Source organism: Cryomorphaceae bacterium 1068 (assembly GCA_027214385.1).
Lineage (GTDB): Bacteria > Bacteroidota > Bacteroidia > Flavobacteriales_D > Cryomorphaceae > JAKVAV01.
In genome coordinates, this window is sequence record JAPVXR010000007.1 from 1 (window position 1) to 57671 (window position 57671).

46 protein-coding genes (1 of these 46 running past the window's edge) are annotated in these 57671 nt (G+C 44.0%); 12 read left to right on the forward strand and 34 right to left on the reverse strand.

Annotation, left to right across the window (positions count from 1 at the left end):
* Both O3Q51_10105 and O3Q51_10110 read left to right on the forward strand, forming a co-directional pair.
* On the forward strand, nt 1-495 hold a 495-nt coding region (locus O3Q51_10105), incomplete at its 5' end, for a T9SS type A sorting domain-containing protein (GenBank protein ID MCZ4409164.1).
* Between the two features lie 137 nt (nt 496-632).
* On the forward strand, nt 633-2150 hold the full coding sequence (locus tag O3Q51_10110; protein ID MCZ4409165.1) for a hypothetical protein: 1518 nt from the start codon (nt 633-635) through the stop codon (nt 2148-2150).
* On the opposite strand, the gene O3Q51_10115 is transcribed toward O3Q51_10110, so the two are convergent.
* The 3 genes from O3Q51_10115 to O3Q51_10125 are packed head-to-tail and all read right to left on the reverse strand — an operon-like array spanning nt 2147 to nt 4396.
* Complete coding sequence (locus tag O3Q51_10115; GenBank protein MCZ4409166.1) at nt 2147-2584, reverse strand: DUF3299 domain-containing protein; 438 nt, start codon at nt 2582-2584, stop codon at nt 2147-2149. The two genes, O3Q51_10110 and O3Q51_10115, sit on opposite strands and share 4 nt — an antisense overlap.
* Nucleotides 2574-3755 carry an FtsX-like permease family protein gene (locus O3Q51_10120; protein MCZ4409167.1) on the reverse strand — a complete coding sequence of 394 codons (1182 nt, stop codon included), beginning with the start codon at nt 3753-3755 and terminating at the stop codon, nt 2574-2576. Before O3Q51_10120 ends, O3Q51_10115 begins: the two co-directional genes overlap by 11 nt.
* Nucleotides 3752-4396: an ATP-binding cassette domain-containing protein gene (locus O3Q51_10125; GenBank protein MCZ4409168.1), complete on the reverse strand. Its 645-nt coding sequence runs from the start codon at nt 4394-4396 to the stop codon at nt 3752-3754. Before O3Q51_10125 ends, O3Q51_10120 begins: the two co-directional genes overlap by 4 nt.
* 334 nt (nt 4397-4730) lie before the next feature.
* On the opposite strand from O3Q51_10125, the gene O3Q51_10130 reads away from it, so the two are divergent.
* Entirely contained in the window at nt 4731-5708 is a 978-nt protein-coding gene (locus tag O3Q51_10130) for a GSCFA domain-containing protein (protein MCZ4409169.1), read from the forward strand.
* Here the strand turns inward: O3Q51_10130 and O3Q51_10135 are convergent.
* From O3Q51_10135 to O3Q51_10190, 12 genes are all read right to left on the reverse strand, one after another.
* Nucleotides 5695-6501, reverse strand: a complete 807-nt coding sequence (locus O3Q51_10135) for a hypothetical protein (GenBank protein MCZ4409170.1) — start codon at nt 6499-6501, stop codon at nt 5695-5697. The two genes, O3Q51_10130 and O3Q51_10135, sit on opposite strands and share 14 nt — an antisense overlap.
* A complete protein-coding gene (locus O3Q51_10140) occupies nt 6498-7250 on the reverse strand; it encodes an ABC transporter ATP-binding protein (protein ID MCZ4409171.1) in 753 nt (250 codons plus the stop codon). Before O3Q51_10140 ends, O3Q51_10135 begins: the two co-directional genes overlap by 4 nt.
* Entirely contained in the window at nt 7247-8233 is a 987-nt protein-coding gene (locus O3Q51_10145) for an iron ABC transporter permease (GenBank protein MCZ4409172.1), read from the reverse strand. The genes O3Q51_10140 and O3Q51_10145 overlap by 4 nt, the downstream gene beginning before the upstream one ends.
* A 27-nt stretch (nt 8234-8260) precedes the next feature.
* Nucleotides 8261-9355 (reverse strand): ABC transporter substrate-binding protein, encoded by a 1095-nt coding sequence (locus tag O3Q51_10150; protein ID MCZ4409173.1) that lies wholly within the window; start codon nt 9353-9355, stop codon nt 8261-8263.
* Between the two features lie 155 nt (nt 9356-9510).
* The gene (locus tag O3Q51_10155) at nt 9511-10365 is read right to left on the reverse strand and encodes a hypothetical protein (protein ID MCZ4409174.1); all 855 of its coding nucleotides are present in this window, start codon (nt 10363-10365) and stop codon (nt 9511-9513) included.
* Nucleotides 10366-10375: 10 nt separating this feature from the next.
* The gene (locus O3Q51_10160) at nt 10376-10870 is read right to left on the reverse strand and encodes a DUF5004 domain-containing protein (protein MCZ4409175.1); all 495 of its coding nucleotides are present in this window, start codon (nt 10868-10870) and stop codon (nt 10376-10378) included.
* Nucleotides 10871-10880: 10 nt separating this feature from the next.
* The gene (locus O3Q51_10165; protein ID MCZ4409176.1) at nt 10881-12302 is read right to left on the reverse strand and encodes a RagB/SusD family nutrient uptake outer membrane protein; all 1422 of its coding nucleotides are present in this window, start codon (nt 12300-12302) and stop codon (nt 10881-10883) included.
* Between the two features lie 4 nt (nt 12303-12306).
* Nucleotides 12307-15420, reverse strand: a complete 3114-nt coding sequence (locus O3Q51_10170; GenBank protein ID MCZ4409177.1) for a SusC/RagA family TonB-linked outer membrane protein — start codon at nt 15418-15420, stop codon at nt 12307-12309.
* Nucleotides 15421-15515: 95 nt separating this feature from the next.
* Complete coding sequence (locus O3Q51_10175) at nt 15516-18353, reverse strand: alpha-amylase family glycosyl hydrolase (protein ID MCZ4409178.1); 2838 nt, start codon at nt 18351-18353, stop codon at nt 15516-15518.
* 126 nt (nt 18354-18479) lie between these two features.
* A complete protein-coding gene (locus O3Q51_10180; protein MCZ4409179.1) occupies nt 18480-20696 on the reverse strand; it encodes a CotH kinase family protein in 2217 nt (738 codons plus the stop codon).
* Entirely contained in the window at nt 20693-22063 is a 1371-nt protein-coding gene (locus tag O3Q51_10185; protein MCZ4409180.1) for an alpha/beta hydrolase-fold protein, read from the reverse strand. Before O3Q51_10185 ends, O3Q51_10180 begins: the two co-directional genes overlap by 4 nt.
* Nucleotides 22064-22132: 69 nt before the next feature.
* Complete coding sequence (locus O3Q51_10190) at nt 22133-23824, reverse strand: T9SS type A sorting domain-containing protein (protein ID MCZ4409181.1); 1692 nt, start codon at nt 23822-23824, stop codon at nt 22133-22135.
* Nucleotides 23825-23954: 130 nt separating this feature from the next.
* Here O3Q51_10190 and O3Q51_10195 point away from each other — a divergent pair, with 130 nt between their 5' ends.
* Nucleotides 23955-25823 carry an alpha-amylase family glycosyl hydrolase gene (locus tag O3Q51_10195; protein ID MCZ4409182.1) on the forward strand — a complete coding sequence of 623 codons (1869 nt, stop codon included), beginning with the start codon at nt 23955-23957 and terminating at the stop codon, nt 25821-25823.
* An 8-nt stretch (nt 25824-25831) separates the two neighbouring features.
* Here O3Q51_10195 and O3Q51_10200 read toward each other — a convergent pair whose 3' ends face one another.
* The 11 genes from O3Q51_10200 to pfkA all read right to left on the reverse strand — a co-directional run bounded on the left by O3Q51_10200 (nt 25832) and on the right by pfkA (nt 40622).
* Complete coding sequence (locus O3Q51_10200) at nt 25832-27163, reverse strand: MFS transporter (GenBank protein MCZ4409183.1); 1332 nt, start codon at nt 27161-27163, stop codon at nt 25832-25834.
* A gap of 113 nt (nt 27164-27276) precedes the next feature.
* On the reverse strand, nt 27277-28725 hold the full coding sequence (locus tag O3Q51_10205) for a T9SS type A sorting domain-containing protein (GenBank protein MCZ4409184.1): 1449 nt from the start codon (nt 28723-28725) through the stop codon (nt 27277-27279).
* Between the two features lie 85 nt (nt 28726-28810).
* Complete coding sequence (gene pgi, locus O3Q51_10210; protein ID MCZ4409185.1) at nt 28811-30454, reverse strand: glucose-6-phosphate isomerase; 1644 nt, start codon at nt 30452-30454, stop codon at nt 28811-28813.
* A 153-nt stretch (nt 30455-30607) separates the two neighbouring features.
* Nucleotides 30608-31672 (reverse strand): class II fructose-bisphosphate aldolase, encoded by a 1065-nt coding sequence (gene fbaA / locus O3Q51_10215; GenBank protein MCZ4409186.1) that lies wholly within the window; start codon nt 31670-31672, stop codon nt 30608-30610.
* A gap of 12 nt (nt 31673-31684) precedes the next feature.
* Nucleotides 31685-32050: a methylglyoxal synthase gene (locus O3Q51_10220; protein ID MCZ4409187.1), complete on the reverse strand. Its 366-nt coding sequence runs from the start codon at nt 32048-32050 to the stop codon at nt 31685-31687.
* Nucleotides 32047-33426 carry an alpha-amylase family glycosyl hydrolase gene (locus O3Q51_10225; GenBank protein ID MCZ4409188.1) on the reverse strand — a complete coding sequence of 460 codons (1380 nt, stop codon included), beginning with the start codon at nt 33424-33426 and terminating at the stop codon, nt 32047-32049. Before O3Q51_10225 ends, O3Q51_10220 begins: the two co-directional genes overlap by 4 nt.
* A gap of 2 nt (nt 33427-33428) precedes the next feature.
* Nucleotides 33429-35807, reverse strand: a complete 2379-nt coding sequence (locus tag O3Q51_10230; GenBank protein MCZ4409189.1) for an alpha-amylase family glycosyl hydrolase — start codon at nt 35805-35807, stop codon at nt 33429-33431.
* Nucleotides 35804-38107: a family 65 glycosyl hydrolase domain-containing protein gene (locus O3Q51_10235; protein MCZ4409190.1), complete on the reverse strand. Its 2304-nt coding sequence runs from the start codon at nt 38105-38107 to the stop codon at nt 35804-35806. Before O3Q51_10235 ends, O3Q51_10230 begins: the two co-directional genes overlap by 4 nt.
* 2 nt (nt 38108-38109) lie before the next feature.
* On the reverse strand, nt 38110-38760 hold the full coding sequence (pgmB, locus tag O3Q51_10240) for a beta-phosphoglucomutase (GenBank protein ID MCZ4409191.1): 651 nt from the start codon (nt 38758-38760) through the stop codon (nt 38110-38112).
* Nucleotides 38761-39624 (reverse strand): ATPase, encoded by an 864-nt coding sequence (locus tag O3Q51_10245; GenBank protein ID MCZ4409192.1) that lies wholly within the window; start codon nt 39622-39624, stop codon nt 38761-38763.
* A gap of 17 nt (nt 39625-39641) precedes the next feature.
* Nucleotides 39642-40622 carry a 6-phosphofructokinase gene (gene pfkA / locus O3Q51_10250; GenBank protein MCZ4409193.1) on the reverse strand — a complete coding sequence of 327 codons (981 nt, stop codon included), beginning with the start codon at nt 40620-40622 and terminating at the stop codon, nt 39642-39644.
* 116 nt (nt 40623-40738) lie between these two features.
* Between pfkA and O3Q51_10255 the strand changes: the two genes are divergently transcribed.
* Entirely contained in the window at nt 40739-41497 is a 759-nt protein-coding gene (locus O3Q51_10255) for an NUDIX domain-containing protein (GenBank protein MCZ4409194.1), read from the forward strand.
* On the opposite strand, the gene O3Q51_10260 is transcribed toward O3Q51_10255, so the two are convergent.
* From O3Q51_10260 to panB, 4 genes are all read right to left on the reverse strand, one after another.
* A complete protein-coding gene (locus O3Q51_10260) occupies nt 41487-42380 on the reverse strand; it encodes a DnaJ domain-containing protein (GenBank protein ID MCZ4409195.1) in 894 nt (297 codons plus the stop codon). The genes O3Q51_10255 and O3Q51_10260 overlap by 11 nt on opposite strands.
* A gap of 83 nt (nt 42381-42463) precedes the next feature.
* Nucleotides 42464-42904, reverse strand: coding sequence for an Hsp20/alpha crystallin family protein (locus O3Q51_10265; GenBank protein MCZ4409196.1), 441 nt, complete (start codon nt 42902-42904; stop codon nt 42464-42466).
* A 137-nt stretch (nt 42905-43041) separates the two neighbouring features.
* Entirely contained in the window at nt 43042-43743 is a 702-nt protein-coding gene (locus O3Q51_10270; GenBank protein ID MCZ4409197.1) for an RluA family pseudouridine synthase, read from the reverse strand.
* 6 nt (nt 43744-43749) lie between these two features.
* A complete protein-coding gene (gene panB, locus O3Q51_10275; GenBank protein MCZ4409198.1) occupies nt 43750-44565 on the reverse strand; it encodes a 3-methyl-2-oxobutanoate hydroxymethyltransferase in 816 nt (271 codons plus the stop codon).
* A gap of 165 nt (nt 44566-44730) precedes the next feature.
* On the opposite strand from panB, the gene O3Q51_10280 reads away from it, so the two are divergent.
* On the forward strand, nt 44731-45828 hold the full coding sequence (locus O3Q51_10280) for a hypothetical protein (protein ID MCZ4409199.1): 1098 nt from the start codon (nt 44731-44733) through the stop codon (nt 45826-45828).
* Between the two features lie 118 nt (nt 45829-45946).
* Nucleotides 45947-47854, forward strand: coding sequence for a molecular chaperone DnaK (dnaK, locus tag O3Q51_10285; protein ID MCZ4409200.1), 1908 nt, complete (start codon nt 45947-45949; stop codon nt 47852-47854).
* A gap of 55 nt (nt 47855-47909) precedes the next feature.
* Here dnaK and O3Q51_10290 read toward each other — a convergent pair whose 3' ends face one another.
* Together O3Q51_10290 and O3Q51_10295 are read right to left on the reverse strand one after the other, a co-directional pair.
* Nucleotides 47910-48968, reverse strand: coding sequence for a cytochrome-c peroxidase (locus O3Q51_10290; protein MCZ4409201.1), 1059 nt, complete (start codon nt 48966-48968; stop codon nt 47910-47912).
* A 2-nt stretch (nt 48969-48970) separates the two neighbouring features.
* Entirely contained in the window at nt 48971-49900 is a 930-nt protein-coding gene (locus O3Q51_10295) for a T9SS type A sorting domain-containing protein (GenBank protein ID MCZ4409202.1), read from the reverse strand.
* Between the two features lie 246 nt (nt 49901-50146).
* On the opposite strand from O3Q51_10295, the gene O3Q51_10300 reads away from it, so the two are divergent.
* Nucleotides 50147-52393: an MMPL family transporter gene (locus tag O3Q51_10300; protein ID MCZ4409203.1), complete on the forward strand. Its 2247-nt coding sequence runs from the start codon at nt 50147-50149 to the stop codon at nt 52391-52393.
* Here O3Q51_10300 and O3Q51_10305 read toward each other — a convergent pair.
* Nucleotides 52390-54345: a hypothetical protein gene (locus tag O3Q51_10305; protein MCZ4409204.1), complete on the reverse strand. Its 1956-nt coding sequence runs from the start codon at nt 54343-54345 to the stop codon at nt 52390-52392. The two genes, O3Q51_10300 and O3Q51_10305, sit on opposite strands and share 4 nt — an antisense overlap.
* Nucleotides 54346-54409: 64 nt before the next feature.
* Here O3Q51_10305 and O3Q51_10310 point away from each other — a divergent pair, with 64 nt between their 5' ends.
* The 3 genes from O3Q51_10310 to O3Q51_10320 are packed head-to-tail and all read left to right on the forward strand — an operon-like array spanning nt 54410 to nt 56725.
* Nucleotides 54410-54970, forward strand: coding sequence for a redoxin domain-containing protein (locus tag O3Q51_10310; GenBank protein MCZ4409205.1), 561 nt, complete (start codon nt 54410-54412; stop codon nt 54968-54970).
* A complete protein-coding gene (locus tag O3Q51_10315) occupies nt 54955-56349 on the forward strand; it encodes a hypothetical protein (protein MCZ4409206.1) in 1395 nt (464 codons plus the stop codon). The genes O3Q51_10310 and O3Q51_10315 overlap by 16 nt, the downstream gene beginning before the upstream one ends.
* A gap of 10 nt (nt 56350-56359) precedes the next feature.
* A complete protein-coding gene (locus O3Q51_10320) occupies nt 56360-56725 on the forward strand; it encodes a hypothetical protein (GenBank protein MCZ4409207.1) in 366 nt (121 codons plus the stop codon).
* Here the strand turns inward: O3Q51_10320 and O3Q51_10325 are convergent.
* Nucleotides 56722-57405 carry a hypothetical protein gene (locus O3Q51_10325; GenBank protein ID MCZ4409208.1) on the reverse strand — a complete coding sequence of 228 codons (684 nt, stop codon included), beginning with the start codon at nt 57403-57405 and terminating at the stop codon, nt 56722-56724. The two genes, O3Q51_10320 and O3Q51_10325, sit on opposite strands and share 4 nt — an antisense overlap.
* A 116-nt stretch (nt 57406-57521) precedes the next feature.
* Here O3Q51_10325 and O3Q51_10330 point away from each other — a divergent pair, with 116 nt between their 5' ends.
* Nucleotides 57522-57671, forward strand: the 5' end (the start) of a protein-coding gene (locus O3Q51_10330) for a LysR substrate-binding domain-containing protein (protein MCZ4409209.1). It continues 816 nt past the right edge of the window; the window shows 150 of its 966 coding nt (coding positions 1-150); its start codon is at nt 57522-57524; the stop codon falls past the right edge of the window.

The following is a 57671-nucleotide window of genomic DNA, read 5'->3' on the forward strand; positions in this document are numbered from 1 at the left end:
TGGGAAACAGCTACTGAGATCAATAATGATTATTTCGTCGTTGAAAGGGCGAGTGAAGATTTGGATTGGAGGCCGATATTGACGGTGACGGGAGCTGGTAATTCGAATAGTTTACTGACCTATAGTGAGAAGGACCGAGAGCCTTTGAAGGGATTGTCTTATTACCGTTTGAAGCAGGTAGATTACGACGGACAGTTTAGCTATAGCGAGCCTGTAGCGATTTTCAATAATCAAGTTGAGAACTCCGAGGATGTCTTTATGTATCCGAATCCGTCCAGTTTGGGATCCGTATTTTTGAGAATACCTGAGGGACTTAATGGTTTCCGAACGGAGCTCAGGCTTTTCGATCTGTCGGGTAAGCTATTGCAGACGGAGCTTTACGATGCCAACTCGGATGTGTACGAAATGAAGTATGGGGATTTGATACCGGGGATTTATTTGATTCAGATCAATTCAGAGATGCTGAACGATACGAAGAAGTTGGTTGTGAAATAGACAGAAGATTTTAAATATCACGATTTAGAACAAATACAACGAGTTAGGGAGGGGCCATTTTGGAGCCTCTCTTTTTTTTATATATTAAATTAGCCAAGTAGTTTTTTGTATTTTCGCATAACACCCATCTACTATTCATGTCCAAACAGGATAGATTTTCTGAATTGGTTTCTATCTATTCCGCCTTGAGTCGGAATGAAAAAGAAACCGTATCGATATACACCAAGGCTTTTGAGAACAGATCTCACAAGGACTTTAAAGAAATCGGAGGTTTAATAGATCTGATTGATGCCAATCCGGATATTAGCCGTGTTAAGGCCGCCAAGGCGCTTAAGATCGACAAGATGCCCAAGCTTCAGCAAAATTCGTTGATTCTAAGAACAAAGGATATTGTATTGGAGTGCTTGACGCTGACTCAAAATATTGATCGACCGGGAGAGTATAGCAATCAGTTTCGGAACAGGTCTTTGAATCAGAAGCGCCTGGAGCAATCGAAAATATTTTTGTCCAGAGGAGAGCAGGAAATTGCCGAAAAGCTACTTCAAGAAATAGAAAACAGAGCGGAAAAATACGAGTTGTTTGATCAAGTTGTGGAGGCCAAAGAATTGTTGAAGTTTTCTTATTCGACTTATCGGGCATCTCGAACCATCATCCGGTATGAGTCTGAAATAAAGCGCGCCAATGAGTTGAATCACCATCTCCACGAGGCTAGAAATATCTATGCAGATTTTTTGTTCCACTTGAGACGTGATGAGAATAATCTCGAAGAACAGAAGGAGCGATTAAGCAGGTTAAAAGAACTTGAGACCACATCAAGATCTGCAACAATCGGATTTTTACGCGCTATGGGGGAAGTATCTCTTATGCAGAGAGCTGAGGAGTATGAATCGGCTATAAAGTTGATGGAGGCACTAGTGGAAATAAGGTTATACAGTCCACCGCTTCAATCCAACCAAGGTGTAAGTGAACTGAAAACGGAAATAGGAGAAACCCAAGTGGCTCTCAGGAATTTCAGGACGGCGCGAAACAGTTTTATCGCTGCGGATCAGCTGGTAAAAAACGATACCTACGAGAGTTATCGGAATCGGAAGAATCTAATGTTACTCGATTTTTACGAGTCAAACTTGTATGGGCTCGATGAAGAAATCGAAAAGAAAATTTCGTCATTCTATACATCGAGAATTCCCTATGCCTCGGCTTTTTATCACTTCTTAAAGGCGCTATATCTCCTCTCCGAAAAGAACTATTCCAAGGCGGCAGAAATATTAAGTGCAGAAATTGAAGCGATCAAGGACACTTCTGACGAGGAGCGATTTTATCGAAACGTTTATTTGTTCGTTGCAGGTTTTGGCTTGCAAAAAACAAAGAAACGGACAGGAAAGAGTCACTGCGCACAAGCTCTCGTGAATCTGTCAAAGATGAAAAAGACCAAGCTCAGCGATAGAGAGCTATTGATCATCACGATTTTCAGTCAGATCAAATCGGCCGGATACGATATGAAACGGTTTTTGACCCTGAACGCCAAACAATTAGAAAGGCTAGAGAGCAATCGCCCCGGATTGAGATGGGTTCCTCTTTCAGACGAGGTTATTCCACTTCAGAATTGGATTCACCATCAGATTGACAGGCGAAAGAAACTCAATAAGATCTCCTAGTCTTTTGCCTTTGCATTCCGCAGGACGTAAACCAATTCATCGACATTGGTATCGTTCAATTCGAGAGTCCCTGTCAGAGTAATTCTCTGATCGGTTTTAAAGGTTTGATCGGGCTGAGCAAAGTAAACCGCCATGACTGATTCGGGCCCTGCGTTTCCGCAAAAGAAGCAAGCGCTGAAGGGAAAAGCGGATAATACGTATTGGTTCAATTCAACATCGACAGGGATGATGTAGCCTGTGATTGCGATTTCTTGTCCATCGAGGGACTTTTGCTTTTCCTTAAAGAGGGGATAATACACGTACATATCATCAGACTCCAGGTAGACATCTTTGAAGGTGATGTCCATTAAATTGGTCCATGAGGTTTCCGTTTGTGCTTTCAGCGAAAGCATGGAGAAGAGGGCAATAATAATGAGCAGAGTCTTATTTGACATCGGATGAAAGTACTTTAGAAACATCAATTTTAACTGTTCTCAAGGCGGGCAATAATGCTGCCAAAAGCGATAGCAATAGGGTAATTCCAACGATAATCCACTCGCTCGGAGAAACGTTTAGGAAGGAGATAGTGATTCCAAATTGATCTCCTGCATAGTCATTCAAAGCAAGAATTCCCGTATGCGAAACGAGGAGGCCAAGAACGATTCCGACGAGGCTGAGCAGGAGAGCCTCGATCATGATCATGAGGAAAACCTGAGCACGTGTAGCTCCCATGGAGCGAATAAGGGCCAATTCAAATACACGGTCTTTCAGTGAATTAACCATAGATACGAAGATACTTACGGCACCGAGGAAGAGCACCGATAGCGCTACGATGCGTAAAGTCGAAATTCCAATGGCAAATAATTCGAAGAGTCTGTTCACTTCTATGGATGGAAGAGCCGCTTGCATGGAGGTTTTGTCGTTCACCATTCGCGGGAGGCTAATCATGCCCATTTTATTTTTGAACTTCACCAGCATGGCGGTAATTTCCTTTTCGGCTGAGTCTCCCTCATGAGCATGAACCTCCCAGATACTCTCCGGTTCGGTTAGGATCAATTTGTCCAAGACAGAACCCGAAGGTTTGAGTATTCCCTTGACGGTAAAAGGGTGATCTTCGTGGGTTTCGGCTCCCTCATCGGCGCCGTGAGCACTGTAGAAGTTATCGCCCACTTTCAAGCTATTCTCGGTAGCTACGATGGAGCCAACCACCGCTTCAAAGGGAGCTTGATAGAGTTGACCATCAAGGATTTCAGCATCGTAGAGCTGGATGTAGTCATGAGACGTACCGATAATTCTTCTGCCCTTGTAGCTATCGCCATAGGAGAGCTGAATGGTAGATTCGACGAGTCGATTCTTTGCGAGTTGCTCAGCTTCCGCCAATGGGATATTGCCCGTGGGATTATCTATTTGGTAAACTGCTGAGAGGATGAGTTGGAGGGGGCTGCCCTTTGCTCCCACTACCATATCCACGCCGCGGATATTCTTTTTGAAGCCCTCATCTAAGGCTCCTCCGACCAGCACGAGCAAAGAAGCGAGAGCCACACCCATGGTGAGCATGATGAGGGTGAGGATGGCCGGGTAGGGCTTGCTCGTAATATTCTTCAAGCTTATTTTGACCAAATTCATAGTTCCACTTGGTTTTCAAATTTGGGCTTGAGTCGATTATCATGGGTCACGATGACCAAAGTGGCTCCATTTTTTTCGGCTTCATTGACCAATAAGTCCAAGACTTTCATGGCATTCACATCGTCGAGGCTTGAAGTTGGCTCATCGGCTAGAACTATATCGGGCGAGGTAGACATAGCTCTGGCAATGGCTAAGCGCTGACGCTCCCCACCACTGAGTTCGTTGGTTTTCTTTTTGGCGTATTTGTCAATCCCCAATTCCGTCAAGAGATCCATGGCAAAAGATGTATTTACTTTCTTGGCACCGAAATACTGGGCAGCCATCACATTTTCCAAAACATTCAAGGATTGAATAAAGGAGGCTTGCTGAAAGATAAAGCCGATGTGCTTCCCTCGAAAGGCATCTCTTTGACTTTTAGTCATGGCGGACATTTCCTCATCTTGAATCCAAATCTCACCCGATTGGATCGAAGTGAGACCACCTAGGAGATGGAGCAAGGTGGTTTTCCCCACACCCGATTTTCCTGATATCAAAAGGTGTTGGCCTTCACGACAAAGAATATCGGGAAAGTTGATTTTTTCATCGGAAGCATAGCGATGTGAAAGCTGTGAGGTTCTTAAGACAATGCTTTTTTCGTCCATAGATGCTTTCGCAAAGTTAACGATAAGAAAACGTATGGGTTTGACAATTGTGTAAATCGGAAGTAACCTTTTCCATCGGATGATGACCCATTTAGTAGCAGGTAGTCCTACTACTCATTAGATTGACTTTTTTTATCTTCCTTTTGCGTTATTGATGCCTGTTAGCTTAAACAGTAATTCGTGAGCTCAGCCGCTTACTGCGTCTTCGGTTGACGCAAAGTGCAGCAAAAGTCAAGAACCAAAAAATGCTTCTGCCTGCTCTGCAATTGATGCAAAAAATCATGAAACAAGTCATCTCTCACATAGATTGAAGGCTTTTCCTTTTCTTAGGGAAATGAATTTGTTCACTCAGGTACCATTTCCCGATGCGAAGAAAATGATCGATTACCAATCACGATTGGTTTTTATCGGGAGTTGTTTTACCGAGGAAATCGGAAGGTGGTTAAGTGATTTAAAGTTCACGAGTCATATCAACCCCTATGGAATCACTTACAATCCCATCAGTATGGCCAATCAAATCAAGGACTCACTAGAGGGGAGAGATTTAAAGCGAAAGGATATTCAGGAAAAAGACGGGTCTTTTTTTCACCCCGATTTTCACAGTTCGATGAATCGATCGTCCATTGATGATTTTCAAAAGAATGCGAGAGAGAGCGGAGAGGTTTTGCGAAAGGAGTTGAAATCTGCTGATTTTCTCTTTCTCACCTTTGGCACCTCCATTGCCTTTGAATGGAAAAAGTCAAATCAGGTAGTCAATAACTGCCACCGGTTGCCTTCGGGTGATTTCAAGAAAGTGATGCTTTCTGAAAAAAGGATGACTGAAGAATTGGTCACTGCGATTGAGCAAATCAAGGCAGTCAATCCAAAAGTTGGAATTGTTCTAACCGTCTCCCCTATTCGTCATTTGCGACATGGAGCCGTGCAAAACCAGCGTTCGAAGGCGCGGCTATTGAAATTATGCGAAAGCCTAGAAGCTCAATTCAATAGTTGCACCTATCTTCCCATCTACGAGTTGGTCATGGACGAATTGAGAGACTACCGCTATTACCGTCAGGATGATTTGATTCACCTTAATGAAGGAGGTTTGGAGGTGATCAAAGATCGTTTTATGACGAGTATGATTGATTCGGCGAGTTTCCCAACGATTCGTAAAGTCGAGAAATGGCAGAGGTCGATAACTCACCGCATTCAAAATGAGGAAAGCGAAGGGGCTAAGAAGTTTAAGCAGCAGCTGATTGAGTTGACCGAAGGGTTGAATAAGGAATTGCGCGGACGTTTTAGTGAGGAACTGACTCGACTTAAATCATCGTAAAAGGATCTTCGAACTTGAATTTCACTCCCAATTTTTCTTTGGACCATTGGGCTTCTATTTTTTTCCCAGTGGAATTATCATTTTGATCGAAGGAGGGGATTTCCAGATTCATTTTAGCCGCCATGGTTCGGTAGTATTCTTCTTTGTTTGGATGCCAGGCTGCCGCAGCATGAAAAACTCTGCCAGATACATTTTCTGCGGAGAGAATAGCAGAAGTCATTGCAATCAAGTCTTCGCGGTGAACGAGATTGACGGGGTTCATTGGTCCCGAGACGCCTTTCCTACCCGCCAGAAACTTGGCAGGATGTCGGTTGCCCCCCACTAAGCCCGCAGGTCTCAAGATCAAGGTTTCACAAGAAGAAATCGAAAGGAATCGTTTCTCGGCATCGAATAGAATGTGCCCACCCGTGGTTGAAGGAATAGGAAGCGTTTCTTCATCCACACGTCCTTCATTTTCACCAAACACTCCTGTGGAAGAAACGAATAAGGCGCGTTTGATGGGTGATAATGCTATGCCGTCAAGAACGACATCCATGATTTTTCGGTAGTTGCTTTCAGCGTTTTGACTTCTCGAATTGGGTGGGATATTTAAAACGAGGAGTTCTGCATCGAATACATCAGACAAAGGAGTACCTAAGGGCTCCGGATTGAAGGTGAGCGGTAAAGTCTTTATACGGGTTTGTTGATCAGAGACATCTCTCTTGGTTCCAAAAACGTCGTATTCATTGTTCAATGCCTTTGCAAGTTCCAGCCCGAACCAGCCCAATCCGACTATGCTCAATCGTTTTTTCATATGTCAAAGAGAAGGTTGCCGTTTTCTACTCTGATTTTATCCGTTTTCAGGAATCCGCAGAGCAATTCATGGTTCATCATCCGTTCGGCATTGCCAAAAGCGGCTTTTCCATTTCCATCAAAAAGCAAAATATGATCCGCCATCTTGAAGGCCAAGGCCAAATGGTGGGTAGACATTACAATGGTCTTTCCTTGGATGGCAAGGTTTTTTAATACTTGGACAAAATCCAAAGCTGCGGGTAAGTCAAGGTGGGTTGTAGGTTCGTCGAGAAAAAGAATATCAGTATCCTGTGCCAAGAGTTTTGCGAGCATGGCTTTGCGAAATTCGCCATCGCTGAGCGTGGTGAGTTCCTTTTCTTTTAAGGAAGTGATGCCAACTGTTTCGATAACCTCATCAATTTTGTCATGATCCTGAGCGCTCAATTTCCCGAAAAATCCGGTGAAGTTGCTTCGGCCAAGGGCGACCAGTTCTGCTACGGTAAAGCCTTCCACTCTGGCGAAATTGCTGTAAAGCGAAGCAGCGACTTTCGCTTTTTCTTTCCGATCAAAGTCAGAAAGATTCCTTCCATCCCAAGATACTTTTCCAGATAAGGGTTCTTGAAGGCCATTCAAGACGCGCATTAAACTGGACTTTCCGCTACCGTTTGAGCCAATGAATGCTGTTACCGAGCCTTTTGGTAAAAGCAGATCGAGTTCTTTTACCAGAATTTTAGCACCGTAGCCTACCGATATTTTTTCCGTTTGGATCATGTCAGTATGCGGCTTTTTCGTCCTTTAAAGACGAGGTAGATTACCACAGGTGCACCCATAAAGGCACAAACAGTGTTTAGAGGAACGGCGTACTCACTGAAGGGCAATCTTGCAATGAGATCACAGAGAACGGCCAAACCACCCCCTAAAATGAGCGTAGCAGGAAGCACAGTGCGGTGATTGGGCGTAGAGAATAGCATTCGCGCCAAATGGGGAGCAGCCAGTCCGATAAAGGCGATAGGGCCGCAAAAAGCGGTGATTATTCCCACCATAAGTCCCGTTGCAATAACCAACGTGAGTTGGAGTTTTTTGACGTTCACTCCCATGGTCTTGGCGTGGAGCTCTCCGGGCAGAAGGTGATTGAGCGGTTTGATAAAAAAAGGAGAGATGAAAAAAATGAGTAGGAGCGGGATCAATAAAATCGGGAGTTGGTTAAAGGCGATGTTGGAGAAACTACCGAAACCCCAGAAGACGAATGTTTTTAAAGAAGTTTCATCGGCATAAGCTTGGAGCAGACTGACCATTGCCGAAGTAAAAAAACCGAGCATGAGGCCAACGATGAGCACTGATGCAATGTTGGCAAATCGATGGGCGACGGCCAGAATGACGAAAAGCACGGCTATGGAGCCGATCGCTGCGGCAGATACCACAGCCAATTGCGATGTGGCTAAGATACCGCCACCAAGGGTGAGAATCCCAACGGCGAGGGAAGAACCGCTAGAAAGACCCAAAACTGAAGGACCCGCCAGAGGATTTCGAAAAAGAGTTTGCATAAAAAGTCCGCCCAAAGCCAATCCTGCGCCACCTGCAAGCGCGGCGAATGTGCGTGGTATGCGCGACTCGCGAATGATGATATTCTGGAGTTCATCTCCACCTCCAAAAAATGCTGAAAAGGGAATGTCGACCGACCCCAATAAAAGGGATGCGGGCACCAGCACGATTAGAATCAGGAAGCAGAATATCCACTTGACCGCTTTGGACATGGGCCAAAGATAAGCGTAGTAGTCAGATTAGTGGATCGGTTCGAAATAATGGAAGGTCGAGTCGGATTCGACATTCGGGTGGAAGATGTGGTAAAGGTCTGATAGAATCAGATGAGGCTCCATGATGGCATCACCGAAATAGTCTTTTTCAGCCGTATTACAGATAAAAATATTACCGTCTTCGAAAGCTTTCAGATTCTCATAGAGCGGACTCATTTCCAGAATATCTGCTGAGGTAAACGGGTCCTCCGACGATACGACCAAACCCCAATAGTCGGCTTCAGAGATGGTGACCAATGCCTGTTCAAAATCCAATTCGGCACTTTCTTGACCTTCGATATGATCGAAAGTGTATTGCGCTCCCGCGTCTCTGATGAACTTGGCAATGTAGCTATCGCGGCCGGGGGCGTACCAAAAATCTCCGTAGCGGCTGCCCGTAAATGCCGAAGGTATCGTGGAATGATACATTGCTTGACTTTTTACTTTCAAGTACTCCTTTTCCACTTCATTAAAAATTTCAGCCGCTTCATCATATTTGCCGATAAGGCATCCTACCACTTTGATCCACTCGGCTCTACCAAGGGGATGTGACTCTTTGTAATCCATGAGCAGAACTATGGGAATTCCCAGCTCTTCGTATCGGGAAAAGTCGGCTTCGCCAAAGCTGTAGGCAAAAACTACATCGGGGTTTAGTTCCAATAATCGTTCAAAGTCGAGACCGTCACCCGAGATCATTTCAACAATTCTTTCTGATTCAATCAAGTCGAGAATGCGCCGGTTCTTGACACGGTCCGTATAAGTCATTCCCTTCACGGTGGTCAGAGCATCAAGGTGATCGAAAAAAGCACCGAAGGTGGTGCTGTTCAGAACAGCTGTTTCGATGGGAATGGAAATTCCACTTGTGTCTGATTTAGTCAGCGAATAGGTTCCCAGAATATCGGTCGTGTCTTGTGGATTTCGAACTGTTATGTCGTACCCATCGTCTGTCGCATTTATCGTAAACCCCGAGGCAAACTTAACTTGAAGTGCAGTGGTGTTATCGTTGACTACTTTCTTTTGCTCGTTTTCAGTAGCTGTGCAACTGAAAAGAAAAAGACAGATAAAGGGAAGATATTTAATCATCTTAAGGTTGATCTATTAGAATCTTATGCTAAAGTATAAGTCTAATCGGTTTATGACCACATTGGGTTTTAAGGATAGACTTAGAAAACGGGTAGAAAAAAAGCCCGACTTGAAATTTCAAGTCGGGCGGAATATCAATTTCAAATAGTTACTGACTAATCAGGACAGCCAGGGAATAGGGAAACCGCTGTACTAAAAGGGGCTTGAGTGAGTGGAGGCAGTGTAAAAGAGACCCGAATTTCATCAAGGATGTCGTTTTCATTTAGTTCGAAAAACTCTTCGGGAATCATGGTCAACGAGAATATCCCATCACCTTCAGGTACCATTTCAACCTTGGACTCATCGGTTACTTCCAGTATCTGATAAGGTCCACCGTTCACTTTATACTGGAATCTCGCGAAATAAGCGTCACCACCTTGGAGCCCGGGATTGGCTTCCTTGTTTGTATCATAAGAGATTGCAAAAAAATCGTTTTGAAAGAATGTCGTTGGAAAAGGACAAACTTTATCAAAGCAACCGACGGGTTCGGGAATAATGTTGAGGTCAGGAGATTTCTGCTCAGGAAGATCTGCAGGGGCTCCATTCTGTTCTTTGATCAGGAAATCAATACCACTTTCGTAGAATTGTGCTGCAGGCACCCCATAGAATTGCACCATAGAAGCTCCAAGAAAATCGAAGTACCAGAGGTTCGGGTCAGATTCATCTTGAGTCAACTTTAAGTTTTCATTTGAAGCTCCCCAGTCACCGTTTTTGGTATCAAAAGTTTCCCCTCCGATTGTGAGGTCGGGTCTTGCTTCATTTGGATTCCAGGCCCAGATATAGAGTGGGTTGGTCTCTTGATCTCCATCCAATAATTCGGGGCAATCGCAGTCTGAGGAAGACACGTCTATGTAGAGTCTTGCGGGTGCGGTAACATCCGTAGGTGCGGGATCAAAATAAATGCCTTGGGCTGTAGCTAGTGAACTCCATCCTATGGCGAGAGCAATGAGTATGATTGATCTAAGTTTCATTTCTTTTGCTTTATGACTTTCTTACAAATACCAGTCTATAACCGAGAACGGCTTTTTCTTCACCGTCGATGTTACAAAATCTTTGAACATTCATTTTAAGTTCTGAGTCCACTATTCGAGTTGGACCTCCCAAAGGTGAATTGATCGTTTGATCGTCAGAAACCAGTGTAATGCTCGATGGAGTCAATGGATCATTAAAAGACCAGGTACCTGCATCAGGGAAAAAATTAACTCCGTCACCCGAAAAGCTTTCAAAAGTGCCATCAGCTTCAAACTTGATTTCGAGTAGATCTGTACCTGACGTGTAATACTCTGAAATATCTCTTTCAGGTTTAGCCGGATTTCCTTCATCGACCAAAAACACTTGACTCACTACCCAGCCTGTAGCTACCAAACCATCTGTTTTGCCAAATGGCTCTCCAATTTCGGGGTCATCCTCTTTACATCCCACAATAGCTACTGCGAAGAAAAGGATGAGATATAAATAACGTGCTTTACTTTTCATTTTTCTCATTTTAATTACAGCCCCCTCCCGGGTTTAGCGAAAATAAATCTGTTCGTTCAGTAGAAGGGAACTGAAGGATCATTCCATTACAGTCATATGGAACTCCTCTTACAATAACCTCTTCACCTTGAGAGCCGATTCTCTTTAAATCGTGATATCTCTGACCAGTCGTAGGAAATTCCAACCATCTTTCCAGTCGGGCTGCTTCGATTATATCCTCGGGAGTAGCAGATGCGATAAGATCGTATACATTGCTTCCGTAGGCTCTTTCGCGAATGTCATTCACATCTTGAATGGCTTGCGAAAGGTTTGTTCCCAATTCAGCGGCTGATTCAGCTCTGATCAATTTCATTTGAGTAATGGTTAAAAGCGGAATATGGAAGAATTCTGCTTCAAACATATCCGTTACATAGAACACACTCTCTTCTTGATCAACTGATTGGTACAGCAACGGCCGCGGACCGATATCTCCATTCACCTTTTGAGCGTTGTAATAATCCTCGCTAAAGTTGAGTGTAGTCACTTGGTCAGGACCTGAATAGTAGTTCCCTCTCAAGCCTCCGTTTCTAGAATCAACCGTTCCATCAGAAGGTCTGGTTCCCGAGAAAATGTAAAATATAGCCTCAGGTGAAACCTGTGGGTACTGATATCGATTAACATCGCTGTCTAGATCATAAGGAGACTGACTGACAACTTCGTTTGCCAACTCATAGGCGAGATCGTATTCATGCATTTGAAATCTCACTTCTGCCTCCAATGCCAGGGCCGCCCATCTGGTGGCATACACCGATGGAACATCATCCAGATTGGCTTTAGCAAAACTGAGGTCCGAGAGGACCTGAGCATAAACATCTGCCACAGACGCTCTGGGTAGGTTTTGAATTTGAGATTGTAGTCTGATAGCAACACCCGGATGAGAATTATCAGCAGTCCAATCATAAGGATGAGCCCAGCCTCTTACAATATCAAAGTGACACATTGCTCTAATAAATCTCGCTTCGGCTATTAACTTATCGGGATTAATACTAGAATTTGTATAGTCAACTAAATCTACATTCTCGATCACTGTGTTTGCTCTCAATGGGCCGCGATAAAGATCTGTGAAAATGTCGCCGACGTTTCCGTTAAAAATACTCGTATTGCGCAACCATACTGAAGTGTAATCATCCTGCTGAAATGGTCGTTCAAGATTATCGCTCAATAGAGTAAATAGATTCTGTGCATTTCCATTGTATGTATTTCCCATCACATCGTAAGCTGAAATCAATACTTCACGCACATCTTCGGGAGTTTCAATGGCATTTTCGGGTAGTACGTCATTACCGTCTTCAGGGGGTGTCTGCTCTAGCAAATCTTCACAAGAAGCCAGAACCATGAACAGAGCGAAAATGGCTACGATCGAAGGTTTTCTCTTATTTATAGAATAGGTCATTTTCTTAGAATCTAAGGTTTAATGCAAGATTGAAGCTCATTTCCTGTGGAGGAGTGAGGTATGTAATATTCGGACTTAGGTTCATGTCCGCTGCGTTCTCAAAGTCACGGGCAATCTCCGGATCCAGACCGTCGAAGTTTGTAAATGTCAAGAAGTTAGAAGCGCTAGCTGTAATTGAAGCACCTTTGAAATTTGCTGTACCCACATTGAAAGCAGGAACATTGTAAGTAACACTGAGTCTTCTTACGCGCAAGTAATCTCCGTCTTTGAGCCATTGTGTAGTGTTATTGTTAAAGGCATTGTCCAATCCATAGTTTTCAACTCTTTGAGAAAGTCTCGCAAATTCGGCTTCATCACCTTCTTGCCTCCAGCGATCAAATACCTCAGTTCTCATGTTCCAGTTTGTAACAACTCCATTTTGTCTTTTGCTTGATGAGTCATAGATGTCACTACCAATGCTGAACACCATGACTAAACCTACGCTCCATCTGCCAAATTCAAATGTATTGGTAAGTCCACCTACTGCAACGGGTAGAACTCTTCCTACCGCTCTTCTGTCTGCCGGATCCCAGGTGTTGGTTGGATTTCCATTGATATCCTGGTAAACATTTCTTCCCGTTGTAGGATCAACACCTAAGAAAGGTACCAAGAAGTTGGTTCCGACAGGTTCACCAACCACTACGCGCGTATCGTTCGTTCCTCCGCTAATGGCATCTTCGCTGTAGCTTCCAATGTCTACAATTTCGTTGTAGTTATAGGCTATGTTGAAGTCTGTTCTCCATGTAAAACTTTCTCTATCCATCATTACAGCTCCTAGTTCAAACTCAATACCTCTATTCACAATTTCACCTAGGTTATCCCACCAACCTTCGATTCCTGTGCTCGGTTGCGGAGTTATTTCCAAGAGGACATCCGTAGTTTGTTTGTTGTAAAATGAAAGTGTTGTTGTGATTCGATCATCAAGGAATCCCATCTCTACGGCCACGTCAATTACGTTGGCTGTTTCCCATTTCAGATCAGGATTACCCAATACGTTCAAGAATAGAATATCTTCCCCGTTATAGCCTTCATTCTGTTGTGTGTAAAAACCATACTGACGATAATTAGGAATATTTGCATTTCCTGTTATTCCCCATCCAGCGCGCAGTTTCATGAATGAAATTGTCTCATTTCCTTTGAGGAAATCTTCTTCTGACATGATCCATCCGGCCGAAGCACTTGGGAAAAAGCCGAAACGATTGTTCTCTCCAAATCGCGATGATCCGTCCGCTCTAAGAGAGGCTTGAGCAAAGTACTTATTGCTTCGAGAATAGTTCACACGAGCAAACCCTGAAATGAAATTGTAGACGCTTTTCGTATCATTCGGATTATCTCTTCTAAGACCACCATCTTCTTCTTCAGAGAATCCTCCATCAAGAAGCTCATCATTGTCATAAAAAGGACCATCGACCTCTACCCCTTCTCTGGATATTCTGGGCTTGAAAATAGTTCTTGATTCCTGATATTCGAACCCGGCCATGTAGGTAAACGAGTTCTTTTCATCCAAATCGTGAATGTAAGAAGTCGTAAAATTAGTGTTCCAATTGTTGGTATAGTTCTCCCAGCGTTCTGCCAGATTCTGCCGATCAGAATTACGCTCACCGTTCAGAAGCAATCTGTCTTGATACTTGTCGTCGGTAACGTTCATGTAGTCATATCCAAAGTAGGCTTTAACAAACATGTTTTTGATAGGACGGTACTCGAATGAGATGTTATTGATAGATCTAAATTCTCTGGTTCTCCAATCAGTCAATTCGCGTTGTCTAACCGGGTTAGAACCATCATCCCAGTAGTCACCCGGAAGATGGAGAATTTCTCCTTCTCCATTGAAAATAGTATCGGAGTGGAAGATCGGATAAATAGGCAATGCCTCAGACATGGCAGCTCCTAGCCCACCGCTCCACGCGGCATCAACACGGTTATTAATCCCTTGACTCAGGCTTATGTTAGCACCAATATCGAGTTGATCATTAATTTTGTAAGACGCATTTGTTCTGAGTGATGTTCTTTCGTAAGAGTTCCCAATAAGGTAGGAACCATTGTCATCATAACCTAGAGAGGCAAAAAGCTTCAGCTTCTTCGTTCCGTAATTCGTCGAAAAGTTATAGGCCTGTTTAAATCCGACTCCAATTGTTTCATCCACCCAATCGGTATCTGTTTGACGAGCTTGATCCCAAGAAATATTACCGGGAAGAGGAGCTGCTAATCCTACGTTGCCATCGTTTTCCCAAGCCTCTTGGTTGAGCTGCAGCCATTCTGATGAATTAAGCATGTTGGGTCTCGCTGTAGGTAAGGAAATACCATGGCGTGTGTTCAAATTAAAATCCCAGCCACTACCTGAGCCAGACTTAGTTGTTATCAAAATCACCCCATTAGCACCTCTGGAACCATAGATACCTGTAGCTGCAGCATCCTTAAGAATTTCGACGCTTTCTATGTCATTGGGGTTAATGGTGGCAAGAGGATTATTGTTCATACCACCTCTGTTTCCATTCAGGAAGTAATCTTGGGTAATGGGAATTCCATCAACCACATATAGTGGGTCTCCGGAGGCTGAGATAGACGCTACCCCTCTAACGCGAATCACCGAAGCCGAACCGGCAAGGCCACTACCTTGTGTTACCTGAACACCAGCTGCTTTTCCCTGAAGGGCTGCCTCGAAACTCGGTGTCGGTATGTCCGTTAGTTCTTTGGAACCCACTTTCTCAATGGATCCCGTTACCTCTCGTTTTCTCTGCACACCATAACCGACAACGACGAACTCTTCAAGCGTTTCAGAGTCTACCTCCATATCTCTATTTATGGTAACTGTTCCAGTCGGAGGAACGTTAATCGTTTCTCTTGCCTCGGTATAACCGATAAAGGAAAACACCAAGATCTGCTCTCCCACGGGAGCGTTTTTGATTTCATACTTTCCATCGAGGTCAGTAGCATCTCCTTGAGTGGTTCCGTCAATTCTTACCGTCACACCTGGCATTGGAATTCCGTTTTCATCGTTCACAACACCGGCTATATTCTGCGCTTGAAGCACAGCGGTAGAAATGAGAAGGAAGAAAAGCGCCCATAGATAACGGGACATTTGCATCTTCATAGTTGAGCAGTTAAAATGAGTGGTTAAATCTAAAAAAAATCTATGTGTCACTTGTACACGTTTGTTCAAACTGATAAAAATCATTATTTGGAATCGACCATAACCTTCGCTGTGGCTACGCCCTTTTCAGTGCGAAGCTGCATAAGGTATAATCCACTTGCAACTTTAGCGCCTGCATTGTCTCTTCCGTTCCATCGCTGCATGTGATTTCCCTGAGCAAAATTGCCCGACGCTAAGTTTCTCACAACACGTCCCTGAAGGTCAACTACAGCCATATCTACTTGAGCAGACTGGTCAAGAGTGAAAGACAATTGAGTGAAATCTGAAAATGGATTTGGATAAGGAACGTCCAAAGAGCCCCCAACAAAGTCAGCCTCTTCTATACCTAATGACAGATCGGGAGTTTCAAGCTCTACGGTCGTATAAATTCGGTATTCTCCGGGCTCGAGCAAGAATGGGTTATTCAAATCATTCTCCACAATGGATTCCCCCGTGAAGTAGTCGTACCAGGTTCCCGTTTGCGTAAAGCCGGGAACAATACTTATCGGCGTCACTTCAAAATTTGCAATGATCACCACATCCATTTCAGGGTGTTGAATAATCAAGCGCTTACCTAGTCCGCTGACATCCCAAGTGTAATTATCACTTCGGAAAGCTTCATTCTCTAATTTCAATTTGATCAAAGCGGCAGTTACTTTGAAGAGTCTTTCACGCGCGGGCACCTCTTGGTAATCCCAGCGGATAGGTTTAGGATTGGTTCGACATCCTTCTTCAATTGTGACACCATCTTCACATAAGTTGATGCTGAACTCATACCCCAGCTCACCGAATTGCCAGATCATTTTGGGTCCGCGGTGCGGGTATAGAAAAGCAGCTACAGCTTCTTGACGTGCAAGCGCAGTATTCAAGTCGGTGACATTATAATCTCCGCTGCTATTTCCGAAAGCGAGATTCTTGAACATTAATCGTTCTTCGTCATGGCTTTCAGCATAGCTCACCAGGTTTGGCTGCCCCCATCCTCTCACTTGGTAATCGGCCCAATTTAAGTTGGCATTGCTAGAGTACCCCATTGAGTTCTGGTTGTACTGCTCGGTCATTTTACCCCAGAGCATAAAGTCGTTATTGGCTAAAACCGTTTCTTCGGGATTATCTCCAAGATGCTCCAGAATGAGGTAAACCTCATCGTCGTATGAGTAAATTTCATCTCGGATTCGCGTCCAATGATCCACTCGATCTTGATCGTATTGGTTCCATTGCCCCACGTTACTACTGAAGTTTTGGGTAAACCCTTTGCTCAAGTCGAATCGGAAACCGTCAAATTTGTACTCTTCAATCCAGAAGCGGAGATTTCGATTGACGAATGCCTGCGTATGAGGAGAGTCGTGGTTGTAATCGTAACCCACGTTGAAAGGGTGCTGTGCTTGAACATTAAACCAAGGATTCTCAGCAGTCGGAGGTCCCGCCGCACCATTTTCAGAATACATTCTCACCTGAGGATTCTGACCAAAAGAGTGGTTAAATACCTGATCCAGAATCACGGCAATTCCTCTTTGGTGACACTCGTCAATAAACTCTTTCAGCTTATCGGCAGTTCCGTAGTACTTGTCAGGAGCGAAATAAAACATCGGGTTGTAGCCCCAACTAATGTTTCCTTCGAATTCCATGATGGGCATAAGTTGGATCGCATTGACACCCAATCTTTCGAAGTACGTTAAGGTATCAATAAGGCTTTGGTAGGAGTGGTCTTCCACGAAGTCTCTAACCAAGAGTTCGTAGATCACTAATTGATCAGATGGCGGGCGCTGAAAATCTTCCACCTGCCAATCGTATGGCTCTTGAGCAGTTTGCAGCACCCCCACGATTTCAGAGGTGAGGCCCTCAGGATATTCAATTAAACCAGGGTAGGTTTCTTCAGAGATAAACGGATCATTCCATGGATCGAGAATTTTCTCGCAATAAACATCAGCTACTCGGAGATCTTCCTGATCGATGCTATATTGAAAACGATATTCCTGGCCTGCGACCAGGTTTGGTATTTCCAACCAGTATCGATCACCTTCAGGAGTAACATTCATAAAGTAATCAGGATTGAACTCCCAATTGTTAAAGTCTCCAAGTACGTAAACGAAATCTTTATTTGGCGCAAAGAGCTGCAGCACAACGGTATTGTCATCAATGTAATTGATACCGTCTATTACGCCCGGAGGAGGCGCAGACACAACGGGATCAGATTGAATGATCACATATACTGAATCGGTAAGGGTTTCAATTCCATTGTCAGCTTCCATCCACAACCATTGCTGGCCGGTGGGCAGCACGGTCAAATCAATCGAAGTCTCTATAGAAGAAACGCCGGATTCAGAAGCTACTATGTCGTCATTGAGATAGAGTGTAAGGTCAGCATTGGCATTCGACTCCCCTAAAAAAGTATAATCAGTTACCGGGTCTAGAAAAATTTCAGGTGCGGATGGAGTAGTAATTCCTGCTGAGAACTCACCTGCGGGATACACATCAATGAATATATCTGAGCCGTCAGCATTCTTGCCTTCGAGCGAACCATTCGTATTTCGAAATACGAAAGACAACTGTTCGATATTTTCATCGCCAGTGAGGCCATAAAAATCAATGATATTGTAACTGATCTGATGGGTGTTTGGCCCTACAAAAGTCATAACCACATTGGGATCGGCCGTACCCCAATTCCCTTGGACATTCTGCCATCCATTCAATCCCTCGATGATCACTCCCGTGTGTGCGTATACAGGGACAACACCCACGAGCTGACCATTTCCTTCTGTGGCATGAAATGTCACGGTGACATCATCATTAATGGTCGGGAAAGGTGGGTCAATAGTTACAACCTGAGCAAAAACTCCTAGATTAAAAACAAAAAACCCAAATGCGTAAATCCACTTCTTCATATCCTGATCGATTGTATCTGTTTTTAGTAATTAGTGTCAAAAATACACTTTAGGATGTTAACTCAGCAATTCCAACGAAAAAAAATTTCACCAAATGAGAATCCTATGATGTAGTATTAATTGTGGTTACTGTTTCACAAACCGCTGAACGCGGTTGTTAAAATGAACCATATAGACGCCATTCGGGAGAGGAGTGGTATCGAAAAACTCACCTGTACCGCGGGCTAGGCTTTTGCCTTCTATCGATGTTATTCTATAACTCACCTTGGTTCCAAAGAAAAGAAGTGTGGATACCGGATTGGGATAAACCGGGTTTTCACTAAGGTCTAAATCAGAAATACTGAGCAATTCCGAATTGGAGGCTCCCGGGGTCGAAGTCGAAAAAAGAATCCACGGGATTTCCGCGTCGTCTTCTCGGCCATAACTGAAGTCTGTTGGAAGCGTTGGGAAATTTACCCCATCTACCCATCGGACTCCATCTGCTTCAGCTTTAAAAAGAAGGACTTCTTCGCCTCCGGCACTCAATCGAAAGTTGGCATGAAATGGTCCGTCATCTAAATCCCTATCGGCCCAAACCAGAAGAAACTCTCCGGGCTGCAAGGTGTATTCAGGGAAGTGCCATTTGGCGGTAGAACTTGAGTTATCGCTCAAAAAGTAATCTCCCAATTCCACTGTGACACTCGTCGGATTATAGATCTCAATCCAGTCTTCAAAGTCTCCTACCTCATCGGAAATGGTTAAGTCATTGGAGCTCATTAGCTCATTGATCACGAGGCTCGAAGGCTCAGAATTGTAGATATGCCGCGCATCACAATAGACGGTTCTATTCGCTCCTGATCCTGTGGACAAACTCACATTATAAGACAGTTCGTCGAAATCCATGGGCAGTTCTATTTCAAAAACTACGGAGTTCATCGGGGTTGAGACAGACTGGGTTTCCTGCTGGATTCCGTTCACCGTAGAGTTCAATTCAGCTGAAAGACAGTCAGGTCCTTCAAGAAAAACCTCAATTCTGAAAAGGGAAGGAAATTGATCAAAGTCCTCCTTTACTCTGCTTGGAATAGGAGCGATGTTTACAAACTCCAATTGATCAAGAGCAGAGTTTTTCCTAATCTCTGCAAACTCTAAGACGCCGTAATCGACATGGCCACCGGCACCATCATCCAGTGCGTTTAAAAAGTCACTAGCATCAAATCCCCAGTCCAAGGGACGATAAGGGTCTGCCAGAGCCGAAGCTTCAATAAACCCCTGCAGGCTTTCGATGTAGGTTTGATGTAGCGGTGTGAAGTAGTGATTCTGCAATAAATCGTCAATGTGGTAGGAGAATATATCTCGAAACTGATCGATATCCATGAGTCGATTGAACAATGGTCGGGTGGCCCCCGTTTGGCTCCAGGTATAAAGATTTCTATTCGACCAATTACGGTCTAGCCAATCTATCCCCCATGTATTATCGGTATCATAAGGAATGTACTCAAATTGATCGGTGGTGGGGTTGTGGTACAGATAGAAGTTATTCTGATTGTAAATGTAGCCGTCCCAATTTCCCGTCAATACATCTATGGCCGCCACTTTGAGGTAACTGTATACATTGAAATAGTTATTGAGTCCGCACTCAAGGTCTTGGTTTGATGATTGGTTCAAGAATCCGATGAACTCCGCCAAATCGGAATAATCGTCCAATTCGGTATTGGTCTTCAATTCATAGGTTCGGGTTCCCCAAGGAGCTACTTTGTAGTTGTCGGGATTAGTTCCTAAATAACCCAAATCGGCAGGGTAACTGCATTTATACAGGTTCCCGCCTTGGCTTCCGAAGCGCAATTCCGCAAATTCCTCGTCGATATGCTCGGTGTTGAGGTAAAGTCCATAATACTCGTCATTGATATAAACCTCCACGTGATTTGATCGAGGAGCAGGCACTCCAAGATCATGGAATAGATCCCAACAGAGTCTGGATCGCATCATGGCGGGATCATTCGTCTCAGCATTCAGGTTGAGCTTTTCCAAGCCAAAGTATTTCTGGCCTTGCACAAATGTGTTGAAGGATACTTTAAAGGATTTCTTGATTTTGTCACGAGATGTATTTCCGCGAAAGCGAAAACCCACCAAGGAAATCACATCGGTTTGCCCCTCTGCCTCGAAGGCAAATGAGGCGGGGTATTCATGATCGGAGTACCAGTTGTCTTCGAGGTAGAGATCCTCTAAGCTGTCAACGTCGATGGTAATATAGACCTTCGGGATTTCACTGGAAGTGTAGACATGTCCGTTCTCAGGCAGGTTTGGCTGAGCCAGAATCTGCAAAGCGGAAAGAAGGTATAGGCTAAAAATGAAAAGTCTTTTCAAAGCTTAATGAACTTTTCTAAAAATTGCTGACCACTGCTCTGTGCATTCAAATAATACATTCCTGCCGGCAATGGACGAACATCAATCTTACCACGCTCAGAAATGCCCGAATGTAATTTCCGACCTGACAAATCAAAAATGGAAAAAGAAACCGTTTCATTGATACCCGAATAGTGAATAAAATCGTCGGATGGATTGGGGTACAATTCGATACTTGGCTGCTCGATATTCCCCGACGAGAGTGGGTTAAAAAGGTAGAGCCAATCGAAAGCATCGGGATATTCTTGGGCCCAAAACCACTCACTATGCTGTCCGTTTGAGACAAATTGAAAATTGATTTCCTCTTCTTGAAAACCATCGGCTTCCAGTGTCGCAATCATATTTTCCACATCAGCTTCAAGTCCCCCACTCTCTTGGCCACCTGCTAAGAAATAAAACTTCATATCAGCTTGCTTGCCCATTTCATCGGCAAAATCGTAGATGGCATCATTGAACCAAAACGAGGGTGAGAAAATCCCCACTTTTGAAAATACATCTTGGTACTTCATTGCCGTGTAAAAGGAGATCAGCCCACCAAGTGAGCTTCCCATGATGCCCGTGTGTTCCCTTTCGGGCAGGGTACGGTATTCCAGATCGATGGCAGGCTTCAGAGTATTTGATACAAAATCGGCGTAAGCATCACCCTCTCCTCCGCCATATTCGGGGTGAGGATAAGGTGTATACTCATCTATACGGAGAGAACCTCCGTTATCTATGGCGACGATGATAGCACCATTGTATCCATCTTCTTCAAAAGCCAGCATGGCCTCATCTATTTCCCACTCTCCGGCAAAAGACTCTTGATCGGAGAAGAGATTTTGACCGTCGTGCATGTAAAGCACAGGATAGTTTAGCTCTGTTTCTTCGTAGTCTATTGGTAACAATACACGAACTCGTCGCGAGCGATCGAGCTCGGGCATAAAAAAGGCTTCATCAAATACGACAAGGTTTTCGGGCAGATCATCGGGAACAAATTCGCCCTCCCAAGAAAGTACTTCGATGAAAACGGTATCGGTATTGGAGAAGGAGAATGTGCGATCGGGCAAGAACCCACCTGTCTCATTTCCTTCGACGGTTTGCCAAGAACCCCTTGTGATCTTGCCGTCAAAACTCGTTGCCGTGCTCTCCGGCAAATCCAGAACCCATTGGTCGGTAGTTTCAGAAAATATCCATTCAGCATCTCCGGGATTCCAGCCATTCGGTTCTCCTGCGAAATAGATTTGATCATCCACAGGAGTATTGGATGGAATGGATGTGATGACAATGGCTCTCTGAGCTACTGATACCAAACAAGCCATTGAGAAGATGAAAAGACCGACTAAACGCATATTGCCTAAAGATAAAAAAGGGCATCCGTAAATGTCGGATGCCCTTTAATGTAATAATCAATACCCGATTTACTGTACCATCAACTTGTAAACGGCAGTCTGGCTGCGCTCGTTTACAATGTTTAGGAAGTAAAGACCGGGATTCAAATCAGTTGTGTTGACTTCGTAACGCGTCGTGTTTAAAACAGCATTCTCACGAACCGTTTTTCCAGTAATGTCTACGATGTTCATTCTCAAAGTGTATCCATTCGGGTTAGGAACATCGATGTAAGAAACGCCATTTGAAGGATTCGGGAAAATAGATACCGAACCGATCTCTAAATCATTCGAGTTAAGTGGGCCGCAAGAATTGAAAGGCACAACAACTATTACTTCCTCCTCACCTGAACGAGTATGAGTTCTATTCCAACCTCCGATACCGTTAGCAGTTCCGCATCCGCCTGCTTCAAAGTCAGCAGACTCTTCATTGTCTACAACGTTTGGATCTCCATTCGTGTACTTGTATTGCAAATCAGGTGAACCTGAAACTTCGTAAGTAACTTCATAGATACCATCCGAATTGTCGTCAGTCATTGTTAATGCACCTGCTTGGAACACAGGATCAGTGAAACTTCCGATCAAGAAAACTCCTTCGGGAGAAACTGTCTCAGCATTCATATCTACTTGGAATGTAATGTTGGCAGGGTCAGGATTAGGAACGCATACTTCACTACACTGATTAATACACGCATTAGCTGTAACTGGATCAGGGCCTACAACAAGCTCCCTATTACCGTTAACTGCACATGTGGCAGGAACTGCTTCCCAGCCTCCAAGACCATTTTGGAATTTAAATTCATAAGTACCTTCGCCTAAGGCAAGGGCCAAACTATATGTTCCGTCGCCATTGTCATTCATAGGTTGTCCAGAGAAACCATTGAATGAACCGGCAAGAAATCCACCGTTATCGACATCTTCATTAGAAAGATCAACCGTGAAAGTAACGTTAGGGTCTGAGCACGTGTCGCAGCTACCATAGCAGTATGACTCGGTAACAACCGTAGCACTTCCTACCGCAATTTGACGGTTACCTGTTCCATCGCTACAGTCACCTGATACAGATTCATCCGGATCAACTCCGAAAGTAGTACCATTTACGAATTTGTATTGGTAAGTAGCATCAGCATCAACGTAAGTTACATATCCCCATTCATTCAAACCGAAAGGAGTACATGAACCGTACTCAGGTGTCCAGTTTGGCTCGATGATCGTACCTGCAACGTGAACTCCTGCTTCAGAGGTAGTTTCATTCGACATGTTCACATTCAATCTCACGGCTACTTTTCCTGCCGGTGCGGTTCCGTTGTAAGGAATTGCAGGCAAAACGAATCCATCAGGCTGATTTAAAGCATCTGCATGCCAATCAGTAACGGTAAAGAATCGGTTCCCATCAATAGCAACTTCACCAGGAACTCCTTCGTTCCCTAAATTGGTTCCGTCAGGATTCCAGTCGCTACCGTTGATAAATTTAAATTGGTAAGACCCTGCAGGAAGATCAACAGTGAGCTCATAGATACCGTCAGAATCATCGTCAGTCATCATTGACTCGCCCGGTTGCCAGTCTGCAGAAAAACCAGCCTCTTCTTGCCAGTTCCCAGCTGCATGAACGCCGTTAGCCGAAACTGTTTCGCCGTTCATATCCACTTGAAAAGTAACACTTACCTGAGCCATCGAAGCTGATCCGAAAAGCGCGGCTAGTGCCATTAAGTAAACTTTTTTCATAATCGTAAATTTTAAGGTTTGAATAGAGTTATTGTTCTTTTTACACTAACAAAATTAGCTTAATTTTGACAACCTTGAAAAAACAGAAACTGATTTTCATCAGGTTTAAACACTATTATCTGATTATCAAATGATTAAAATTATTCTCATACTTGGATTCACAGCTTGCACATCGACGATTGGATTTGCATACAGCGTAGAGTCTGAATTGCTCCAATCCAATAAAAAGACTGAGTTCACCTTAGAGCCACCGCATTGGTGGGTAGGTATGCCAGATGAAAATCTGGAAATTTTGGTTCACAAAGAAAACATCGGAGGCAATGAATTTATGCTTAAAAAATCAGGTGATGGTGTAAGTCTAACAAATACGACTCAGCTGTCTAACCCAAACTACATTATCTTGAATTTGGAGATTGGGAAGAATGCGCCTGCTCAGACATTGCAATTCACTTCTAAAGGTGAGGCAGGTAAATTTTCTTTTGAATACGAGTTGGAGGCGCGCCAAGAAGCAAAAAGAGGACTTTCGGGAAAAGACCTTATTTATTTGGTTACTCCCGATCGATTCGCAAATGGAGATGAGTCCAACGACAGTGTTGAAGGAATGACACAAGTCGGCATTGACCGCAGTGAGCCTTACGACCGACACGGTGGTGATATCCAAGGAATCATCGATCATCTGGATTTTATCCAAGACCTGGGTACTACGGCCATTTGGCCTAATCCTCTTTTGGAGAACGATCAGCCGCACGAGTCGTATCACGGTTATGCCATAACCGATCATTACAAAATCGATCCACGATTCGGAACTAACGCACTTTTTCAAACACTGATGGACTCGCTTAGAGGCAGGGATATGAAGATGGTGATGGACGTAATCTACAACCATATCGGCAATGAGCACCATCTTTACACAGACATACCAGATAGCAATTGGTTTCATTTTCACGATGGGTTTAACAAGACGAATTACCGCGCTCCCGCATTGATGGATCCATATGCCTCGGATTTCGATCGGGATAAAATGAGTGATGGTTGGTTTGACAAGCACATGCCCGACTTGAATCAGAAAAATGAGCACGTAGCTGCGTACTTGATTCAACAGACGATTTGGTGGGTAGAAGAGTTCGGCATTGAGGCCTTGCGTATCGATACCTATGCCTACCCCGATCAAGCCTTTATGAGAGCTTGGGGAAAAGCCATGAAAGAGGCCTTTCCCGATTTGTTCCTTTTTGCAGAGACATGGGTGCACGGTATTCCCGTTCAAGCATGGTTTTTGGGAGATGCGTTAGGACCAGAGCCAAATTATTTAGACGGTCTCACCGACTTTCAACTGCACTATGCTGTGAATGAAGCGATGAATCAAGGTCAGAGCTGGACGGGAGGAATTGCCAAAGTGTACTACACATTGGCGAAAGACTACGTTTACGGCCATCCCGAAAATATGGTCACGTTTTTGGATAACCACGATTTGGCCAGGTTCAACGGTGTGGTCGGGAAAGATTTTAAAAAGTTCAAAATGGGTATCGGTATGCTCATGACGATGAGAGGCATCCCGAGTCTTTACTACGGCACTGAGCTACTCATGAGTGAAACAGATGGTCACGGAAAAATCCGAGAAGATGTAATGGGCGGATGGGCTACGGATAGTTTGGACAAGTTCAAACCTGAAGGTAGGTCGGACTTAGAAAATGAAGCCTTTGATTACATCAAAAACTTAGCTGCTTTGCGACAATCCAACGAGGCATTGCATTCGGGGAAAACAACTCAATACGTTCCTATCGATGGATTGTACGTGTATTTCCGTTACGCGGATGATCAAGTCTTTATGGTTGCGGTGAATACGTCTGATAAAGAAGTGTCCACACCCAGAACGAAATACGATCAGTTTTTGGCAGGAAAAAAATACGTTACCGACGCGATCACATCAGAACAAATGCCCATCGGAGAAAAAGAGATGGTTTTTCAGCCTAAGTCATTTTCCATCTACCAGCTTCCTTAAAAGAAAACTCAAGACGATATTTCGACGTTTTTTATTCTGAAGGTTAAGATTCCTGCCAAAATCATAAAAGCACCACCTAGCATCAATGCATATATCGGGTTGCCGCCGAAAGCATATTTTACAATCAAACCACCGAAAATAGCGTTGATAATCTGCGGAAGGACAATAAAGAAATTGAAGATTCCCATGTAGACTCCCATCTTATTTGCAGGAATGGAACCTGCCAACATAGCATAAGGCATGGCCAGAATACTGGCCCAAGCAATTCCAACCAAGATCATGGAGAACAACAGAAAGTTGGGCGAAGGCGCAATATAAATTGACAATAATCCTATACCTCCTGCAAAGAGAGAGATCATGTGGGTTTTTCGACGTCCGATGGCTTTCGCAATTGAAGGAAGCATGAATGCGTAAATAGCCGATACCAGATTATAGACCCCAAAGATTACTCCTACCCAATCTGCCGCGTCAGAATACATTTGCGATGAACTATCATCTAAGGCAGTTCCGTAGACATGATGTGCAATGGCAGGGGTTGTAAAAACCCACATACTGAAAAGACCAAACCACGAAAAGAACTGAACTAAACCCAGCTGCTTCATGGTAGTAGGCATATTTTTAAAATCCTTTGGCAAATCTTTGAGTCCGCCCGATTCCTCTATAATCTCTTCACCCGCAAACTCTTGCAGCTCTTCAGGGCTATACTCCTTCGTTGTGAATATGGTAATCAGAATGGTCACCATTAAAACGCCTGCACCGACAATGAATGAAAAAACCACGTTATCGGGAATTTCACCGTCAGGAGCCGTATTTGAAATGCCAAACCAATTGGCAAGTACGTATGGAAGCCAAGAGCCAATCACCGCACCAATTCCAATTAGTACGGTCTGAATACTGAATCCTGAATTTCTCTGTTCGTCTGATAGCTTATCGGCCACCAAAGCTCTAAATGGCTCCATGGCCACATTAAAAGACGCGTCCATAATGGCTAAGAACCCAGCCCCTACCCACAAGGCTGGCAGGAAAGCGATAAACAGGTCAGCCTGTGGCATTAAGATCAAACCTGCAGAGGCCAAAATTGCTCCAGCCAGAAAGAATGGGCGTCTTCTTCCCAATGGGGTCCAGGTTTTATCGCTCAAGGCGCCGATGATTGGCTGAACAATTAATCCTGTTAAGGGAGCAACAATCCAAAACCAAGAAAGCTCATGTACATCCGCTCCAAAGACTTGCAAAATCCTGCTTGCATTCCCATTCTGAAGCGCAAACCCCATTTGAATTCCGAGAAATCCGAAACTCATATTCCAGATGGAGGCAACACTAAGTCTTGGTTTTTGCTTCATGATCTTTTGGTTTTGAAGCGAGAAATATAGAAAAAACATTGGTGTCAGGATAACACTAAACAAAAAAGGCGGTACCCTTTTCGGATACCGCCTTGTTCTATTGGTTGTTTAATCTAGTTCTTAATCACACGTGCAATTCTAGTCCCGTTTTCATGATAAAAGCGGAAAGTATATTGACCTGAAGGCATTCCAAAAAGATCATAAGTTACTTTCTGCTTTTGCTTAAAGCTCACCATATCGATTTGAAATCCTTGTGTATTGTAAACTCTGTAAAATCCGGTTTTCACACCTTGCATGTCAAGGGTTACCCTTCCTACTGTCGGATTTGGATATGCAATGATTTGGTAAGGTTCAAAATGCTTGACAATTGTTGACGCCCTCAGCGTACCGGAGATGTCGACATTATCAAGAAGGAGCAAACTATTCGGCTCAGGATTACCGCTTTCCTTACTCGAAACAAATTCAATGGATACTTTATTCGCAGTTACGAAATTTTCTTCCAGCTCATCCAAAAACGGATATTCAACGGACTCATAAACATCAGTTGGCTCAAGGTCTATCACTTTTCCATATACGGGAATCAGAGATTCTCCTGATTGCTGGTAAAAGGTGATAACAGCTTCAGCGATATCATCGTCGGCTAAATATTTGTAATCAAAACTCAACATCGAGTGTTCTTCGATTAAGTCAATCGTAGGGATTCCTCCTTCTGTTTCTGCAGTTCCAATCATAGCTTTGGATGGCTCCGCAAAACCATCAAAATCGCGAGTAACCAATCCGAGAGCATTCTGCCCATCTGCCGCATCGAAAGATTGAATATAAGTCGGGTTAAGCAGATCTATTTCAACATCAACTTTTACCGGGTAAAAAACCGCCGGAACTTGTGCCCACACGTCAAAACTACCATTGGGAATTTCGTCAGATGAGTTGATAAAAGACAAATTGTCAATTTCCATCCACGATCCCACAGGGAAATCACTATCGCTTCCGATCAGATCTGCCGTAGCAAATCCAAAAACGACCTGGTTGTACTGTGCATCGAGAGTTGTTCCGAAATCGAATACTTCAGTTTCCCAATCTTGCTGTCCGCTAACAGGGAAGAAGAAAGTACCTACCCCCATATTTCCCGTTCCTACCGGTGTCCCGTTCATTTTAAACTGAACGATGACGAATCCCGAAGCTTCACCCGGGAAGTCGTAGCTCATATCTACTGAGAAACCCGTTACGTTGGGATCTGAAGCAGGTATACCACCTGGGAAAACAAGGTCTTCACCTACTTGGTCAGGAGTGCCTCCCAAAATATAAAAAGCAGGTGTTACCTCATCTCCTATTTCGATATTCTCTAGTCTGATGGCAGACCCATCTTCGTGCTCAACTTGCACAACATTGGTCTCGCCAGTTTCGACAAATATTTCATAATTTGAACTGATCGCATCGAACGACATAAAAGGTTGTTCGAATAGAATAAGTTTGTTCCAATTCTCAAAGTCGCCATTTTCGACTTGAGCAGATGCGGCGGTTCCCAGCGCCAAAAATGCTAAAGGGAGTAAAGATTTTTTCATAGTAAAACAAGTTTATTAATGCCTCAAGGGCAAACTGCTTTACGGGTTGAAAAAACTTTTGGTTACGATAGATTCAATTGAACCCTCAGTTTCTCATGGCCTTATACGCGTTGATCAGACCATTCGTACTAGCGTCGTGGCTGCTTACCGGCACATCACCTTCCAGCTCGGGAAGAATGTTCTTAGCCAAGACCTTTCCGAGCTCTACTCCCCATTGATCGAATGAGAAAATATTCCAAATAACCCCTTGAATGAAGATCTTGTGTTCGTACATGGCAATCAAACTACCGAGGGTGTGGGGATCTAATTTTTTGACCAAAATAGAATTGGTTGGTCGGTTTCCCGGAAAGACTTTATGTGGAAGAAGCTCTTCCAGAGCACTGCCCGAAAGTCCGGAGGCTTCCAACTCGCTTTTCGCCTCTTGCTCCGTCTTGCCTTTCATGAGCGCCTCCGTTTGGGCAAAGTAGTTGGCAAGAAGTTTTGGATGGTGATCACCAATGGGATTCTGGCTGATTGCAGGAGCAATAAAATCACAAGGAATCAATTTGGTTCCCTGATGAATCAATTGGTAGAAGGCGTGTTGACCATTGGTGCCGGGTTCCCCCCAAATGATTGGGCCCGTTTCATAATCTACCTTGTCACCACCGCGGGTAGTCGACTTACCGTTGCTCTCCATATCTCCTTGCTGGAAGTAAGCCGCAAATCGATGCATGTATTGATCATAAGGCAAGATGGCATGGCTGGCAGCACCGAAATAGTTGTTGTACCAAATCCCAAGTAGAGCCAAGATTCCCGGCATACTGTTGGACTTTTCCTTCCGGAAATGATTGTCCATCGAGGCCGCTCCTTGAAGCAATTTCTCAAAATTATCGAAGCCGATTCCCAAACAGATGGAAAGACCGATAGCCGACCAGAGGGAATACCTGCCTCCTACCCAATTCCAGAATTGGAACATGTTGGCAGTATCAATTCCAAATGCTGCAACCCCTTCAGCGTTGGTCGATAGAGCTACAAAGTGTTTTGCCACATCAGGCGAAGAGCCTCCATTGGTCAAGAACCAAGCCTTGGCCGACCGGGCGTTGGTCATGGTTTCCTGCGTAGTGAAAGTCTTTGAAGCGATAATGAAGAGAGTAGTCTCGACATTGAGATCTTTGAGTGTTTCTGCGATATGCGTGCCGTCTACATTGCTGACAAAGTGCATATTCAATCGAGTTGAATAAGGCTTTAAGGCTTCCGTCACCATAACGGGGCCAAGATCCGAGCCGCCGATTCCGATGTTCACAACGTCTGTGATTTCTTTACCGGAATATCCCTTCCACTCGCCGCTGACTACCTTTTCCGAAAAAGATTTCATGTGGGCCAATACCTTCCGGACATCGGGCATCACGTCCTTACCGTCTATCATCACAGGATCTGTTCCCTGATAGCGCAGTGCGGTGTGCATCACGGGGCGATCTTCGGTTTCGTTGATGTGTTCGCCGCTGAAAAAAGCTTCGATGGCCTCGTCGAGCTGACATTCAGTAGCAAGGGCTTTCAACTGCTCTACCACCGATTCATCGATTCGATTCTTGCTGTAGTCGAGCAAAATATTCTCGAAACATTTGGTGTATTTGTTGAAGCGTTCTTCGTCGCCAAAGAGCTCACGCAAATGAACATCCTTCATTCGCTCAGCGTGGCGCTTGAGTTCTTTATGGGCTTGAGTTTCTTGGAAATTGATTCGTGGAAACATTTGATAAATGTTATGTCAGTTCGAGTGATTTTTATGAGCCTAAAAGCGAAGAAAAATCTTAACGAGAACCTTCAAATAAATCTATAACGAGTCTTTCTCGATATACCCCGAAATTCTTCGGGGCACTCGAAATGACTCTATAAAGGAACCTTCTTAGTTTCTATTGAGGCAGTTCAAGTCATCAAAAGCCTGAGTCAAGCGCGTCACGAAACTTTGCTCACCTTTTCTCAACCAATTTCTTGGATCGTAGTGCTTCTTATTCGGCTTGTCAGCGCCGTCTGGGTTTCCGATTTGCGTTTGTAAGTAGCCCTCATTCGCCTGGTAGTAATTCTTGATTCCATCCCAGAATGCCCACTGCATATCTGTATCGATATTCATCTTGATAGCTCCGTAAGAAATGGCTTCGCGAATTTCGGCTTGAGAAGAACCCGATCCACCGTGGAAGACAAAGTTCACCGGTTGTGCACCAGTATTGAATTTCTTTTGAATGTATTCCTGAGAATTCTTCAATATAATTGGCTTAAGCGAAACATTACCGGGCTTGTAAACACCGTGAACATTACCAAAAGCTGCTGCCACAGTAAAGTTTGGCGATATTTGCTTGAGCCTTTCATAAGAGTATGCTACCTCTTCAGGCTGCGTGTAAAGCTTTGAGCTATCTACGTCAGTATTGTCTACTCCATCTTCTTCACCTCCTGTTACACCCAGTTCGATTTCGATAGTCATTCCCATCTTGTTCATTCGCTCGAAGTACTTCGATGATGTTTCAATGTTCTCTTCGATTGGCTCTTCACTCAAATCGAGCATGTGAGAGCTGTATAGTGGTTGGCCGTTCTTTTCGAAATACTTTTCTCCCGCATCGAGTAATCCATCAATCCAAGGGAGTAGCTTCTTGGCGCAGTGGTCTGTATGAAGAATCACCGGAACTCCGTATGCCTTGGCCATTTCGTGCACGTGAAGTGCTCCGCTGATTCCACCGGCAATTGCTCCTGCTTGACCTTCGGAGGTAATTCCTTTTCCGGCAAAAAAATGAGCTCCTCCATTTGAGAATTGGATGATCACAGGAGAGTTGACCTCTCTGGCAGTTTCCAAAACGGCATTCACCGAATTTGTCCCGATTACGTTTACCGCAGGAAGGGCAAAATCGTTTTCGTTGGCGTAGTTAAAAAGGTCGGTTACTTCTTGTCCGTGAAGGACTCCTGCTCTGAATTTACTCATGATTAATATTTTTTATGTTAGTCCGTTAATTATCATTTTGGCCGTAGCCTGATTGGTGGCTAAAGGTACATTGTGCACGTCACATATCCTCATCAACATGGCTATATCCGGCTCGTGTGGATGACGGTCAAGAGGATCGCGAAAGAAAATAACAGCGTTGATTTTACCTTCCGTCACCATTGCAGCTATTTGGGCATCCCCGCCTAAAGGACCTGAGGCGACCTTTTGAACATCAAGGCCAGCGCGCTCCACGTGAGTTCCCGTTGTACCCGTTGCCACTAGGTCGACTGATTGTTGCAACAAGAACTCTTTGTGTTCTTGCAGAAAAGCGACCATATCGGCCTTTTTTCCATCGTGCGCTATAATGGCTAATTTCATGGAGTATGGAAAACGTGGTAAGCGAATGGAGCTAAATCAACTCCTTCCGAAAGAATCGTGTAGTCTACTTCGTCGAAAAGACTTTTCATATTCATTTCAGGGAGTGAACCATCAAAACTCACATCCACGGTCTCATTAGAAAAATTCAAAACGACGATTACAGCATCATCACCTTTTTGACGCTTGAAGGCATAGACCTTATCGTCAGCATTGGTGGATAGTCGGTCAAAATTTCCGCCGTACTCACCATTCCAAAGGGCTTCATTCTCTCGTTTGAGCATTAAGAGCTTGGTGTAGAAATCTTGCAATTCGTAATCGCCCCAATCGATGGTGTCTTTTTCGAAAAAAGCCAAAGACTCATCCATTCCCGCTTCCTGACCGCTGTATAGTAGCGGCATTCCTGCAATGGTGTATGCCAAAACAGCGTAGGTCTTGTGCCCTTCTTCGCCGTAGCGCTCCATCACCGTTCCATTCCACGAATTCTCGTCGTGATTGGTGGTGAAGTACATTCGGTAAGCTTCTTTTGGAAAGAGCGTATCCTGCTTGGCCATGTATTCGTCAAACGCAGCCAGTGTCTTCTCGCCTTTAGCGACACCATTTATTACATGGAGAAATTCCCAACCGTAACTCATTTCAAAGGCTTTCTCGTGATGCTCGGGGTCTTCCCATTCGGCTAGCATGAAGATGTCGGGGCGAACTGCCTCTAGCGAATCTCTGGCTGCCTCCCAAAAATCAGTTGGAACAAAACCTGCCACATCACAGCGGTAACCATCTACACCTGTTTCTTCTACCCAAAACTGCAAGGCGTCGATCATAGCCAAGCGCAAATCGGGATTGTCGTAATTCAAATCTGCCACATCGCTCCAATCGGTGCCTTCAGGCATTTGAAGGTTACCGAGGGAGTCGAGGTTGTAATAATCCTTGTGGTCTTCTACCCAAACATTGTCGAAAGACGAATGATTGGCCACCCAATCCAAGATAACTTTCATATCGAGATCGTGCGCCTTCTCCACAAGGGCCTTAAAGTCAGCCATTGTTCCAAACTCAGGATTCACTGCTTTGTAATCTAGAATGGAATAATAGCTTCCCTTCCCACCTTTGCGGTTCAACTCGCCTATAGGATAGATCGGCATCAGCCAAATAATCTTAATGCCCATGTCCTTTATTCTGGACAAGTCTTCGGTTACCGCATTCAAGGTTCCTTCAGGAGAATATTGACGCACATTGACTTCGTAGATGGTTGCGTTCTTTGACCAATCATCGTGACTGGTCGGTGCGGCGGTTTCTTCAGTGGCTTCCGAATCTTGAGATTTCGGTGCTTCTTGACAGGCTGTCAAACCAATTGCAAAAGCGAAAAATAAAGCTGAGCACTTCATAGTTAAAGGGTAAGAATTTCAAATGAGACAGCAGGAAGCGCAATTGTGATCGTTTTTCCGTCGAGGGTAAATTGATTTCCAAAATTGGCTTTGAATCCCTCAATATTGTAGTGAACGGGAACTTCAACGGTCACTGTTTTTTCTTGTCGAGAGCTATTGATGAACAGAACAGCCGTTTGATCAAAGTAATTTCGGAGCACGGCCATTTCCTTATTGGAAATACTGAGTACTTCGGTGTCTCCGTAAAGCAATGCCATATTGCCCTTGCGCAGGTTTGCCAACGTAGTCACCTCCTGAAGCATGGCTTGCTCCCTTTCGGTCAGGTCGTCGCCAAACTGCATCATGCGGCGGTTATCGGGATCGCCCGCTCCAATCATTCCGTACTCGTCGCCGTAGTAAATTACGGGAATGCCAGGAGAGAAAAAGTTAAACGCTTGTAGCAAACCGAGTCGATTGAAACCGATGGTATCTCCACGAGTAATGTCGCGGGTCCAGCCTGCCAATTTCGGGTCTTCGCCAAAATCAACCGTTCCATCCGCGTAAGAGATAAAGCGCGTGCGGTCTTGGTTTCCGGAGATGTTTCCCATCAGATGATGATCGCCGTAACCCAGTAAGCTCTGACCAAATACTCGATTCAAATCTTCGAGACTCCCATTGTCTTTTCCGAAAGCTGATACCTCAGCGTCGTAGAGGTTAAAGTCGAATTGTGCATCGAGCATTCCCGAACTGATATAGCTTCCGATCAAATCGGGATTCCCATAGGTCTCCCCAATTTGGTAGATATTTCGGTCTTCGGGAACCACCACGCGGTACTTTAGTTTTCGCGTAAGCTCACGCCAAAAGCTCAGCGGAATGTGCTTGGTGGCATCGTGACGGAAACCGTCAATCGGAAATTCTTCGAACCAGTAAAGCGCGCTATCAGTCATGGCGGCTGTCACATCATCGCGACGCAAATCCAGCGTTGGCATAAAAGTATCGAACCAAGTGGTGAGGCGGTACTCGTCCCAGCGCTCAGTATTCAGGGATCCGTCGGGAAGATATAGCTCTGTTGCCCAATCAGGGTGTAGCTGATAAACGGGATGTTCTTGATGAACGTGATTGGCCACGTAGTCGAGAATCACATTCATGTCTTCCTTATGGGCCTCGTCGATCAGCGAATGGAGCACGGAGTCATTGCCAAATCGCATATCTACCGCCGAGGAAGAGATGGGCCAATACCCATGGTATCCCGAAAATTTCGTTCTGACTCCACCTTTGTCCCAAAGACCGTAGGCGCCGAGCGGATTCTGCACAATTGGCGAAAGCCAAACGGTGTTCATTCCCAATTTTTGAAAATAACCTTCTTCAATTTTTTGATTCACACCCGCTAAGTCGCCCCCGTAGTAATTGGCAATCGGTAAAATCTCTGGATCATCGACAGGGATATCGTTGGATGCTTGGGCATTCACGAAACGGTCGACCATCATGAAATACATGGAATAGGTATGCTTATCCGTGCGATTCAAAGCACTGGCCTCCATAACGGGCATGCCCTTTTCGAGGGGAATGAGTACATCGTTGGAACGCTGCTCACCGTCTGAAGCAAAAACGCGAATATAGCTTCGCGCCGATTCAGCCGCTGCATCGGGAATTGGAAAGCTTAGTCGATCTCCGCGTCGAGCATACCAGCTATCGCCGAGTACTTGGTTCTCCCATAAAATCAAAGGAGGGGTGAGTTCTTCAGGAAAATGTAAAACAATGCTATCTCCCAAATATCCGTAAGTCGAAATATGGGGGCGATCAGCTGTGGCTCCAACTCTAAAGGCGGAGTTGAACCCACCTGAACCATTATCCTTTTTATCAGGATTGGTCGGGTCGAGCATTTCCACGCCATCTTGAACGACTTGGTACTCGTACAAACCCGGATTCAAAATGAGCGTGTCGTACCACACTCCATTTTGTTCTGAAAGCATTCCGGCCTTGTAGTTCCAGCCGTTGAAATTTCCTTTCAGACCTATTTCCTGCGGATTTCCGGTAGGAGGATCGTAGGTAAAAACGTGAGCTTGTTTGCGGCTTTTGAAAACGGGGATTTCATACTCCACTCCTTCGTAGGAGGCAGAAAGAAACGTGACAGGATCGTCTGAATTGAAATTCTCGACCGTCAAGATTCCTTCATTGAGATCGAAGTCTACGGCTACTCCGAAGCTTACCGAATCTACTTTTTCAGGATTCTCGAAATAGTCGCCCAAGTGGATTTCGGTTTGACCAAAATCCAGCCGAATAGGGCTAGCTATGCCAACAATGGCTTTGCCGTTCTCAACGGTTGGCTTTACATCTTTTTGAGAAGCACAGCCAAATGCAGCAGCTCCCACGAGCAGAATCAGACACTTTATTTTATTCATCTTCCGATGGAAATGGTTTCATTTTCAGGAACGGAAACTGATTTACCGTAAACCAAAATGTCCAAACTACCACCTGATACATTCTTCACACTCACTTCTTCGGGCTTCACCGTAATGCTAAGAACCGTTTCACGATACACGAGATTAAAGCGGTAGGCATTCCAATTTTTTGGGATCATTGGATCAAGGCTCAAGATACCGTCTTTCACTCTTTTTCCACCAAAACCTTCAACTACGGCCATCCAGGTACCCGCCATTGATGTAATGTGAAGTCCTTCATCCGCTTCGTGGTTGTAGTCGTCTAAGTCGAGACGAGCGGTACGCAAGTACATCTCGTAAGCCTTGTCTTCCATACCCAGCTTAGAGGCGAGTACTACGTGAACGCAAGGTGAAAGCGAGCTTTCATGAACCGTTCGCGGTTCGTAGTACAAGAAGTTTTCGCGGATGGTGGCTTCGTCGAAGTCTTCTTCGAAAAAGTACATTCCTTGTAGTACATCGGCTTGTTTGATGAAAACAGATCTTAGGATTCTATCCCAAGACCAGTGCTGATTGATGGGTCTTTCGGATTTATCCAAGTCATCAGCTACGCGGTCTTCTTTGTCCAAGAATCCGTCTTGCTGAAGATAGAGTTTGGTTCCTTCTTTCTTGGGCTCGTACATCTTTTCGCAGATGTCTGACCACTTCTCGAGTTCTTTATCATCGAAGGAAGTTTTGGAAACAAAATCACTCCAGTACGAGGCATCTTGGCGAGCGTATGCTATGCTTTCTGAAGCATAGCTCATTGCCCATTTAGCGATGTAATTTGTGTACCAGTTGTTGTTGACGTTGTTTTCGTATTCGTTTGGACCGGTAACGCCGAGCATCACGTATTGATTCTTGGATTTGCTCCAGTTGACGCGCTGCGCCCAGAATCGAGCGATTCCAACAAGTACTTCCAAACCACCCTCTTTGAGGTAGTCGCGGTCGCCAGTGTGGCGGATGTAATTGTAAATGGCGTAAGCAATCGCACCGTTTCGGTGAATTTCTTCAAAAGTGATTTCCCACTCATTGTGGCACTCTTCACCATTCATGGTTACCATTGGGTAAAGGGCAGCTCCTTTTGAAAAACCTAATTTTTCGGCGTTTTCAATGGCCTTTTCCAGCTGACGGTAGCGGTAAAGCAGCAATTGCTTGGCTACTTCACTTCCAGATGTGAGCATGTAAAAAGGCAGACAGTATGCTTCTGTATCCCAATAAGTAGACCCACCGTATTTCTCTCCTGTGAATCCTTTCGGGCCAATGTTCAGTCGCGGATCTTCGCCAGTGTAGGTTTGATTGAGCTGGAAGATGTTGAAGCGAATGGCTTGTTGCGCAGATACATCCCCATCGATTACGATGTCGTTCATCTCCCATCGCTTCTCCCAGGCATCTTTTTGCTCTTGAAGCATTTTCTCATAGCCCTTATCAGCGGCTTGAGCCAATGCTTCTTTCGCTCGTTCAGTCAGTTTAGTCTTGGGGTGATTTTCTGAAGAGATATTGCAAGCAAATTTATAAACCACAATCTCCTCACCTTGATTGGCTTCGAGACTCAAAAGGTTTTCGACATACTTGGCTCTTTCTACTTGATTGCTCGTAAAATCTACATTCCCACCATCTTTCGTGACAAAAATCTTCTGTCCCGTACAAACCTGAAAATCCAGTTTTTTAGTGGCCAAAGTGACGTATGCTTCGGAGTTTGAAGTGCTTTTGTCAACTTCAGCCCAAAACTTTTCGTCGTAGTTGGAATCTTGGTTGATAATGTCTCCATCGATGTAGACACGGAAATCAATTTTCCCTGAAAAGTTGAGTGGAGTCAAACTGTAGCGGATTACAGCTACCTCATCATCTACCATGCTGAGAAAGCGTTTCGCATCGACTTGTACTTCGGCGCCATTTTTCAATTTGGCTTTAAAGCTTCTGTGCAAAGTACCTTCCTGCATATTGAGTTCGCGACGAAAGTCGCTCACCTCAGCCACGTTTAGGTCTAAAGCCTCGCCTTTTACAATAGGACAAAGCCCAATCCAATTGGCAGCATTAAGGACTTTAGCGAAGTATTCAGGGTATCCGTTTTTCCACCAACCTACTCGGGTTTTATCGGGATAGTAGACTCCTGCCACGTAATTTCCCTGTAGGGTTTCTCCTGTGTAATCTTCTTCAAAATTGGCCCTTTGGCCCATTCGACCGTTTCCTAAACTAAAGATGCTTTCTGATGATTGTTGCATCTCAGGGTGAAAACCTTCTTCAACGATTAGCCAAGGATTTTCTTCGTAATGTTTTTTCATGATTAAAGTTTATCGAATAGTTCGATTCCCACGTTTTCAAAACCGGGGATTACAAGGTTTGCTCGGTTTAGGGTTTGCTCATCTCCCACTCCGACTATGAACATTCCACCGGCCAGAGCGGCTTCAACTCCTGCTTGAGCGTCTTCAAAAACGACGCAATTGCAAGGATGAGTTTTTAATGCTTCAGCACCGAGCTGAAAAGTTTGAGGATCAGGCTTGCCTCTTGAGACTTTGGTTCCATCGATGACTGCATCGAAAAGATCAAGAATATTGAGCGCTTCAAGAATCTTAAGCGCATTTTTACTTGAAGATCCTAAAGCCGTTTTTATACCCGATTCACGAACCAATTTAAGAAAATCAATGGCTCCCGGGAGGGCCTCGTCCATTGTCATTTTATTGACATCCTCGAGATACCATCCATTCTTCCGAATCATCAATTCTTCTTTCTTTTTATCAGAAAGAGAAACCTTTCCTTTTTTCAAAAGGATGTCGAGAGACTCTGCTCTGCTTATTCCTTTCAAGGATTCATTCTCTTCTTCAGTAAGATCGAATCCAAGCTCATTGCACAGTCGCTTCCAAGCGTGATAATGGTACTTGGCAGTGTCAACAATCACACCGTCAAGATCAAAAAGGCATGCTTTAATATCGGCCATCTAAAATGAAATGTGTTCGAAATAGTTTTTGATATGGTAATCATATAAACCGTCAATTGGCTTCTTTATGATCTTACCTATTTGAATATTTCTCATTTCGGCAGCTTGTCGAAGGATATCTTCGTGGTAATAAGCTACAGAACCAATAAAATGTGTTTTGACTTTTTCGAAATCACGGTAGCAGGTAACGTGGATATCCAAAAATCTTCCGATACCTTCCAAGATCATGTCTTGCACATACGGTTCTGACTTGAATCCCGTAATGAATTTCATAAAAGAAGCAAGGTACACGTTGGCATGCGGCTGCATGTAGACCCGGTCGATTATGATGTCTTTGGTCAAGCCAAATTTATCAACGAGGCCATCATGAATGTTTTGAGGCAGTCGCTTGTATAGAAAATCAGACAGCAATTTCTTACCGAAATAACTCCCGCTCCCCTCATCACCCAGAATATAGGCAAGAGCGGGAACCTCTTCGCGAACGATGTCACCGTCAAAATGGCAACTATTCGAACCTGTTCCGAGAATACAAGCTATGCATGGATCGTCTTCATACACTGCAAATGCTGCAGCGACCAAATCATGGTCAACATATATTTCGGCATGGGGAAAGATCCGATTCAAGCCTTGCTCTGCGGTTCGTTTTAGTTCTGTAGAAGAGCAACCTGCTCCGTAGAAGAACAATGCTTTGACTTCGTTGGCCACTCGCATCAATTGTTCATTGTTGCGCAATTCAGCCTCAATTACATCGGCATCATGAAAATACGGATTGATACCCATTGTGGCACAATCGATATATGTCTTGTCTTCAGCGACTATTCTCCAATCGCATTTTGTTGAGCCACTATCTGCTATTACTAACATGTCTTTTTGTATTTATATCAAATCGAGAGTATATCTGCGATTCGAATCAATTCAGGGTCAATGGTTAATTTGTCGCTTATCGCCGTAGCAAAGGGAGTGAGAACGACCTCGTGATTCATAATTCCCACCATGCAATCTCTTTCACCTTTCAGGAGGTGTTCAACGGCAGCCACTCCTAAGCGACTTGCGAGGTTTCTGTCAAAGCATGAAGGACTTCCACCGCGCTGGATATGCCCTAAGATGGTCACCTTGGTATCGTAATAGGGAGCCTTTTCAGAGACTTGGCGAGCGAGCTCGGTGGCGTTACCACTTTTTCCACCTTCCGCTACTATAATTACACTCGAAGATTTGTTTTTTCTTCTAGCCTCATCCAGTTTTTCAACGATACTGTCGATGGTTGTTTCCCGTTCGGGAATGAGCGTGGCAAGTGCACCGCTGGCGACACCGGCATGAGCAGCAATAAAACCTGCATCTCTTCCCATCACTTCCACAAAAAAGAGCCGGCTATGAGATGCAGCGGTATCTCTGATTTTATCCACCGCGTCTATGACTGTGTTGAGTGCAGTATCGAAGCCAATGGTATAATCGGTACCGTCCAAATCGTTATCGATAGTACCAGGAATCCCAATGAATGGAAAATCGAATTCTTTATTAAAGATATGGGCTCCTGTAAATGTACCATCACCACCAATGGCAACAACGGCGTCAATACCCTTATTAATGAGCTTTTGATAGGCTTTTTCACGGCCTTCTTTTGTCATAAACTCTTTGCTTCTGGCGGACTTCAGAAAAGTCCCACCACGCTGGAGAATATGATTAACGGAGCGAACATCAAGTTCCTCAATATCCCCTTCGACCATTCCTTCGTAACCTCGATATATACCGGCTATCTGCAAGTCATAATACACGGCAGTCCGCACGACCGCACGCACAGCGGCGTTCATACCAGGAGAATCTCCTCCGGAAGTGAATACCGCAATTTTTTTGATTGAACCCATAAATGGAGTTTTGTTTTTAAAGTGTAATTTTCACACTTAGCCTACGATAACGCAAATAAACGAGAATTTATTGATATTTTTGACCCCTACTCGACTAAAAACGACAGTTATTGAACATGCGAAATGGTGATGCTGCTGAGGTTAAGTTTAACCCCAACGTATCCGTAGATTGTGTAATCTTCGGTTTTGACGGTGAAAAACTCAAAGTCCTTCTTATAGACAGAGGTCAGATGATCAATGGAAAAGGATCTGATGACAAGATATATGCCCTCCCGGGAAACCTAATCAGAGAAGATGAAAATCTTGATGAGGCGGCGGAAAGGGTATTGGACGAACTTACCGGCCTGTCAGAAATATTCCTAGAGCAATTTGGCTCTTTTGGTGCACCTGATCGGCTCACTAAAGAACATGATTTGGCTTGGCTTAAGTCTATTAGAGCGCAACCCGACGCACGCGTAATCACGGTAGCCTACTATTCTTTGATTCGAGCGGATCAATATGAAATTCACGCTAGTGGATTTGCCAAAGAAGCTTTTTGGCATGACATTGATAATTTGCCGAAATTGGGATTTGACCACAAAGAAATCATTGAAGGTGCTTTAGGCGAACTGAAATTCAAGAGTAAATATCAGCCATTGGGCTTTGAGCTACTACCTGAAAAATTTACACTTGGCCAGCTACAAAAGCTTTACGAGGCTATTTTAAAGACTGAGTTGGACAAGAGAAATTTTCGAAGAAAAATTCTCAAGATGAGTTTCTTAGTTCCGCTGAAGGAAAAGCAAAAAGGGGTTCCGCATAAACCCGCACGGTATTACATGTTTGACAAAGAGATGTACCAAAACTACAAGTCAAACGACTTTTACTTTACTCTTTAGCACCTCTCAATTGCCTTAGTTCTTCGAGTAATTCTTTTTCTTTTGAGCTAAGATTGGTGGGAACGGAAATCTTTATCTCCCCAATAAAATCACCATAGACGCCCTTCTTACCATATTCAGGCATTCCCTTCCCTTTTAGCCGCAATTTCTTACCGCTATTGGTTCCCGGAGCAATTCCCAGAGACATAACGCCATGCGGAGTCTTAACTTTCGCTTTACCGCCGAGGGCTGCCGTATAAAAGTCTATATCAACCTTTCCCAATATATTTAGTCCATCGAGCTGATAGGCTGCACTTTTTCCAACTTTCAACTCAATAATCAAGTCTCCACCCTGCGGCCCCTTGCCGGTTACTTTCAACTTTTGACCAGCTTTCGCGCCCGGCGCAATATTTAGTCTAATCTTATTGCCATTTACCTGCAGTGTTTTGCTAACACCTTGAAATGCTTCTTCAAAGCTCAAACTCAAATTACCTCTGACCGTTGCAGGCCTTCTTGCTTTAGACTGTTGCCCAAAAGGGGAACCGCCCCCGCCAAAGAAGGAGTTGAAAAAATCCGAAAATCCTCCCCCACGAGATCCACCAAAGAAATCGCCATACTCTCCACTGTATTGATAATTTCCAGCTCGTCTGCCTTGTTGGGCGTTCTTATACTGATCGAAATGCTTCCAGTTCGAACCTAGTTCGTCATACTTTTTTCGCTTATCAGCATCGCCCAATACTTCATATGCCTCATTGACCTCCTTGAACTTGTTCTCCGCCCTGCTATCATCCGGATTTTTATCGGGATGATATTGGATGGCCAACTTTCTAAACTTCTTCTTTATCTCGGCTTGCGAAGCTTTTTTATCGATACCTAGAATTTTGTAATAGTCCTTGTAATCCATCATTCGTTTTTAGACAAAAAAGAAAGTGCGAACTAAAAGTCCGCACTTCCCACCATTTAACCAAAATTTAAATCAATTAGCAATCACTTGACGGCAATCTGACGAACTTTGGATTTCTCTTCCAGTTCAGCCTTGGGAATATCTAAAGTGAGAATTCCGTTCTCGTATTGCGCATTAATTTTTTCAAAATCTACGTTTTCAGGCAGTCTGAAAGACCGAACGAAAGACGCGTAGTTGAACTCGCGTTTGGTGAATTTTTCATTCTCCTCGACTTTCTCTTCCGACTTATCCGTTCTGATCGACAATAGATCATCATTAAGTTCGATTTTGAAATCATCTTTTTTCATTCCCGGAGCAGCCAATTCAACGTGAAATGCATTCTCTGTTTCCTTCACATTGGCGGCAGGTACAGAAGTTGTCCTAGCAATATGCCTTGGATTGAATTCGCCTTCAAAAAAGTCATTGAAGAGATTATCAAAATCATTCCAAGCCGGCGCGTTGTTTCTAAATTTTATGAGTGACATAGTTTTAAATTTATTGTTTGACATCAATTTCACATCTCATTGGACAAATAGAATACCATCTCATAATCAAGGTCTTTTATGCGCCAAATTGACACAATCCACTCATTAATAGTGACATATTGACGCGAAAATATAATCTAGCCTGCTAAATTGTCGGCTAAAGAGTTCCAAACAGGGTCGTTTGGGAATGGAGCAGTAATCATCAGAGGTTCTTTTTTAACGGGATGAATGAATTCAATCGCCCTAGCATGCAAATGAATGGAGCCGTCTTTATTGGTTCGAGCTGCACCGTACTTCACATCACCTTTTATCGAGCAGCCAATTTCTGAAAGCTGCACTCTGATTTGATGATGCCTCCCCGTCTTTGGCTTAACTTTCAGAAAGAAGTATCGATCAGATGAGAAAACATGTTGGTAATCCAATATGGCCTCTTTGGCTCCTTTTTTTGGTGTTTGAGATGCTCTGGATTTATTCTTTGAACTATCCTTAATGAGGAAGTTGGTCAGCGTGCCTGAAGAATTATGCGGTTTCGCGCACACGGCAGCATAATAGGTCTTCCGGATCTCTTTGGTTTTGAACAACTCGTTAAGCCTTGAGAGCGCTTTTCCCGTTTTTGCGAAAACGACAACTCCGCTTACGGGCCTGTCAATTCTGTGAACGACTCCCGTGAAGACATTGCCCGGTTTTCTATATTTATTGCGAATCCACTCCTTGACGATTTCACTGAGGGGAGCATCGCCGGTATGGTCTCCTTGCACCAAATCACCACTTCGCTTATTTACGGCGATGATGTGATTATCCTCGTAGAGTACTTCCAGATTCTTTGCGGTTGAATGCACTTATGGCTAGTATTGCTCTGAATCATTTGGAAAGTCCCGAGATCGAACATCGGTGACATAATTTCCAACTGCTCCTTTTATATCCTCATACAGATTGAGATACCTTCTGAGAAATCGCGGATTAAATTCATGAGTAATTCCCAGCATATCATGGACAACGAGAACTTGTCCATCTGCATCACCACCCGCACCTATTCCTATGGTTGGTATAGTGAGTTGTTTTGAAACCTTTTCTGTCAGTTTGGCCGGAATCTTTTCCAAAACAATACTAAAACAACCTGCCTCCTCAAGTGCAAGTGCATCTCGCACAAGTGTCTCGGCCTCTTCTTCTTCCTTAGCTCGAACGGTATAGGTTCCAAACTTGTAGATACTCTGTGGAGTCAGGCCCAAGTGGCCCATAACAGGAATCCCCGCAGAAAGAATACGCAAGACGCTCTCTTTAATCTCCAAGCCACCCTCCATTTTAACAGCATGAGCGCCACTCTCCTTCATAATTCTGATAGATGATGTCAAAGCTTCTTTACTATTTCCTTGGTATGCTCCAAATGGTAGATCAACCACGACCAAAGCTCGGTTGACTGCTCTAACCACAGAAGCCGCATGATAAATCATTTGATCCAGCGTAATGGGCAGTGTCGTTTCGTGTCCTGCCATCACATTGGAGGCAGAGTCTCCCACCAAGATGACATCGACTCCTGCCTCATCCACAATTCTCGCCATCGAATAATCGTACGAAGTGAGCATGGCGATTTTTTCGCCTTTGCTTTTCATCTCTTGCAAGGTGTGCGTGGTAACACGTTTTACATTTGAGTGTACTGACATAATTAGGACCAAATTTAGTTTTCAAACGTACTGTTTTTCTCCATGGTGAAAAAATGCCATTTAAGATTGGATTCCCTTCCACACATCAATTTCATACCGTTTATTAAACGAGTACGACAGGATACATCCATAAGCGCTACATTTGGCAAATAATTTTAAACACCCATGATTAAAAGATCGTCCGACCTTTTTCTTCTTTTTTCTGCAGTCACCATCATTTTTCTTTCGTCTTGCGAAACTGATGTAGAGCTTTTGGCTCCATACGACGAAACACCTGTAATTTATGGAATTCTGGATTATACGGCAGACACTCAGTTTGTGAGAATCAACAAGACATTTCTCGGAACGGGCGACCCGAATCAGTATGCAGCTATCAAAGATTCGGTGGAGTACGACCCGGCTGATGTGATCGCTAAAATCATCAAATACGACGATGATGGAGATTTTTTAAGTGAGATAACTCTTGAGCCCATTGATATCCCAAGTAGAGATCCAGGCGTTTTTTATTCGGAAGACGTGCGTTTTTACTACACCACTCAGCAGCTTCTCACGGAAGAGCAGCAAGCGAATCAGGAAGAGTATATTTTTGAACTAAACGTTACCATTAAAGATGAGGAGTACAAAGCCGAAACCCGCTTTCCAGGGTTGTCTACGAGCACAATCGAACTCCCTTTTTTAACCTCAGGTGATCCACAACGTCTGTTTTTTGTACTGCCCAGTGGAACCATGAATTTCGTCTCTGAAACCTTCAGGTTTACCACTGATCGGTTTACCGCGTCATATTCTGCTTCTTTTCGAATGAATTTTGACTACGAGCAGAATGACGGAACAGTTGTGGAAGATGCATTCATTGATTACGACATGGGAGATTTTGGAAATGAAGAACTGGTTTCCCAGCGAGATATAACCATCTCTCTTTTTGGAGAAAACCTCTACACTTTCTGGGGTAATCAATTGGATCTTATCCCTGATTTGAACGAGGTTCGAATCCAAGATTTTGAATTTAGAGTGACAGGTGCAACACCTGAATTGAACACGTACATTGAAGTATCTCAACCCGTGAGTCAATTCACTCCGGTATTGAATTCTTTCACCAATATTTCAAACGGAGCCATTGGCCTTTTTAGTTCGGTAGCCACACGATCAAGAAGAGCATACATTTCCGAACCATCCCTTCTCAAATTAAATGAGAGCCCTCTGACAGGTTCATATTCCTACTGCGTGCAAGGCTGGAGTGGAAGCGAATACCTCTGCACAGAATAAACTCTTCTGTCTTTTTGTCACATTTCTTGACAGTATTTGTGTCAATACTGCACGAAAATCAAAATAAATACGTCCGGTACACCTATTGCTCATTGCGAATCAAACATAATTGAAAACAATGAGTAAAGTAATAGGAATAGATCTCGGTACCACCAACTCGTGTGTATCGGTAATGGAGGGTAACGAACCTGTTGTTATCGCGAATAGCGAGGGTAAACGAACTACTCCATCAATTGTAGCCTTCACAGAAGGAGGCGAGCGAAAAGTGGGTGACCCTGCAAAAAGACAGGCCATCACAAACCCTACTAAGACGATCTCATCAATCAAGCGATTTATGGGTAACTCTTTCGACGAAGTAAAAAATGAAGCGGGAAGGGTTCCTTATAAAGTTGTAAAAGGAGACAACAACACTCCGCGTGTTGAGATCGACGATAGAAAATATACTCCACAAGAGATTTCTGCCATCATCTTACAAAAGATGAAGAAAACAGCAGAAGACTACTTGGGTACTACTGTATCAGAAGCGGTAATTACCGTTCCTGCTTACTTTAATGACTCTCAGCGTCAAGCTACCAAAGAAGCAGGTGAAATTGCAGGTTTGAAAGTTCGAAGAATCATCAACGAACCGACTGCAGCAGCATTAGCCTACGGACTTGACAAAAAGAGCGAAGACGTAAAAGTTGTGGTATTCGACCTTGGTGGTGGAACACATGACGTATCGATCTTGGAATTGGGAGACGGCGTATTCGAAGTATTATCAACTGATGGTGATACACACCTAGGTGGAGATGACTTTGACCAAGTAATCATCGATTGGTTGGTTCAAGAATTTAAAGGAGAATACAGCACGGATCTCACGCAAGATCCAATGGCTTTGCAGCGTTTGAAAGAAGCTGCTGAAAAAGCAAAAATTGAATTGTCAAGTGGAACTTCTACTGAAATCAACTTGCCATATATCATGCCTGTAGATGGCGTTCCGCGTCACTTGGTGAAAACTTTGACACGCGCCAAATTCGAGCAGCTTGCCCATGACTTGATCCAGAGAACGATCGATCCTTGTGAGAAAGCGATGAAATCGGCGGGTTTGAGCAAGTCAGACATTGATGAAGTAATCTTGGTAGGAGGATCTACACGAATTCCGGCAGTAGTCGAAAACGTGAAGAAATTCTTCGGCAAGGAGCCTTCAAAAGGAGTAAATCCGGATGAGGTAGTTTCTATCGGAGCGGCTATCCAAGGTGGTGTGCTTACAGGAGAGGTGAAAGATGTTCTTTTGCTAGACGTAACTCCACTTTCTTTGGGTATCGAAACGATGGGTGGAGTCTTCACCAAATTGATCGAAGCGAATACCACGATTCCTACAAAGAAATCGGAAGTATTCTCTACCGCATCAGACAATCAGCCATCAGTAGACATTCACGTGTTGCAAGGTGAGCGCCCGATGGCGGCAGGAAACAGATCGATTGGTCGATTCCAATTGTCAGACATTCCACCATCGCCTAGAGGTGTGCCTCAAATCGAAGTGACGTTTGACATCGATGCCAACGGTATTTTGAATGTGTCTGCTAAAGATAAAGCGACAGGTAAAGAGCAAAGCATCAGAATCGAAGCTTCCAGTGGACTTTCCGATGAGGAAATCGACAAAATGAAGAAAGAGGCTGAAGCCAATGCTGAATCTGACCGAAAAGCTAAAGAAGAAGTTGACACTGTCAACAAAGCGGACTCGCTGATTTTCCAAACAGAGAAACAGTTGAGCGAATTCGGAGATAAGATTCCTGCGGACAAAAAGCAGCCTATCGAAGATGCTTTGGCGGAGCTTAAGAAAGCTCACGAAGCTAAAGATATCGACGCGATGAATTCAGGTATGGAAAAACTAAACACCGTTTTCCAAGCCGCATCACAAGAGATGTACAGCGCACAGCAAGAAGCTCAGGGTAGCGGAGCCGAAAACGCTGAATCAAGTGCTTCTGACGGTGACGAAGAAGTAACTGATGTTGACTTCGAAGAAGTAAGTGAAGAGCAGAAATAATTCTGATCTGAATAAATAAAAAGTAAACGCCCTCTCGGTTTCGAGAGGGCGTTTTTTATTCAACTTGATAACTTGCTGAACGGTAGAGAGGGTTTTCAACAAAAGTCGAATCTGTAAGTGTCATTAAAAATGCCAGTATATTGTGCTTTTCTTCTTCAGAAAATAGCGGTTTATTTTTTGTGAAGTAATTCATTTTAGCGTCGAGATTGACATGCGACTCGACACCTCTGCTGTAAAAATCAAGAACTTCTTCTAGTGATGAAAATCTACCATCGTGCATGTAGGGAGCTGTAAAAACCAGATTTCTCAAACTTGGAATCTTAAAGAGCCCCAGATCATTTTCATCGGAGGTCACATCATACTTACCCCAGTCAAGCGAATCAATGATTGGCAAGCCATTATTGGCTAGTCCTCCATTCGTACCTAAGGCATGTGCATCAGTGGTATGACAATGAAGACAATTGCCCATGCTTTGATCATTTACAAATACGAATCCTTTGTACTCTTCCTCCGTGAAATGATCCTCACCTCTTAGTACTCTGTCGTACTTTGAGTTATTGGAAATCAATGTGGATTGAAATTGTGCCAAAGCGTCAGCTACAAGCAAACTGTCTATTTCTCTTCCCGGAAATGCCTGATCAAACAAGCTCAAGTAAGTTTCATCGGATGATAATCTGGAAACCGCTTCTTGCCATGACAAGTCCATTTCGGTATGTCCTGACACAACCTCGATGGCTTGGCTTTCAAGACTCGTCACTCTCCCATCCCAAAAGAAAGAGTCACTCCATAGCAAATTAAAGAGAGCAGGTGTATTGCGTCTTTGCCGTTTTCCACTTACACCCTTACTACTTATTTCTCCTGAATCGGAAAAGGCATTCTCAGGCTTATGACAAGAAGCGCACGATATCGAGAAATCCCTGCTTAAAATAGTATCGTAAAACAATGACCGCCCTAGTAGAACACCCTCTTTTGTGAGGTTCTCAGCATTATTCTGAATGAAGGGAGGAAAATTATCCGGTCGTTTCAAAGTATAACGGGTAGGGTTTTGAGATAGACCTGTACACAAGACTATCAAACCACTTATGACCAGCAAAACTATCTTCGAAAGACTCATGACTATCTGGCAACTACGACTTGATGCATTTCTGTTTTGAGATTTGATCTAATCATAACTTGATAACTCCCCTGTGGGAAATCTGACATATCGACGAAAAAGTTTGTCGGAATCTTTTCATAAGATCTCATCAGGCGCCCCATTTCAGAATAAATCTTCAATTCCTCAATTATGTGAAATTCATTCGATTTTTTCAGCTTGATGTTAAGCCTTTCTGCAACAGGGTTAGGATAAAGCGTCACATAAGATTGTTCTCCTTTGGTTTCTCCAACCGTGTGAACAATAGTTGGCTCTAAGAGCAAATTGTCAATCATCCAACCGTCACCATCACCTTGAATGGAATCGCTAAAAAAAGTAAAACGTATTGACAGCGTATCATCAAGCGTTGAAAGCCATCCGTATTCGTAGCAGAGCCAAATCTCTCTCCATAAAGAATCCGTACCTGCGAAGGCTATTGTACCATCGGCCAAGGTATCAAGGTTAGTATCATCCCACCCATACCAGTTATACACGTAAGGACTGGTAAAAGCATTTTCCCAATTTTCACCGCCATCAATAGAAAAATCTACCGTACCGCCGTCTAAAGAATCTATATCGAGTTTTTGGACCCACTTGAAAGCCGCAATCCCGTAGTAATAATTCATGAATTCCTCGTCCATGGGTACGTGAAGATAAAAAATGGCAGTATCCGATGCACCATAGGCATTTACGGTATCGGTAATTAAGGCGTTGGGCGGAGAAGAAGCTTCATCAAATAGTAATTTCTGTGGAACTCCGATTTGCCAAAGGGTAGAAGCGGAATCAATCACCACGTGCAGCGTATCCATCCAAGGATCGATTTCGCCATTGTCAAAATCTTGAGTATAGTATTGTGAACGAACTGAAAAAGTACAAGCTAAAAACAGGGAAAGAAATAGTAGAATTTTTATCATCGGGTTTGATTTTGAATTGGTTAATCCTGAATGTAGAAACAATTTTCAAAGGAAGATTTCTCAATTGAACTCATTCTTTAATTCCAATTAACCTGACTTCTCTCCTTTTATCTATGGGTGGGCTTAATCAAACAGCCATCTTTTCACGTAAAAAAGTCAAACACTATCCGGAAGAATTCAGCCATTCTTCTGAGCCTCCTTTTTTTTAGAACAAACCATAAATATCGGCGTTCTTTGGAGAGTCAAATGATCAATAATCGAAACTCTGTAATCGCCCTGATTCTGCTTTTGGCAGTTTCTGTTTTTTTCGGTTCTACCCTTCCTGATACAGGGTTTGATTACAATTTCGATAAGTTCTTCAAGCCCGACGATCAGGCCACTCAATATTTTCAAGTTCACCGCGACACCTTCAGCACCGACAATGATTTCATCCTGGTCGGCGTAGTCAATGAAGGCGGCGTTTTTGAATCGGACTTTTTGACAAAAGTCGAGGAGTTAACATCAGATCTGGAGGGTATGCCCTATGTCACTTCGGTGATCTCTCCTACCAATGCAAAAGTCAGAGTGAGAGAGCCCCTGACGGGAACGGTATTTCAGCGACCACTCCTTTCGGGAAAAAGAGAATTGGATTCGACACGAGTATTTACGGACCCGTCCGTAGTCGGAAATCTATTTTCGGCAGATACATCAGCCATCTCTATCGTGGCTATGACAAAGGAATTCCTAAACAAGGATGAGAGTGATGAGTTGGCAGAATCATTGAATACTATTTTATCTGAATACGACTTTGATGGAGTTCATCTTTCAGGTCGTGCCATAGGCCAAGTGGTTTTTATCGAAAAGATTCAAACGGAGTTTGTACTATTCATGAGCCTTGCCATGGCCTTCGTGGTAGTCCTTTTGTTTATCATGTTCAGAAGTACCAGAGGAATTATTTTGCCAATGGTTACCGTTCTATTAGCTGTGGTCTGGAGTATTGGTATCCTTAACCTAACGGGGAAAGGCATCAGCATTTTACTTAACATGCTTCCTCCCGTGATTTTCGTAGTCGGCATGAGCGATGCCGTTCACCTCTATTCCAGATTCTTAGAAGAGTTAAAGAAAGGGCTTTCAAAAAAAGAATCGATCAAACTGATGACCACCGATACGGGATTGGCCACATTACTCACCAGTGTAACAACCTCCATCGGGTTTGCCAGCCTATGGTTTACGGGAATTCCCGCCCTTCAAGAATTCGGAGTACTGACGGCAGTCGGAGTGATGGCCGCCTTTGTTATTGCCATTGTAATGATGCCGGCTTGCCTCACGCTCTTCCCCGAGCCAAAGAGATACTTGGAGGCAGCAAATACAGCGAGATGGGATGGGTTTCTATTGACACTTTTCCATGCTGTAACTAAAAACCGCAAGAAGGTATTCATAACGACCGGGCTGATCAGCTTAGTCATGATAGCGGTCATTACCACTATCGACCTGAACAATTACCTATTGGAAGATTTAAAAAAGAGTGAAAAACTGAGACAAGACTTCACTTTCTTCGATGAATACTTTTCGGGAGTGCGTCCGTTTGATTTGGGCTTGAAATGGAAAGACGAAGTTGATGTGGATGATCTCCAATATTTTCGATCACTTAATAAGCTGCACGTTTACCTGGAAGAGAACTACGGTGTCGGAGCCGTTATTTCGCCACTTTCGGTTTTAAAGGAGCTCAACCGAAGCAACCACGGCGGGAGGAATGAATTCTATCGACTACCCGAAAAAGAAGGCGAACTAAACCGATTGCTGAAAGATTACAAGAAGATTTTAAATACGGGAAAAATCTCCAATCTCACCACCGAAGATGGAAACTACGTAAGAGTTTTGGGAAGGGTTGGGGACTTTGGAGCAAAGCATTTTGCTTCAAAAAATGCTGAGTTAAATACATTTCTCGAAAGCGAAGGAATAGCGGAAAAAGCTTCGATTACGATCACGGGAACGGGGACTTTGATTGACAGAACCAACCAAACCCTTGTCGTAAGTCTATCGAAAGGATTGGGAGCAGCGTTCATTTTGATTTCCATCTTAATGGGGCTTATGTTCCGCTCATTGCGAATGGTGTTGATTGCATTGGTGCCGAATCTCCTTCCGCTTTTGGCAGTGGGCGCGGTGATGGCTGCAGCCGGCATCAATCTCAATATGAGTACAGGTATCATCTTTACCATCGCCTTTGGTATTGCTGTGGACGACACCATACATCTGCTGAGTAGATACAAGCTAGAGTTAATGAAAGGAATGAGTTCATTTCAGGCAATGAAAAATGCCTACCTCCATACTGGAAAGGCGCTCATCATTACGAGTATCATTCTTTTCGGGGGCTTTATCGGCCTTTGCTTCAGCTCATTCCAAAGTACCTTTTTTATAGGCCTCTTCGTGACGCTCACTTTGGGGTTTGCCTTGGTATTCGATTTCGCACTCCTCCCTCCATTGGTGATATCTCCCAAGGAAAAAGTGGATTAGTCAGCTGTTACTTTCTTCCCAAGAAGGGAAACAACGAGGTACAATAACCCCATACCAATGATGTAATTAAGGAGCCATGGTATAGAAACCAAGGCAGATAATGTAGTAAACAACACCGCCACCAGGCCGACAGTCAGGGCGTATGGCATTTGAGTCTTGACGTGTTGTAAATGATCGCATCGAGTCGCTAAGGAGCTCAAAATAGTCGTGTCGCTGATGGGCGAACAATGGTCTCCCAGAACGGCTCCGGCTAATACACAGGAAGTGGTGTTCAAGAAAATCTCCATTGCCGACGCTGCCTCCATCCCACTTTCGAGAGAAATTGCCCAAGCTAGTGGCAGCATAATGGGGTAAATAATCGCCATGGTTCCCCAAGATGATCCAGTGGAAAACGCAACCAAGGCAGATAGTAAAAAAGTCACTGCGGGCAGAGCCCATACGGCAAGGCGTCCTTCCGCTAATCCTGCCAAATAATCGGCAGTATGCATTTGATCAGTGAGAGCGGCAAGGCTCCAGGCTAAGATCAAGATGACAATTGCGGGCACCATAGTTTTGAATCCTTCTATCGATGCCAAAATTGAATCGCCAAAAGTCAGAGTCTTTCGCGCAGTGGAAAGAAGAACAGCGACAATCAGCCCAAAGGTAGACGACCAGAGCAAAGCCTTGTAGCTGTCAGAATTTCCGATGATGGTAGATAGCTTTCTTCCAAACGGAACATCAACTGAACGCCAAGCGGCAGGATCGGCGTCTATTCCGGTATACACGAGACCTGCCACTGTACCCAATATCACAACCAAAATCGGAATAATCGCATTCCACATATTGAGCTCAATCCCCTTCTGAGGCGCAAATTCTTCCAGATCAACGGCAGTATCACTTTCGGTCTGTGAATGGAAACCAGCCTCTCTTGCCTTCTTCTCTGCTTTGTACATTGGACCAAAATCTCTGTTTCTAAGAATGAGAATTAGCATAAAAACCAGCGCAAAAACCGGATAAAACGAATACTTCAAGGAACCGAGGAAGATGATGTAAGGACTTGCTTCGATTATGGTGGAGCCCGAATTGATCTGATCGAGGGCAGACTGTATATAACCCAATTCGGCGCCAATCCAAGTCGTGATCAAGGCAATAGCTGCAATGGGTGCCGCAGTAGAATCGACAATATAGCTCAACTTTTCGCGAGATATTTTTAATCGATCGGTTAGAGGTCTCATCGTATTACCTACAACCAAGGTATTGGCGTAGTCATCGAAGAAAATTCCAATACCCAAAAACCAAGTGGCTAGTTGACCTGATTTGGGACTGTTAGCCTTACGGGAAATGCGGTCAACAACAGCTTGCATTCCCCCATTCTTGGAAATCACGGCAACGATACCACCGATCAGCGTTGAGAAAAGGATAACAGATACATGTCCAGAATCAACCATAGCTTCTACCATATAGGTATCTATAGCAGAAAGAAGCCCTGTAAAGAGGCCTTCGGAATCAAGAGAGTAGTTGGCAACAATGATTGCTCCTGTAAAAATTCCCGCTATCAAGCTGCTGACGACCTCCTTGAATGCAAGTGCCAATGCAATAACAAGCAGAGGAGGAACTACCGATAACCACAAGGGCATCGGCGTTACATCTTTGACCGAAGTAAAACCACCTACCTTGATAGACATGGGTTCATTTCGATCAAATGCCATGAGAAACTCAGCCTTTCCATCTTGAAAACTGAGCGTCTTCCTTTCTCCGTTTATGACGACTTGTGCCTCATTCCCCAGAAGGTAAAGCTTATCCAAATCATTGCAAACCAAAGTCGCCGAAGACTCCAAGCCATCGACAATCAAGTGGGGAAGCTGTACTGAAAAATCATCCCTTGTAAAGATGCTCTCGTCCTGTGCCAAAGCAGAAACAGAGACTAAAACAGCGATAGCCGCAAAAAGAAGAGATTTTATCCTAGGAATCATGAAGGCGCAAAATAGAAATTTTAGGATCGTTCAAGAACCGATCAGCGATTGTTAATTTTGTGCCATGCGTCGAATCACAATAATTTTGATCGTGCTCACCATAATTTCTTGCGGAACAGAATCTCCTCTTGATCAAAAATTGACAATGCTCGACAAAACTGGAGTTGTCTTGGACACGGTGTTCTCGAGTCACACAGGCACAGCATTGATCTTCTTGTCACCCGAATGTCCGCTTTGCCAGAACTACAGTGTAACTATTGATCGCATCCAAGAAGACTTTGATGGAAAAGACATCGCGTTTTACGGTGTCGTCAGCGGAACTTACTACTCAGACGCAGACATCAAAGGCTTTCTAATTAGGTACAAACTTGACCTACCGGTCATACTTGATCCTGAACTAGCCCTTGCAAATCATTATGAAGCTGAGATAACCCCTGAAGCATTCTTGATCGCAAAAAATGGAGAACCACAGTATCAGGGAGCGATAGACAACTGGGCAATTTCGCTGGGACAGAAGCGACAGACCATAACTGAGCGATACCTCGAAAATGCACTTACCGCCCACTTGACGGGAAGTGAAATCAATCCTAAAAAAACAAAGGCTGTAGGATGTTTTATAGAATAGCCCTTTTTCTGATCATCGGCGGATTGGTTTCATGTAGCTCAAGCACTGAAAGGACGGAGACCAATATAGCTGCAGTTGAGCCGACTGACACGATTAAGATCAGCAAAGACCTGACCTTTTGGGAAGATGCCGCACCGATAATTTTTGAGAATTGTACTCCTTGTCATCACCAAAACGGTGCAGGGCCATTTTCCTTAACCGATTTTGATGCGGTTAAAAAGAGAACGAGGACCATTCGACAAGTAGTAGCTGATGGCTACATGCCACCATGGCCGGCTGATCCTGAGTTCAGCCGTTTCAAAGGAGAGAAAATCCTTTCCAAAAAGGAGAAATTGACTCTGGTCAATTGGATTGATCAAGGAGCTCCTGAAGGAATGAAAACTGAGGTTATTCCTCAACCAGAAATATTCACTGCAGAAAATCCCGAAAAGCCCGATGTGATCATACCCTATTCTGACACTGTGCCGATTCCGGGACAAAATCTTGATCTTTTTAGAATAGCGAAAATTCCAATTAACCTTCCGAGAGACACTGTTATCAAAGCTATTCACTTCAGGCCGGGAAACAAACAATTGGTGCACCATGTCAATGGTCACCTCATCAATTATGAAAAAGGGATGAAGGAAGATTCCCGACAGGGAGAGTGGATAATTGATGCTGAAAAAATGAATTCTTTGGAAGCTTACAGACTTATGAAAATTGCAAATGACGACGGTTCCTACCCGGTCATGAGGGTTTCGGCTTTCAACTATTTACCGGGTGTAGAACCTCTGCAATATCCCGAAGGCATCGGAGGACTTTTCATTAATGAAAATGCAGCATTCTTGCTAAATACCTTGCATTACGGGCCATCACCTTTGGACACTTTCGACTTCAGTCAGATTGAAATTTATTTTGCCGAAAAGCGTCCCGAAAGACCCGTATCCGAGCTACATATGGGCACACAAGGTATCACTAAGATAGAGCCGGAATTTATTTTGCCCGCAGGTGTAGTCAGCACTTTCACCACTAAATATCGATTGCCTGATACCATATCTGTTTTAACGGTGAATCCACACATGCACTTGCTAGGCCGCGAATTCACCGCCTATGCTTATTCGGAAGACAAGTCGGATACCATTCCATTGATCCGAATCCCTGAATGGGACTTCAGGTGGCAGTACTTTTATACTTACGAGAAAGTACAGGTTTTACCAAAAGGATACACCATTCAAGTGGTGGCCGTTTTTGACAATACCATTGATAATCCTTTTAATCCAAATATCCCGCCTAAGACGCTAAGCGAGGCAGGGAAAAATATGAAGACAACGGATGAGATGTTTCAGTTTTTCATAAATTACATCCCCTATCAAAAAGGAGACGAAGGGATAGAACTCTAAAATACCGGATATGAAAATTAAGATATGCCTTACCCTCTTTACTCTTTGCTTTTCGCTACTAGGTTTTTCTCAAGAAGCCGATAATCGCGCGAATGCAGCGGTACAAGAGGAAATGAAAATGTACCATAAAGAGCTGAATCTTTCAGCAGAGCAGCTTTATCAAATCACCCAATTACTGGGAGAAAAGATCAAAAAGAGCGAGGTGATTGTAGCTGAAATTGAGGGGCTCAAAAGTCAACTCGACAATATTGATGTCTCAACGGACAAGCAAATTATGAGCGTTCTGAATGAAGATCAGAGACTGATCATGCAAGAAAAGCTTGAAGAGAAATTGACCAAGCAACAAGAAGAGTTTAAGAACTCATTAACGGATTAGTCCAAGTCATTGGCTACCCAGCGCAGGTTATCGATTTCGACACCGGTACTGCGCTCACCTTCGAATTCCATTCCGCATACCACCTGAACTCGAGCCATCATAATCTGCTCAAATTCTCGTATTGTGATATTTACAGGAGTGAAGGTTGAATCATTGAATGAATGGGTTGAGATATTCACATACTCACTTCGTCGGTAGGGCTCACAACCACCATTAGCAGCAACTTTCCCGCTGATGAAGACTTTGATAAAGTCAGGTGATCCATCCTCAGTATCAGTCACACGTGCGTCAAATTGGAGGCTACCCTCAGCGAAATCACGCGCGTCTTGTTCATTGATCAAAGTGAAATAAGAGCGATGCGTAAAACCACCGCCTGTTCCCAAGTAGAGCGTTTCGGCTACCGTAGCAGAATCCCTGGCTTCTTCCATCACCTCCGTGATCCCTTCACAAACGTTTAAGCTATAAGCTCCTTCAACCAAATCACCATTCCATCCTCCTACTAATCCGGCTTGCCAAATCATCTGTTCTGCTTGGTTGAATTGACAAGTACCATCATCTTTTAAAGCGCTGGCATCGTAATTCACCGCAATTGGATCGGTACATCCTTCTTGTTTGGGGTCTTTGTTGCATGAAGTCAGCAACAAGAGAGCGAAAATCGGTATGTAAATTTTTAACTGCATTCTAAGGGGTCTTATGCGATTTGTCCTTTTATACTTATTTGGTTCAATTTGGTTTCACAGGTATTTTGGAAGTCATAGCTTTGTCGATAAGAATTTACTCCTTATAGATATCTCCAATGACACTAACCCAATTAAAATACGTTCTCGCAGTAGATACCTACCGCCATTTTGCCGCCGCTGCCGAAAGCTGCTTCGTGACTCAACCCACCCTTAGTATGCAAATTAATAAGCTCGAAAAAGAGCTGGATGTTTTGATTTTTGATCGG

Bases quoted from the DNA above. Each gene is read 5' to 3' on its own strand.
- O3Q51_10110 (MCZ4409165.1), top strand. From the start codon at position 633: ATGTCCAAACAGGATAGATTTTCTGAATTGGTTTCTATCTATTCCGCC.
- O3Q51_10115 (MCZ4409166.1), bottom strand. From the start codon at position 2,584: ATGTCAAATAAGACTCTGCTCATTATTATTGCCCTCTTCTCCATGCTT.
- O3Q51_10120 (MCZ4409167.1), bottom strand. From the start codon at position 3,755: ATGAATTTGGTCAAAATAAGCTTGAAGAATATTACGAGCAAGCCCTAC.
- O3Q51_10125 (MCZ4409168.1), bottom strand. From the start codon at position 4,396: ATGGACGAAAAAAGCATTGTCTTAAGAACCTCACAGCTTTCACATCGC.
- O3Q51_10130 (MCZ4409169.1), top strand. From the start codon at position 4,731: ATGAATTTGTTCACTCAGGTACCATTTCCCGATGCGAAGAAAATGATC.
- O3Q51_10135 (MCZ4409170.1), bottom strand. From the start codon at position 6,501: ATGAAAAAACGATTGAGCATAGTCGGATTGGGCTGGTTCGGGCTGGAA.
- O3Q51_10140 (MCZ4409171.1), bottom strand. From the start codon at position 7,250: ATGATCCAAACGGAAAAAATATCGGTAGGCTACGGTGCTAAAATTCTG.
- O3Q51_10145 (MCZ4409172.1), bottom strand. From the start codon at position 8,233: ATGTCCAAAGCGGTCAAGTGGATATTCTGCTTCCTGATTCTAATCGTG.
- O3Q51_10150 (MCZ4409173.1), bottom strand. From the start codon at position 9,355: ATGATTAAATATCTTCCCTTTATCTGTCTTTTTCTTTTCAGTTGCACA.
- O3Q51_10155 (MCZ4409174.1), bottom strand. From the start codon at position 10,365: ATGAAACTTAGATCAATCATACTCATTGCTCTCGCCATAGGATGGAGT.
- O3Q51_10160 (MCZ4409175.1), bottom strand. From the start codon at position 10,870: ATGAAAAGTAAAGCACGTTATTTATATCTCATCCTTTTCTTCGCAGTA.
- O3Q51_10165 (MCZ4409176.1), bottom strand. From the start codon at position 12,302: ATGACCTATTCTATAAATAAGAGAAAACCTTCGATCGTAGCCATTTTC.
- O3Q51_10170 (MCZ4409177.1), bottom strand. From the start codon at position 15,420: ATGTCCCGTTATCTATGGGCGCTTTTCTTCCTTCTCATTTCTACCGCT.
- O3Q51_10175 (MCZ4409178.1), bottom strand. From the start codon at position 18,353: ATGAAGAAGTGGATTTACGCATTTGGGTTTTTTGTTTTTAATCTAGGA.
- O3Q51_10185 (MCZ4409180.1), bottom strand. From the start codon at position 22,063: ATGCGTTTAGTCGGTCTTTTCATCTTCTCAATGGCTTGTTTGGTATCA.
- O3Q51_10190 (MCZ4409181.1), bottom strand. From the start codon at position 23,824: ATGAAAAAAGTTTACTTAATGGCACTAGCCGCGCTTTTCGGATCAGCT.
- O3Q51_10195 (MCZ4409182.1), top strand. From the start codon at position 23,955: ATGATTAAAATTATTCTCATACTTGGATTCACAGCTTGCACATCGACG.
- O3Q51_10200 (MCZ4409183.1), bottom strand. From the start codon at position 27,163: ATGAAGCAAAAACCAAGACTTAGTGTTGCCTCCATCTGGAATATGAGT.
- O3Q51_10205 (MCZ4409184.1), bottom strand. From the start codon at position 28,725: ATGAAAAAATCTTTACTCCCTTTAGCATTTTTGGCGCTGGGAACCGCC.
- pgi (MCZ4409185.1), bottom strand. From the start codon at position 30,454: ATGTTTCCACGAATCAATTTCCAAGAAACTCAAGCCCATAAAGAACTC.
- fbaA (MCZ4409186.1), bottom strand. From the start codon at position 31,672: ATGAGTAAATTCAGAGCAGGAGTCCTTCACGGACAAGAAGTAACCGAC.
- O3Q51_10220 (MCZ4409187.1), bottom strand. From the start codon at position 32,050: ATGAAATTAGCCATTATAGCGCACGATGGAAAAAAGGCCGATATGGTC.
- O3Q51_10225 (MCZ4409188.1), bottom strand. From the start codon at position 33,426: ATGAAGTGCTCAGCTTTATTTTTCGCTTTTGCAATTGGTTTGACAGCC.
- O3Q51_10230 (MCZ4409189.1), bottom strand. From the start codon at position 35,807: ATGAATAAAATAAAGTGTCTGATTCTGCTCGTGGGAGCTGCTGCATTT.
- O3Q51_10235 (MCZ4409190.1), bottom strand. From the start codon at position 38,107: ATGAAAAAACATTACGAAGAAAATCCTTGGCTAATCGTTGAAGAAGGT.
- pgmB (MCZ4409191.1), bottom strand. From the start codon at position 38,760: ATGGCCGATATTAAAGCATGCCTTTTTGATCTTGACGGTGTGATTGTT.
- O3Q51_10245 (MCZ4409192.1), bottom strand. From the start codon at position 39,624: ATGTTAGTAATAGCAGATAGTGGCTCAACAAAATGCGATTGGAGAATA.
- pfkA (MCZ4409193.1), bottom strand. From the start codon at position 40,622: ATGGGTTCAATCAAAAAAATTGCGGTATTCACTTCCGGAGGAGATTCT.
- O3Q51_10255 (MCZ4409194.1), top strand. From the start codon at position 40,739: ATGCGAAATGGTGATGCTGCTGAGGTTAAGTTTAACCCCAACGTATCC.
- O3Q51_10260 (MCZ4409195.1), bottom strand. From the start codon at position 42,380: ATGGATTACAAGGACTATTACAAAATTCTAGGTATCGATAAAAAAGCT.
- O3Q51_10265 (MCZ4409196.1), bottom strand. From the start codon at position 42,904: ATGTCACTCATAAAATTTAGAAACAACGCGCCGGCTTGGAATGATTTT.
- panB (MCZ4409198.1), bottom strand. From the start codon at position 44,565: ATGTCAGTACACTCAAATGTAAAACGTGTTACCACGCACACCTTGCAA.
- O3Q51_10280 (MCZ4409199.1), top strand. From the start codon at position 44,731: ATGATTAAAAGATCGTCCGACCTTTTTCTTCTTTTTTCTGCAGTCACC.
- dnaK (MCZ4409200.1), top strand. From the start codon at position 45,947: ATGAGTAAAGTAATAGGAATAGATCTCGGTACCACCAACTCGTGTGTA.
- O3Q51_10290 (MCZ4409201.1), bottom strand. From the start codon at position 48,968: ATGAGTCTTTCGAAGATAGTTTTGCTGGTCATAAGTGGTTTGATAGTC.
- O3Q51_10295 (MCZ4409202.1), bottom strand. From the start codon at position 49,900: ATGATAAAAATTCTACTATTTCTTTCCCTGTTTTTAGCTTGTACTTTT.
- O3Q51_10300 (MCZ4409203.1), top strand. From the start codon at position 50,147: ATGATCAATAATCGAAACTCTGTAATCGCCCTGATTCTGCTTTTGGCA.
- O3Q51_10305 (MCZ4409204.1), bottom strand. From the start codon at position 54,345: ATGATTCCTAGGATAAAATCTCTTCTTTTTGCGGCTATCGCTGTTTTA.
- O3Q51_10310 (MCZ4409205.1), top strand. From the start codon at position 54,410: ATGCGTCGAATCACAATAATTTTGATCGTGCTCACCATAATTTCTTGC.
- O3Q51_10315 (MCZ4409206.1), top strand. From the start codon at position 54,955: ATGTTTTATAGAATAGCCCTTTTTCTGATCATCGGCGGATTGGTTTCA.
- O3Q51_10320 (MCZ4409207.1), top strand. From the start codon at position 56,360: ATGAAAATTAAGATATGCCTTACCCTCTTTACTCTTTGCTTTTCGCTA.
- O3Q51_10325 (MCZ4409208.1), bottom strand. From the start codon at position 57,405: ATGCAGTTAAAAATTTACATACCGATTTTCGCTCTCTTGTTGCTGACT.